We start from the raw sequence: 57,671 nt of genomic DNA, 5'->3' as shown, positions 1-57,671 counted from the left end.
CATTACCGAATCATCATCAGTAGCATAAGCAGGATTTAGTACACTCATATTATACATATATTGGGTGTATTGCGGATCTTGCTGAGCATGCGATAGAAGTCCTAATACTAGGATTAATACTGTAATGCTATATGTAGTTATTTTGTTAATCATAATTATCTACTTAAATAGACTCTACCTTGCACTGGTTTAGTTGTGCCATCATTAAATTCTAGAATATAGAAATAAACACCAACTGGTAATGGCCTATTGCTATTTTTTGATGTACCATCCCAATTAGATGAGTCCTTATCACCTTCATAAACAATATTTCCATATCTATTAAATATGCTTAGCTTAAAGTTTGGATATAAATCTCTTAAAAATAAAATGTTAAACTCGTCATTAATAGTATCTCCATTTGGTGAAAAACCATCTGGTATTACTAAATCTCCAATACATTCAATAAAACTAACGGTTACTTCTAATCTAATGTTGCTTTCACATCCATATTCCGATCTAATAACACCATAGTATATTGTATCTTCCTGTAATTCCTCAGAATTAGAATATGCGATACCATTAATAGGTTCGTTGTACCAAATAATTGTTTCAGACTGTTCTATATTATTGGTTAAGTCTGCAATGGTAGCTTCATCTTCTATACAAAATTCTGCCCCATTTTCTATCAACGATGGTGTTGGTACTTCTTGAACTAATATTTTTATTGGTTCAATAGAATCAGTTATTGCACCACAGGTTTGGTTTTGTAAAAACAATTGGGTTAGAGCTATTTCAGTTTCTCCTGGGTTTTGTAACAAGTCTTGAGGTATTGTAAAGGATGCGTTTCCTCCTGAGACTGTAATTTCTACAGTATTTGTAGATGAATTGGCTAGGCTTAATTGATATACAATTATATAATTTCCATCAGCCAATAATGTTGCTCCAGTAATATTTATAATGGCATCTTCTAGGCCAACACAAACAATATTGTCATCTTCTACAGCCATAGTTAAACCAGTTACATCCGGAAAATCTACTATATTAACAGTTACTGTTGCTAGACTTGTGGTACTGCACTCAGTAGTAACTATTGAGTAAGTATAAACACCTGGAGAATCAGTTAATGGGTCAAAAACACCAGTTCCACTTGAAAGTGTTGGCGACCAGGTTCCACCTAGTTCAGGAGCGCCTCCTAAACTATTAAATAAATCAACAGGGTTTGTATTATCTATACAAATATTTAGGATAGCATCACTTCCTGCGCTTGGAATAGTTATAATAGATACCTCTACTTCTGCCGTTGCTACAGGACATGAAGATGAACTATCTGAAACGGAGTATGTGTAAATACCAGCAGAATCTATTGATGGGTCAAATAAACCATTACCACTATTTAGAGCAGGTGTCCATGTTCCTCCTGTATCTGGTGTTCCTCCTAAACTTGCAAATAAGTCCGAAGGAATATCATTAGCACAAAATTGAATAGATCCATTTGTTCCTGCGTTATTAGCTGTTGAAAAAGAGACTTCAACAGTTGCAGAACTAGAGCCACACGAGTTGGTTAATGTGTATGAATAAATTCCTTCAGAGTCTGTATTAACATCAAAAAGACCAGATCCACTTGTTAAGGCAGGTGACCAAGTTCCACCCAATTGTGGCGTACCAGAAAGACTATCAAATAAATCTACAACACCTGATGGGATACACAAATCCAGAATTCCATTATTACCTGCATCTGGTAATTGAGTAAGAGTCACTGTAACGTTGGCTGTTGCGTCTGGACAGCTTGAAGAAGAATTTGTAACCGTATAAGTATAGGTTCCTGCAGTATCCAAAGTAGGGTTAAAGACTCCAGTTCCACTTGCAAGGGCAGGAGTCCATGTTCCTCCTGTTTGTGGTGTTCCTCCTAAACTATTAAATAAATCAATTGGAGAATCTGTATTACAAAATTCAATAGCACCATCTGTTCCAGCATCATTCAAAGCTGAAAAAGAAACAGTAACATTAGCAGAACTTGTGCCACAAGCAGTTGTTACCGTATATGTGTAAATGCCTTCAGGGTCTGAGTTTGGGTCAAAAATACCAGAACCACTAGTTAAAGTAGGTGACCATGTCCCACCTATTTGTGGCGAACCAGTAAGACTATTAAATAAATCTTCGGTTAAAGAGCTATTACAAATATTAAGACTGCCATCATTGCCTGCATCTGCCAATTGATCAATCGATACTACGACTTCTGAAGTTGCACTTGGACAACTTGAATTGATATTGGTAACAGTGTATGTATACGTTCCTGCAGAATCTACAGCAGGATCGAAAACTCCTGTTCCACTAGTAAGTGAAGGAGACCACGTACCTCCAGTTTGTGGTGTACCACCTAAGCTGTTAAATAAGTCTGTTGATGAGTCTGTAATACAAAATTCAATAGCACTATCTGTTCCAGCATCGTTAGGTGTTGAAAACGTAACGGTTACATCTGCAGAATTTGTTCCACATGTATTAGTTAGTGTGTAAGTGTATGTACCTTCGGAATCCGTGGCAGGATCAAAAATACCTGTTCCACTTGTAAGAGCAGGTGACCAGACTCCTCCCATTTCAGGATTACCATTAATGCTGTCAAATAAATCTATTGAGCCACTAGACGTACATAAATCTAATACGCCATTATTTCCAGCATCAGGTAGCTCTGTAAAAGATACTTCTACCATAGCAGTGGCGTCAGGACAATTAGTTGAACTACTAGAAATAGTATAGGTATATATACCTTCTGAATCAATGGCTGGATTGAAAACACCTGTTCCACTTGCAAGCGCAGGTGACCATGTTCCACCCAGTTGTGGTGTTCCTCCAAGGCTATCAAATAAATCAGCTGAAGGGTCTGTTGCACAAAAATCTATTGTTCCATTTGTACCTGCATCATTTAATGCCGTAAATGATACCTCTACAGATGCAGAACTAGAGCCACAAGCATTTGTTATTGTATAAATATAAGTTCCTTCTGGGTCTATGTTTGGATCAAAAAGACTCGTTCCACTCGCCAGTGTAGGAGACCATGTGCCTCCTGTTTGAGGTGTTCCAGAAAGACTATTAAATAGATCTTGTGTAGCTGTACTATTACATAGATTGAGTGTTCCGTTATTGCCTGCATCTGCAATTGGATCTATGGTAACAATAACTTCTGCAATTGCACTTGGGCAACTAGAAGTAGGATTAGAAACAGTATAAGTATATATTCCCGCGTTATCAATTGAAGGGTCAAAAACTCCAGTCCCACTATTAAGTGTTGGAGACCATGTACCTCCAGATTCTGGTGTGCCACCTAAACTATTAAATAGGTCGACAGAAGAATCAGTTATACAAAATTCGATTGAACTATTTAAACCAGCATCATTAGGGGTTGAAAGCGTTACTGTTACTTTTGCAGAATTGGTTCCGCATGCATTACTTAACGTATATAAATATGAGCCTGCAGGATCAACCGTAGGATCAAAAACACCAGTACCACTGGCAAGTGATGGAGACCAAGTTCCTCCAGTTTCGGGTGAGTTGGTAAGATAATCAAACAAGTCAACAGAACCTGTAGATGTACATAAGTCTAACGTACCATTATTACCTGCATTTGGTTCTTCTAATATAGTTACTGTTACATTTGCAGTCTCTACGGGACAACTAGAACTATTAGATACAGAATAGGTATATACGCCAGCATTATCAATAGAAGGGTCAAAAATTCCTGTTCCACTAAATAATGAAGGCGACCATGTTCCACCCAAATCTGGTGTTCCACCTAAGTTATTAAATAAATCAATAGGCGCATCCATTGCGCAAATTTCTACTAACGTATTAGATCCAGCATTATTGGCATCCTCAACAGTAACAGCGACATTTGCTGTACTACTACCACAATTAACAGAATTAACTGTATATGTATAAACACCTGCAGTGTCTATGTTAGGGTCAAAAATTCCAGTATTACTATTAAGAGAGGGAGACCAAGTTCCACCAGCTTGGGGAGAACCTTGTAAGCTATCAAATAAGTTTACTGTATTTCCTAAATTACATAAGTCTAAAGTGCCATCGAGTCCTGCATCAGGAGATACTTCTATGGTTACATTTACTGTGGCAGTATCATCAGAGCAAGGACCTGTTCCTGTTATAGTATAAGTGTATATAGCTTCAGCATCTACTAAAGGGTCAAAAATACCTGTTCCACTAGCAAGTGCAGGCGTCCAAGTTCCACCTGCTTCAGGTGTTCCACCTAAACTATCAAATAGATTTATGGTTCCATCAGCTGTACAAGCGGTAACTGAACCATTTGATCCAGCATTTAAAAATGGTGAAACGGTAATAGTAATAGATGCAGAAGCATCAGCACAAGGACTTGTTCCTGTAACCGTATAAGTGTATGTTCCAACAGGGTCTATTAAAGGGTCAAAAATATTAGTGCCACTATTAAGCATAGGAGACCAAGTTCCTCCAATATCTGGTGTGCCACCTAGGTTAGTAAATAAATCAACAGGGCCTTCGTTGTCACAGAGGTTTATTGTTGCGTTTATTCCAGCATTTGGTTCTGGTATTATAATAACATTGACCTCTGAAGACACATTTGGACAAGGTGCAGTTCCTAACAACGTGTATGTATAAATTCCAGGACTATCAATAGCTGGGTCATATACACCAGTTCCACTTGTTAGTGAAGGAGACCAAGTTCCTCCAGTTTCTGGCGTGCCACCAAGAGAATCAAATAAGTTTTTAGTTCCAAAATCGTTACTACATATTTCTAATGTAGAATTTATTCCAGCATCAGGCAAAGGATTAACAACAACTGAAACGGTTGCAGAATCACTAGGACAAGGTGCACTTCCGGTAAATGAATAAGTATATACAGTTGCTGGATCTACTAAAGGGTCAAAAATACTGGTTCCACTAGTAAGTGCAGGTGACCATATTCCTCCGGTATCTGGTGTACCACCAAGAATGCTAAATAAATCTATAGTTCCGTCATTATCACAAATATCAATGCTAGCATCCTCACCAGCATTTTGATATTCATTGACTATAACTTCAACTGTTGCAGTTGCATCTATACAAGGTGAGGTTCCGCTTACGGTATATGTGTATGTTCCTGAAACATCTATTGCTGGGTTAAATATACTCGTTCCGCTATTAAGAGCAGGTGACCAAATACCACCTGTTTCAGGCGTACCACCTAAACTTAAAAATAAATCAATAGGGTCATTAATATTACATAAGATTTCTGAGCCGTTTGTACCTGCATTGGGTTCTGGAATGATATTTACAGTAACCGTTGCCGATTCATCCGGACAACTATTTCCAGAAGCTACTGTATAAATATAATCTCCTGGAGAATCAATATTTGGGTCAAATACTCCTGTTCCACTATTTAATGGTGGTGACCATGTTCCGCCACTTTCAGGAGTTCCTTGAAGTGATAAAAATAAGTCAAATGTTGAGCTCGTGTTATTTTCGCAAACCTCTAAGATACCATCTTCTCCAGGATCTGGCCCTGTAACTAGAACTGCTAAAACAGGCAATCGTCCTGGACTTTCACATGGAGGATCTAATGTGGTAGCATAATATGTTTGACCGTTTATTAAGGGTTCGCTGCTGGGTAAAGGAAAAGCAGAAAAAACAGATATATACCAATTGTTAGTGCCACTTGCTTCTAAATCGCCGACAGTAGGTATTACGCCAGGTGAAACACAAAACTCTTGAATCATGTCTCCTGTTGGTGTAGGGTTAAGACCTACATTAACCAAAACCGCTAATCTAGAAGTTCTACAACTTCCGTCTGGATTTGCTTGGTCAGCGTAATAGATTGCTCCATCAATTAAAGGCGTTGCATTATTTAAGGCAACACCTCCAGATGGTGAAAGGTACCATTGTATATCATTACCGATTGCTACTAAATTTCCGACCGTTGCCAATGAAGGAGATTCTACACAAAACCCTTGAAAATTATCACCAGTTGGTGCAACATAAATTGTGACATCTACACGCGCTCTTGTTCCACATGTGCCTGTGTTATCATCAGCATAGTAGTCTTCACCATTAATAAGGTTATCTGTATTTGATAAAGGGATTGTAGATGTTTCTTCGTCATACCAAACAACTCCTCCACCGTTATCTGTTGCAATTAAATCGCCAACAAGAAGAGACTGAACATTACAAAAAGATTGTGAGCTATTTGTTACTGTAGGACATTGCGCATTAGCGTTAGTTATGACGCCTATAATTGAAAAAAGAAGAAACGCTAATAGTATGGAATGACTTTTAAAACTGTACTTTTTGGCTTTCATTAAAAAAATTTAAAATAATTACTTTTAGTTGAAATCGATGCCATGGATTAAGAACAGCAAGTTCAAAATAAAATCGTTGTCTTGCTAATTTGTAAGATTAATGGGGAAACAAATATATGTAAATAGCATTTACTTAGCAAAATTAAAATATATCAGTTTTGTAGTATTTTATTTATTTATTAGAATTCTATATTAATCAATCTCAATTAAGCCTTCATTTGAGTTGTATTGTAAAAGGTGAAGACCTGTGTTTAAATAATTTGATTCATCAGATTTTTTGTATTCAAATCTTAGGTGAGGGTGTTCTGAAACCACATTGTTTATAGTACTTTCAAAAGAAGAGTCTTGTGCAAGTCTTAATAAAACATCTAAAGTAATATCAAATCCTAAAACAGCATGTTTAGATGGTTTTACTTCAAAAATGTCTTCATAACTTCTTTCAAAATCTTTTATGTCTTTTTTGTTCTGTGGGTCTAAAATTGATGGAAATATTAGTTTTAATACTCTAAATCTCATATCCGAAACTTGATTTTGTTTAGGAATTAAAGCAGATTCTAAAAGAACTAATTGAATGTCGTAATTAGATAATCTACTCATTAGTGCTGTAGTAGAATTTAGAAAAATACTGGTTTTTTCACTGTCTAATATCACAAAATTAGGCTTAATAGTACTTAAAGTGTTATCAAGCGCATTTTGACCGAAGTTACCCGAATTGTCAACTTTTAAAAACTTAGCATTAGGTATAATACTTTGTATTAAGGCTTTGTTTTTAGATTCTTCTAACTCGCTTATAACTATTACTCTTGCATTTTGTAATGCTAAATAGTTTAATGCTTTTGTTCTTTCTAATTCATTAGTAGGAAAAGATTTGTATACTTTAGTGTTGTTAGTAGATACAATATTAGATTCTATATCTATTACAGAAACCTCTTCATTAGATATAACTTCCGAAAAGTGAGATGCATTATCTAAAAATGGAATTAGTAACGCATTTTTTTTGTGATTACTATTAATGGTAATACTCGATTTAGCGATATTTTTCTTTATCAGTGCTACATCAAAATCTATATTTAAGGATTTTGCTGAGTCAATGGCTATTTGTGCGCCTTGAAAAAAATCTATATAGAACTGTTTGTTTGGGTCTGCATTAACCATTTTTTGTCTCTCTTCAGGAGAACTAAGTTCTTGGCTAGAAAAAGGAGTGTAAAAATAAAGACCAGTTACATCTGTAGTATTTAAATTAGAAAAAAGTGAAGCATTTCTATTATTTACATTAATATCTATTTCGTTAGATGTATTATCTAAAGTTACAACTTCGGATTCTTTTACAGCAGAAGGGTTTCTTGGCATTTTAATAATATCACCTTTATTTACAGCAACTCTTAGGCTAGGATTTAAGACCATTAATTCTTCCATAGTCATTCCTGCTTTTCTAGATAAGCCATAGAGCGTTTCTTTTGCCTGAATTGTGTAATCTATATAATCACCATTAGTTGTAGGATTGTTAACTTCTACCGATGGTGTTTCTACTGAATTATTTTCAGTCGTAGTTGCAATTGCATTAGATTCTGATTTGTTAATGTTTAATTTATGTCCGGCCATTAACATATCTATAATATGAGGATTCTGTGCTTCAAGTTCAGCTATGGTCATGTTAAAACGTCGAGCAAGTTCAAATTTTGTATCACCTCTTACAACCAAGTATTCATTAGGGTTTGTAATTACTGAGTTTTTATCAGGAATTATTAACGTTTGTCCAATTTGTAAAAATTCTGAAAGTTGATTTGCGTTTGCAGCTTCTAATTGGGCAACACTAATTCCGTTTTGTCTAGCAATTCCCCAAAGTGTTTCTCCTTTTACCACAATATGTTCACCTTGTCGTGCGGTACGCGCTTGTTCAGTGATTGACTTATCTACATTAATTATGTGACCAGCTTGTAGCATATTCACAATGTGCGGATTTTGTTGTTCTAACATGGCAATACTCACTCCAAATCGTCTTGAAAGGCCAGATTTGGTTTCGCCACGTTGCACTTCATAATTAGAAACGCCATTTGATGTTATCTGTGTACTAGTAGAAGAAGTATTGTTTGAAGAATTTGGTATTAACAATGTTTCACCTGCGTAAATAATATCTCTAGAGCCAGGATTAAGGTCAAAAATGGCATTAATACTAACTCCATATTGACGAGAAATTTGGTAAACGCTTTCGCCTTTTTGGATAGAATGGACTATATTATCTTGTTGAGCAATTGCAAGGTTAGAGCCAAATACCAAAACTATGACTAGCATAAAAAATTTCCCCATTCTTAATTTTAATTTTAATTACTTTATAGTATTTGAAGCAAGTAAACAAATACACTTTCTGATTTTTTTACACAGACTAATATTCAAAAAAAGGGGCTGACTCTTGAATATTTTTATGAGCTTTTGCTCCAAAACTGATGTAAATAAATCCTTTATTAATACACGCAATAAAATTACTAAAAATATAGGTGTTATATTTTAATCTATGACTTGTTATCAACAGGATATTAACAATGATTTTGGGTTTATTTTTCATTGTTAAATCTGTTTTTTGTAACCTGGAGTTAAAAGACAATTAATAGTTTAGTTATTACTAAAGCTTATGTACTATCTTTGTGCTCTTAAATAAAATTAAATGAGTAATATAGTAGCTGTAGTAGGTCGCCCAAATGTAGGGAAATCCACATTTTTTAATCGCCTTATAAAAAGACGTGAAGCTATAGTAGATGCCGTAAGTGGAGTGACAAGAGATAGGCATTATGGAAAAACAGATTGGAACGGTAAAGAATTTTCATTAATAGATACTGGTGGTTATGTTGTTGGTAGTGATGATATTTTTGAAGCTGAAATAGATAAACAGGTAGAATTGGCAATTGAAGAAGCTGATGCTATTATTTTTATGGTTGATGTAGAGTCTGGTGTTACTGGGATGGATGAGGATGTTGCACAATTATTAAGAAAAGTTAAGAAGCCAGTTTTTTTAGTTGTCAATAAAGTTGATAATAATAAGCGTTTAGAAGATGCCGTAGAATTTTATTCACTCGGATTAGGTGAATATTATGCTATTGCTAGTATAAATGGAAGCGGAACAGGAGATTTGTTAGATGCTGTTGTAGAAGCTTTGCCTGAAGCAGAAGAAGTTGAAGAAGATGAGTTGCCAAGATTTGCAGTAGTTGGAAGACCAAACGCAGGCAAATCGTCGTTTATAAATGCATTAATTGGTGAAGAGCGTTACATTGTTACAGATATAGCTGGTACAACTAGAGATTCTATTGATACAAAATACAATCGTTTTGGTTTTGAATTCAATTTAGTAGATACAGCAGGAATACGTCGTAAATCTAAAGTTAAAGAAGATTTGGAGTTTTATTCAGTAATGCGCAGTGTAAGAGCTATAGAACACTGTGATGTATGTTTGTTAGTTTTAGATGCTACTCGTGGTTTTGACGGACAAGTTCAGAATATTTTTTGGTTAGCCGAACGCAACAGAAAAGGAATTGTAATTTTGGTTAATAAGTGGGATTTAGTTGAAAAAGATACTAAAACCGCAAAAGATTTTGAAAAGCATATTAGAGAGCAAATAGCACCTTTTACAGATGTGCCAATTGTATTTATTTCTGTATTAAATAAGCAGCGTATTTTTAAGGCTATAGAAACAGCTGTTGAGGTATATAAAAATAGAACTAAACGAATTAAAACTAGTGTGCTTAATGAAGCTTTATTACCAATAATTGAGCATCAACCACCACCTGCTAATAAAGGTAAATTTGTTAAAATTAAATATATAATGCAACTACCAACACCACAACCACAGTTTGCATTTTTCTGTAATTTACCGCAGTATGTAAAAGAGCCATATAAGCGTTTTTTAGAAAATAAATTACGTGATCAGTTTGATTTTAATGGTGTTCCGATTAGTGTATATATGCGGAAAAAATAGTTTTAATGAAATTTAATAGCTTCTATATTGCCATAGTATTATTGATAATTGGTTTCAATGGTTATGGGCAAAATTTCCCGCCAGAAATAAGTATAGTAGGAAATCAGGTGTATTGTCCGGGAAGCCAAATGTCAATAGTTTCTTCAGTATCAATAACTGATCAAAACCCTGAAGATACATCGCTGTCTCAAGTTTTTGTTCAAATTTCTGAAGGGTATGAATTTGGTCAAGATAATTTAACCTTAATAGGTAATCATCCAAATATTGTAGCACAATGGAATCAGAGTGAAGGGAGTTTAACACTGTTAGGGCCAGCAACTTTTGTAGAATTTTCTAATGCAATAGAAAGTGTTGTTTTTCAAACATCCCAAACTGTGTTTACTCAAAACCGACAGTTTTCAATAAATTTAGGTGATGCCAATTTTTTGCCAAGTACAGGTCATTATTATTTCTATGTAGCTGATACAGGAATAACTTGGTCTGATGCTAGAGATGCTGCAGCATCTCAAACCTATTATGGTTTGCAAGGCTATTTAGCCACAATTACTTCTGAAGAAGAATCTCAACTCGCAGGTGCTCAAAGTTCAGGAACAGGTTGGATTGGTGGTTCTGATGAAGAAGTTGAGGGTACATGGAAATGGATGACAGGTCCAGAGGCTGGACAAGTGTTTTGGCAAGGTGTTTCTAATGGTTATGCTCCAAATGGCATGTTTGCTTTTTGGAATACTAATGAACCTAATAACCTTAATCAAGAGCATTATGCGCATATTACTGACCCATCTATTGGTATGATGGGATCTTGGAATGATTTAGCAAACACAGGTAGTACAGATGTAAATAATGCGTATCATCCCAAAGGATATATTGTTGAATTTGGAGGCATGCCAAATGAACCAAACATTAACTTATCTGCGAGTAGTGTCTTAATAATGCCTAGAGTTACAACTGAAAATCTAGTAGTTTGTGGTGCAGATATGGTGTCACTAAATATACAAGCATCAACAACTGATGTTTGGTGGTTTAATGCAGAGTCTTCAACTACACCAATACATTCTGGTTTAAGTTATGACGTAAATATTAATACTACAACAACATTTTGGTTATTACCAGTTGTAAATGGTTGTGCTACAAATAATACTAGAATCCCATTAACAGTAACAATTAACCCTTTGCCTGATGTTTCTAATATTACTATTTTTCAATGTGAAGATAGTGTTATGGATGGTATTTCTCAATTCAATTTAAATGACTATTATTCCTCTATTGTTACAGGTGGATTAGATAATGTTGAAGTTGATTTTTTTGAGTCAATAGATTTGTCCGATCCAATAGTAGAACAACAATATACAAATCTCTATAATAATCAAATTATATATGCGCTTGTTACAAATACAGTAACCAATTGCAGTAATATGGCAGAAGTTATTTTGTCTGTAAATAACGCTGTTGTAAATACTGCGACATTATATACCTGTGATAATTTTGAGGAAACCGGATTTGTAACTTTTGATTTAACACTTGCAGAAAATGAGATTTTAAATAATCAATCATCTGATATTACCATTTTGGGTTATTATGATTCTTTTGATGATGCACTTTTACAACAAAACGAATTGAATACTGATTATACTAATACAGAAGTTTATAATCAAACCATATATGCAAGATTAGAGCGAAATGAAAACTGTTATAGTATTGCTGAAATCAAATTAATTGTAGAAAACATCCCTAATCTTCTTGAGGATGAGGAGGTCTATTATTGTTTAAATAGCTTTCCTGAATCTATTACATTAGATGGAGGAATAATTGATGATGTTGCAAATAATTACTCTTATTTATGGTCTACAGGAGAAACAACAATTTCTATAGATGTTAATGAAATTGGTTCATATGAAGTTTTTGTCACCAAACCGTTAGGTTGTACCAATAAAAGAACAATTACAGTATTGGCATCGAGCACAGCTGAAGATATAACAATTGAGGTTGTTGATTTATCTGAAAATAATTCGCTTTCAGTTTTTGTTACTGGTGAGGGAGATTATTTATACGCATTAGATGATGAATATGGTTTTTATCAAGACTCAAGCACATTTAATGGTGTTCAATCAGGTGTTCATACGGTTTACATAAAAGATATAAAAGGGGATTGTGGGATTGTCTCTAAGGATATTTCGGTTTTAGGTTTTCCAAAATTCTTTACTCCAAATGGTGATACAAAAAATGATACTTGGCAGATAAAAGGATTTATTGATACTTCAGATATTCCTGTACTTGTTAATATTTTTAATCGCTATGGTAAATTAATGGCATCATTAAATTCTGAAAATCAATCTTGGGATGGAACTCATAATGGTGAATTGATGCCAACGGATGATTATTGGTTTATTGCTAAGCTTTTAGATAGAAGAACGTTTAAAGGTCATTTTACATTAAAACGATGAGTTAATTAATGTCTTTTATTCTTTAAAACATGTATTTAGTTTGGGTGTTCTAATTTATTGAATTAAGATTACCAACTACCTCCAGCGCCTCCACCAGAGAAACCGCCTCCACCACCAAAACCGCCTCCAAAGCTTCCGCCTCCAGAACTTCTGCCAAATCCGCCTCCAAAACCACCTGTGGATGAGCCTCTAGAGTAACTACCACGTCCCATATTACGAAGAATGATAGCTTCAAGGATGCTTCTTGCATCATCGTTGTAATGATTTCCGCCACCACGACCATTTCCACCACCACGAGTTTTAGAAATAGCAATGACGAAAATGATAAATATGATAAATAAAAAGATAATGACTTCAATAGGAAAACCATTTGGTTCTTGAGTTCTATTGTTTTTGTAAGCACCACTTAAAACATCAATAATAGCATCTGTTCCTCTATCTAAACCATTATAATAATCTCCTCTTTTAAATTCAGGAATTATAACATTTCTGGTTATTTCTCCCACAGTGCCTGCTGTTAATCGGTCTTCTACACCATATCCTGGGGAAATCCAAATATCTCTATCATTTATGGCCAATAAAATAAAAACACCATTATCTTCTTTTGCTTGACCAATTTCCCATTTATGTCCCCATTTTGGAGTTAATAAACCAATGTTTTCTCCTTTTGTTGTTGGGATGATAACCACAATAACTTCTGTAGATGTACTATCACTATAATGTTGCAGTTTTTGAGTTAATGCATTAAATTGATACTTTTGTAAAGTGCCTGTGCTGTCTATTACAGGTGGAATATACTTTGGTTTGTCTGGTATATTGTATTGTGCATTTGCATTAAAAAACAATCCTGCAAAAATGCTTAAAATAAGGGTTAGTAATAATTGCTTGAAGTTATACATTAGCTTTTAGATATTGTATTTTCAAGTTCATTAGAATTCCCATTAAACCATGGAAAGTGTTTAGAGAGTTCCTTGCCTGCTTTATCAATTCCTTCAATTAAACCCTGTGCAAAGTTTCCTTTTTTAAAATGCAACGAAATGATGTCTCTAGTTGAATTCCAGAAGTTTTCATCTACAACAGCATTTATGCCTTTGTCGCCATAGATAACAAAGGATTTGTTTTCTACAGCAACATATATTAATACGCCATTATGTTGTTTGGTATTATCCATTTTTAGGTAATGGAATACTTCCATAGTGTGTTCAAAAATATCGCTAGTACAATTGTTTTCAATATGCACTCGGATTTCACCAGATGTGTTTTTTTCGGCTATACGTATAGCTTCTACGATTCTCTCTTCGTCTTTAGGACTAAGAAAATCTTCTAGTTTAGACATTTTTGTTTTTATTTAAAGTCGAATTCTACATCAACTGGTTTTTCAGCACCTGCTTCTGCATCAAAATATGGTTTTTCGTCAAAATTTAAAAAGCCTGCTAATATGCTATTAGGAAACGTGTTGACATGAATATTATAAGGTTTAATATTTTCATTATAACGTGTTCTTGCCGTTTGTATAGTGTTTTCAGTGCTGGTTAATTCATCTTGAAGTTTTAAGAAATTCTGATTTGTTTTTAAATCTGGATATCTTTCAACTGTTACTAATAAACGAGACAATGCACTACTCAATCCACCTTGTGCTTGGTTGAATGCTTTTAACTGTTCTGGTGTAATGTTAGAAGGGTCTATTGTTGTTTTTGTAGCTTCGGATCTTGCTTTGATTACGGCTTCTAAAGTTCCTCTCTCAAAATCTGCGGCTCCTTGTACTGTTTTTACTAAATTGCCAATGAGGTCATTTCTTCTTTGGTAAGATGTTTGAACATTTCCCCAAGCCTCTTTTACATTTTCATTTAATGTAACAGCAGTATTATTGAAATTTTTTCCCCAAGAGTATAATGCAAAACCTAAGAGTGCAATAATGATTACAGGAATTAGCCATTTTTTCATAATAGTTTAGTTTTAAAGTTGTGTCTTTATTTTAGTTAGTTGTGCTTTTATTTTTTCGAGCTTATCAATGATTTCAAATTTATCTAAAGCTTGTTTCTTTTCTTCTTTTAGATGTGTTTTTGCACCTTCAAGTGTAAATCCTCTTTCTTTTACCAAATGGTAAATGAATTTTAGATTTTTAATGTCTTCTGGCGTAAATTTTCGATTACCCTTTGCATTTTTCTTTGGCTTTAAAACATCAAATTCTTTTTCCCAAAACCGAATTAAGGAGGCATTTACTTTAAAAGCTTTGGCGACTTCGCCAATACCGTAATATCGTTTTTCTGGTAAATCTATATGCATCTTAATCTAGAGATTGGTTTTCTAATGATGCTTTTTTCAGCAATATATCGTATTCTTCGGCAGATAAGTTGCCATAATAAAAATTAATAGGGTTAATACGTTCTCCATCTTTAAAGACCTCGTAATGTAAATGAGGCGCTTCTGAACGACCAGTACTGCCTACAAAACCTATTAAATCTCCTCGTTTTACACGTTGATTTACTTTTACATTAAACTTGTACATGTGCGCATATAAGGAGATATAACCGTAACCATGATCTATTCTAATATGATTACCATAACCCGTAGAATTATTATCTGCTCGTTTTATAACACCATTTCCAGAAGCATATATTGGAGTGCCTCTAGGTGCGGTAAAATCCATCCCGAAATGAAATTTTCTAACCTTAGTAAATGGATCCGTTCTATAACCATAGCCAGATGCCATACGTGTTAGATTTACGTTGTTTATTGGTTGTATAGCAGGTATAGCTTCTAAAAATTTTTCTTTGTCTTCTGCAAGTTTTGCTATTTCATCTAAAGATTTAGATTGTACAACAATTGCTTTTTCTAAAATATCTAGGCGTTTATTACTTTCTGCAATTAATTGAGAATTGTTATAGCCTTCGTATTTTTTATAACGATTAATACCTCCAAAACCCGCTCTACGCTGTTCAATTGGTATTGGGTTTGCTTCAAAATACAATCTATAAATGGCATTATCTCGTTCTTCTACATTCTCTAGAGCAGCAAAAGCATCATCGGTTCGTTTGTTTAATAGCTCAAACTGCAATTCCATATTCTGTAATTCTCTTGCCATTTGACGTTCCTTAGGAGATTCAATATATTGACTAACAATAAAAAACGACAAAAATCCAAAAAGTGCAGCAGCAGTTAAAAACACCATTGCATACTTAAAAGTTGTTCTTTTCTTACGCTTTATTTTGCGGTAAGAAAGGGTTTCAGAATCATAATAATATTTTACTTTAGCCATGTTTGAATTTATACTATTTTTGCAGTTAATAAGCGCACAAAGCAAGCATCTTATATCAGCGTAACGTCCAAAGATAAAAAAATGTTTTTCATTTACGCTAATTTATTAAAAACAAGCTCTAATTACAATATATGAAGTCTCAAGAAATCCGTTCTAAATTTTTAAGTTTCTTTGAAGGAAAACAACATCTAATTGTGCCTTCTGCACCAATGGTTTTAAAAGATGACCCAACTTTAATGTTTGTTAATTCTGGGATGGCACCTTTTAAAGAGTACTTTTTAGGAAATGCAGAACCAAAGAAAAATAGAATTTCAGATTCTCAAAAATGTTTACGTGTTTCTGGGAAACATAATGATTTAGAAGAAGTTGGTTATGATACATATCACCATACGTTGTTCGAAATGTTAGGAAACTGGAGTTTTGGTGATTACTTTAAAAAAGAAGCCATTGCTTGGGCTTGGGAACTCTTAACAGAGGTTTACGGTATTGATAAGGATATTTTATACGTAACTGTTTTTGAAGGTAGTGATGATACAGATAAGCTTGGTATGGATACAGAAGCTTATGATATTTGGAAGCAATATATTGCTGAAGACCGAATTTTAAAAGGTAATAAGAAAGATAATTTTTGGGAGATGGGAGATCAAGGACCTTGTGGACCTTGTAGTGAAATCCATGTAGATATTAGATCTAAAGAAGAAAGAGTTAAGGTTGATGGAAAGACATTGATTAATATGGATCATCCACATGTGGTTGAAGTCTGGAATTTGGTTTTTATGCAATACAACCGAAAAGCAAATGGTACACTTGAAGACTTACCAAATAAACATATTGATACAGGTATGGGATTTGAGCGTCTTTGTATGGTTTTACAAGGCGTGCAATCTAATTATGATACCGATGTTTTTACACCAATTATACGCGAGATAGAAACTATTACGGATAAAAAATATGGTAATAATGAGGAGGTTGATGTTGCAATTCGTGTTATTTCAGACCACGTAAGAGCTGTTGCTTTTTCAATAGCAGATGGTCAGTTACCAAGTAATACAGGTGCTGGTTATGTTATTCGAAGAATTTTACGAAGAGCAGTGAGATATGGATTTACATTCTTAGATAAAAAAGAACCTTTAATATATCGTTTAGTTGATGTATTAAGTAAAAAAATGGGAGATGCTTTCCCAGAATTAAAAGCACAAAAACAATTAATTGAAAATGTAATTAAAGAAGAGGAAGCCTCTTTTTTAAGAACCTTAGATCAAGGTTTAGTTTTGCTAAACCGTATTGTTGAAGAAACTAAAGGAGATACTGTTTCTGGTGAAAAAGCATTCGAATTATATGATACTTATGGATTCCCTATAGATTTAACAGCATTAATTCTATCTGAAAAAGATTTAAAACTCGATGAAAAAGGGTTTAACGAAGAATTACAGAAACAAAAAAATAGATCGCGATCGGCAAGTGAAACTTCAACTGAAGATTGGACTATTTTAATTGAAGATGATGTAGAAGAGTTTATTGGCTATGATGCATTAGAAGCTAATGTAAAAATCACAAGATATAGAAAAGTAACATCTAAAAAAGATGGGGAAATGTATCAGTTGGTTTTCAACTTAACACCATTTTATGCAGAAGGTGGTGGGCAAATTGGTGACAAGGGATTTTTAGAAGATATTAATGGTAATGTTGTTTATATTTTAGATACAAAGAAAGAAAATAACGTTATTATTCATTTTACTAAAGAATTGCCAGAACATATTAATGATAATTTTAAAGCTGTAGTAAATAACGAGCATAGAGCATTATCATCTAGTAATCATACAGCAACACATTTGCTACATCAAGCTTTAAGAACAATACTAGGAGAGCACGTAGAGCAAAAAGGGTCATTGGTAAAACCGAAATCTTTAAGATTTGATTTTTCACATTTTTCTAAAGTAACACCAGAACAATTACAAGAGATTGAAGACTTTGTTAATGCAAGAATAGAAGGCAAATTACCATTAGAAGAAGAAAGAAATATTCCGATGGAAAAAGCTATTGAAGAAGGTGCCATGGCATTATTTGGAGAGAAATATGGTGATACAGTTAGGACGATTCGTTTTGGTAATTCTATTGAACTCTGTGGTGGAATTCATGTAAATAACACTTCAGATATATGGCATTTTAAAATAGTCTCTGAAGGTGCTGTTGCTGCAGGAATAAGACGAATTGAAGCCATAACAAACAAATCTGTAAAAGAATATTTTGCTGAAAACGATGCGTTATATCAGAAAATGAAAGGGCTTTTAAATAATGCAAAAGAACCTGTAAAAGCTTTACAAAATCTTCAAGATGAAAATACCGATTTAAAAAAGCAAATAGAAGGTTTATTAAAAGATAAGGCGAAAAATATTAAGGGTGAATTAAAAAACGAGTTAACCGAAATTAATGGGATTCAGTTTTTAGCTAAAAAACTCGATTTGGATGCTGCTGGCATTAAAGATGTTTGTTTTGAATTAGGAAGTCAGTTTGATAATTTAGTTTTATTATTTGGTGCCGAGAATAATGGAAAGGCCATTCTGTCTTGTTACATTTCTAAAGAATTAGTAGCGAGTAAAGGTCTAAATGCTGGCACTATTGTTAGAGAATTAGGAAAACACATCCAAGGTGGAGGTGGAGGACAACCCTTCTTTGCAACTGCTGGTGGTAAAAATCCTGCAGGCATTGAAGCTGCTTTGGAAGCGGCTAAAGGTTATTTATAAGAATTTATATTCTGAACGTGTTTCAGAATTCGTTAGTAAATGAATTTACAAACTATAATACCGCTTAAAAAACAAGAGTATAATTTATTAGATTATAACTCTAAGATTTTGCTGCTCGGTTCATGTTTTTCAGAAAATATTGGAGATAAGTTTGAGTATTTTAAATTTCAAACTAAAGTTAATCCTTTTGGTATTTTGTTTCATCCATTAGCAATTGAGAATTTAATAACTCGTGCTATAAATAAAGATTATTATTCTGAAGACGAATTACATTTTTATAATGAGCAATGGTGTTGTTTAGAGGCACATTCAAAATTAAGCAGCACTTCAAAAGATGCGTTATTAGATGCGCTTAATGCTCAAATTGATGAGGTTAATAATTATCTCCTAAACACAAGTCATATTATAATTACATTAGGTACTAGTTGGGTTTATAGGTATATATCGTCTGATAAAATTGTTGCTAATTGCCATAAACTGCCTCAAAAACATTTTTTAAAAGAATTGCTTTCTGTAGAACAAATAGCAGAATCTATTGACGCAATTGTTAGTTTGGTAAAACGTATAAATCCTAAGATTTCATTTTTATTTACTGTGTCTCCAGTGCGACATATTAAAGATGGCTTTGTAGAAAACAAGCAAAGTAAGTCCCATTTGTTAGCTGCAATCCATCAGGTTGTAGAACCTAGAGAACAGCTTTATTATTTTCCGTCTTATGAAATTATGATGGATGAGTTAAGAGATTACCGTTTTTACAATGAAGACATGCTGCATCCTAATACTACGGCTGTAAATTATATATGGGAAAAATTCATGGCAGTTTGGTTATCTAAAACTGCTCTAAAAACTTTAGAAAAAGTCAGTTCAATTCAGTCTAGAAAAGCACATCGACCATTTAATTCAAATTCCGAAGCGCATCAAAAATTTCTTTTAAAACTTCAATCAGATATTGAAAGTTTAGAGTCTGAATTCCCATTTATGAATTTCCATTAAATTAAAGCTAATCGTAAAATAGAGATTAACGTATCGGTTTTTTAAGCTGTGCTTTTACGCGCTCAAAAGATTTTTTACTGGCACGTTGCCAACGATAAATATTGTGCTTTTTATTTTTTGGGATGTTTCGTTTTTCTTTTTGGTCTCTAATTTGTTTTACCCAATTAAAACGTTTACTTGTAATAGATATAATAAGTTCGTCTGTACAACCTAAAGCTTCTAATGCATTTAGTGCAGCAATAGATACATTTTGAATTTTATCGTTTATAGCATGCAATAATACCGGAATTGAAGATGGTCTACCAACATGTTCTAAACCTTCAGCAGCTAATTGACGCGTTTTATAATTTCCGTGTTTAAGTGCATATTCTAATTCAGCAACAGCGTTGGTATTAACCCAATGCATTATTGTGTTATCTGAAGGCTGAGTTAGATTCAGTTTAAAAAATGCATATGTAAGCTGATGTAACATAAAATTAATATGACTTATTAATAATATGTAGTAAAATGAGTCTGTTTGTTACATTTTTAGTTAGAAACAAAAAAGCTCAAATCATTTAGATTTGAGCTTTTTTTGATAAGTATATTTATTTTTTTATTTATTAACTCTAACGCTTTCAGGTACTAAAACCGTATAGTCACCATTGTTTCTAATTACATCTCTAACTATTGAAGATGATATAAAAGACGTTTTAGCAGCAGTTAATAAGAATACAGTTTCAATTTTAGAAAGTCTTCTGTTGGTATGCGCTATGGCTTTTTCAAATTCAAAATCAGCAGGATTTCTTAAACCTCTTAAAATAAATTCGGCATCAATTTCTTTGCAAAAGTCAATTGTTAAGCCATTGTAAGTAACGACTTTTACTTTAGGTTCATTTTTAAAAGATTTTTCAATAAAAGCTTTTCGTTCTTCTAACGAGAACATATATTTTTTATCTGCATTGATACCTATTGCAACTACAATTTCATCAAATACTTTTACGCCACGTTTTATAATATCGAAGTGTCCGTTTGTAATGGGATCAAAAGATCCAGGGAATAATGCACGTTTCATAAAATAATGGACTTTTTAGGCTGAAAAATTATATTAAAAATAATGTTTGTTGCAAGATAGTTATTTAATCTCTGTCTATTTGGTATATTATTTCGTCTTCAAACAAATCTTGTAATTCTTTTAAAGTGTAACCTTCTTTATTAGAGGGACTATAATTAGCTTTAATATCTATTTCGCCAATTCCAGATTTTTTATCAACTTCAAAATCATTAAAAATAAGGTAGATACTATCATTTGTAATGCTTACAACTTTTGATGTTGTATAGCGACTAGAAGTACTACCTTCAGTTCTGTAAATATCTCCTATTTGTGGTGCTTTTATATAATCTGCAGATAATTCCTTATCTCTTGCGTTAGAATATGAAAACCAAGCTATAATTGCAGCAATAATGGCTAATCCACTAAAATGTTTTAGAGGAATACCTTTGTGCTTTTCTAATTCAAATTTATGTTTTATTTGTTCAGGTAATTCTTTTAGTTTGTATGTTTTTTTACAATTATTACATTCTAAAACATTTGTTTTTCCGAGTGGAAATAAAGGAATCCAATAAATGTAGGCGTATTTACCAAATACACTATAATTCATTGATGTTTGTTCTTTACAATTTGGGCAAGTAACACTGTTTAATCTGCCATCTTTTAGACGCGATGAGCTAGTTCCGTAAAATATCATAAGCTAAGGTTGATTGTTTTGGTTAATTTAGTAAAAAAAAAAGTTACTCAGCCGTTATTAATGGTTTCTTCTATAGCATTTTCAAATAAATCTTCCATGCTAATGCCAGCTTTTGCGGCTTGCTGTGGTAAAATACTTTCGTTGGTTAAACCTGGAACTGTATTAACTTCTAGCAAATAAGGTTCATCGTTTTTAAAAATAAATTCACTTCTAGAGAAACCTTTCATCTTTAGAATTTCATAAATGCGTTTGGCTTCAATATTTACTTTGTTGGCATATTCATCAGAAATACGAGCAGGTGTAATTTCTTGAGATTTTCCTTCGTATTTAGCTTGGTAATCAAAGAAATCATTCTCTGAAACAATCTCTGTAATTGGTAAAACTAAAGTTTCACCTTTATAAGAAATAACACCAACAGAAACTTCAACACCATCTAAAAATTGTTCAATAATAATTTCGTTATCTTCTTTAAATGAGTTGTCTATTGCAGCTTGTAAATCTTCCTTTTTATACACTTTAGAAATCCCAAAACTACTACCAGCTTTATTTGCTTTTACAAAACAAGGTAAACCTACTTTGGCGATAATAGCATCTTCATCTATTTGGTCTCCGAAGTTAAGCGGATAACTTTCAGCCGTTTTAATACCGTAAGGTTTTAAGGTTGCTAATAAATCGCGCTTATTATAAGTTAATGCAGCTTGGTACATATCGCAGCTGGTTTGTGGTATGTCTAACAATTCAAAATAAGCTTGCATAAAACCATCTTCTCCTGGCGAACCATGTATGGCGTTAAACACACAATCGAAAGTTATTTTAGTACCATCTACTAGAACCGAAAAATCATTTTTATCAACCAAAAATTCTTCATCTAATTCATTAACAAAAACCCATTTCTCTTTAAAAATATGAATACGAAAAGCGTTATACTTAGTTTTATCTAAGGTGTTGTAAACCACATTACCACTTTTTAGGGAAATCTTGTATTCGCTAGAATAGCCACCCATTATAATTGCAATATTTTTTTTCATCTTTAATCTCCCAAATAAATGGGTTTATATTAGTTTAAATAAGCGATAGCGTAAATGTATAATTTATTTTTAATAAACTAAATCTCTTGTTGGTACGTATTTTATTTACGAGACGTTAATATAACGTTAGAATTTCTTAGTTTTGTCCACAATTATATAGCTTATGAGTTTAGTTAAGTTTCTTACCAGTAAAGTGTTTTTTAAACAAATAGCATTAGCCATTGTAGCGCTTGTTGTTTTATGTTTTATTGTTTTAAAATGGTTAAATATTTCTACCAATCACGGCGAATTTGTAATTGTACCAGATTTAAAAGGTAAATCTTTAGAAACTGTTGGTATAGAATTAAAGGATTTAGATTTAACGCTTAAAATTCAAGATTCAGCTAATTTCAATCCAAAATACCCAAAATATTCTGTAATAGAACAAAAGCCAGCAGCAGGTTCTCAAGTAAAGGAAAATAGAAAGATTTATTTAATATTAAATCCTTCTGATTACCGTAAAGTAGAAGTGCCAAATATTTTAAAATTTACATTTAGACAAGCGAAGCCACAGTTAGAAGCTCTAGGTTTTAAAGTAGGAGAAATTACGTATAAAGATGCTATTGGAGAAGGCGTAATGTCTATGTCTTATAAAGGCAAACCTCTTAAAGCAGGTACAAAATTACCATTAACATCTAAGATAGACTTGGTGTTAGGAAACGGTAAATTATAAAACAATTCAATGCCAAATATTCCTGATATTTCAGACGAAGGAGAAAACGAACTTTACGAGCATCATGCTTTTAGAGTAGTCGCTGGTCAGCAGCCACTTCGTATCGATAAATACTTAATGAATTTTATAGAGAATGCGACGCGTAATAAAATTCAAGCTGCAGCAAAAGACGGAAGTATTTTTGTGAATGATGTACCTGTAAAATCTAATTACAAGGTAAAACCGAACGATTATATCACTGTAAAGTTTGAGCATCCACCACACGAAAATCTTTTAATTGCAGAAGATATTCCTATTGATGTGGTATACGAAGATGATGATTTGCTTGTTGTAAACAAACCAGCAGGTATGGTGGTGCATCCAGGACACGGAAACTATTCGGGTACATTGATTAATGGTTTAATTTTTCATTTCGAAAATTTACCAAACAACTCAAGCGAAAGACCAGGTTTGGTGCATAGAATAGATAAAGATACAAGCGGATTGTTAGTGGTTGCTAAAACCGAACAAGCCATGGCACATCTCTCTAATCAGTTTGCAAAAAAGACAAGTGAGCGCGAATATGTTGCTCTCGTTTGGGGAAATATTGAAGAGGACGAAGGTACCATTGAAGGCAATATTGGTCGTCATCCAAAAAATAGATTGCAGAACACGGTGTTCTTAGAAGACGAAGAAGAACAAGGCAAACCAGCTGTTACACATTTTAAAGTTTTAGAACGTTTAGGTTATGTAACGTTGGTAAGTTGTAAGCTCGAAACTGGACGTACACACCAAATCCGTGTACACATGAAACATATTGGCCACACCCTTTTTAATGACGAACGTTATGGAGGTGAACGCATTTTAAAAGGTACCACATTTACAAAGTATAAGCAGTTTGTAGAAAACTGTTTCAAGATTTTACCGAGACAAGCCTTACATGCAAAAACACTTGGTTTTGTGCATCCAACCACAGGAGAATTCATGAAATTCGAATCTGAAATTCCTGAGGATATCGCACAATGTGTGGAGAAGTGGAGACAATATGCAAAGCATGCCTAAATTCCTGCGAAAGCAGGAATCTCTAAGTACAAATCAATAACCAATAGTCTAACCGGAATTTTTTTGGCGTTTTATTTTTCTAATCCTACAAGGTTTTTAAAACCTTGCAGAAAAAAATAACCAGGCTGTTCACTATATCTTTTTTTCGTGCCTCAAAAAAGGATGCCGTTTCCATCCTTAACGCGCTTTCCCAGCGTTAGTGAATTTAATCTGTCGTATCGAATAGAATACCTATTTGTTTTTTGAATTAAAAACAAAACACGCATAGATATTTCTTATAGTGATATCAATTTTAGTATTCGCAATAATTAGAAAATCTTTAAGATACATTGTATTTTTACTATTGATAAAGAAGAAGCGTTTAACCATAAATTAGAGTTCTGCAATAGCAGCAAATAGATATGAAATTAGTACTATCACCAGCAAAATCTTTAGATTACGACACTAAATTACCAACCACTAAAACAACGGAAAGTCGTTTTTTAGCGGAATCAGAACGTTTAAATAAATTATTAAAAAAGAAGTCGGCAAAAAGTTTATCTAATCTGATGCATATTTCAGATAATCTAGGACAATTAAATTACGAGCGTAATCAGGAATGGACATTACCATTTACAGCAGACAATGCAAGACAAGCCATATATGCATTCAGTGGCGACGTTTACAGAGGATTAGATGCCTATACAATTCATACTGATAAATTAGATAAAGTAGAAAATACGGTTAGAATATTATCTGGTTTATATGGTGTTTTAAAACCATTAGATTTAATTCAGCCTTACCGCTTAGAAATGGGAACTAAAATGCCAGTTGGTAAAAACAAAAACTTATATGAATTCTGGAAAAAGAAAGTCACAAAAGCTTTAAATGATGACTTAGATGATGACGAACTATTTCTTAACCTAGCAAGTAACGAATATTTTAAAGCTATAGATACTAAAGCCTTAAAAGTACCTGTTGTAAATGTAGCGTTTAAAGAATTTAAAAACGGACAGTATAAAATTGTTGCCATATTTGCCAAATTAGCGAGAGGTTTAATGGCGAGGTATATCATAGATACAGATGCAAAAACTTTAGATGATGTTAAAGGGTTTAATTTAGAAAACTACGGATTTAGCGAAGAATTATCTTCGGAAAATGAGTTGGTGTTTACAAGATAGTTACTATATTTAGATACTAATCCTACTCCATGTATTACTATTTAATTGTTGCGCTTCAGGCATTTTGTATTTATCACGCTTATAAAAATCACAAACCTTATTATTGGTATTTTCTTGTTTTTTTTATACCCGTTTTGGGTTCTCTCATTTATATTCTTACACAAGTGTATAATCAAAAAGATGCAGATGTTATTCAAAATGAAATTACATCCATTATCAATCCAACAAAGAAGATAAAAGATTTAGAAAAGAAACTAGAATTTTCAGATACATATACCAATAGAATAGAATTAGCTGATGCTTATGTTCAAAATAATGACATGCCTAACGCGATTTTAAATTATAAAAAGACGCTTCAAGATACTGTTCAGGATGATTTGTATGCTCGGCAACAACTTATACTGTGTTATTTTCAGCTTAAAGATTACGTTGGTGTAATTGAACATGCTGAGTTTATTAAAGCTAAACCAGAATTTAAAGGTTCTAAACAGCAATTTTGTTATGGTCTAGCTTTAAAAGAATTAGACAAGGTTGAGGAAGCTGAAGCCGAATTAAAACAGATTGATAGACCATATTCTAATTACGCTGAACGCTTAGAATTGGCTAAAATCTATTTAGAGACTAATAGGAGTGAAGAAGGTGTAGATTTGCTAAATGAAATTTATGCAGAATCGCAATACATGACAAAGCCTAACCGTAGGATTTACAGAACTACAATTGCTGAGGTAGAACGGCTATTAAAAAATCTCAAGTAATATATTGTAGCTGTACTTAAATAAAAAGGAAGCTTGGTATTAGTTAGTTTTCTTTTTCTTGTAATTTCTGCCATACCACAATAAAATCCCTGTAATAGGCAAAGTAGCGGTAATTAAACTAATTAAAAACGCTAGAATTTTTCCTGCAATTCCGCCAATGGCACCTACGTGTATATCGAAATTCATACGTAATAGTTTATCAGCAAATTTAGCATCTTTATACTTTCCGTAGATAGCATCAGTTTCTAATTCTTCGAGTGTCATTTGGTCAAAAAATCTATAATCAGAATCATAATAAAGGCCTTTACTGTTAGAAACTTCAACATATATACTTTGTTCTTTGGTTTCTGGATAATGTAGCTCAAAAGATTCAGCTTCAGGCGATTCTTTTAATAGTTTTACAATGAGATAATCCATAGGAATTGTGTCATCATTGTCTTTCCACTCACTAACATTTTCAGGAATTATAAAAGCAGGTACTTTATCACCTCCTGCAGAAACATAGACAACATATTTTAACCAGTTATATGAAATTACTGAGCCAGTAAATGCTAAAATTAAAGCAAAAGAACAGATGTAAAAACCAACGACTGTATGTAAATCAAAGTTTTTTCGTTTCCAACGCGTTGTTTTTTTCCAATCGAATTTTAATCGTTGTTTTAAATTTTTACGTTTTTTTGGTAACCATAAAATGAAACCAGAAATTATAATTAGAATAAAAATTAAAATAGAAGCGCCTACTACTTGCTCTCCTATGTCTTTAGGAAGCCACAATCGCATATGACCTTTTAATATAAACGCAAAGAAACCAGTTAAATGGTTATCTACCTGAATAACTTCACCAGTATATGGATTTAGAAATACACTTTGATAAAATTCTGGGTCTCCATCATAGAAGATAACCTCTATAGCATCATCTGATTTTTTAAAAATTGTACCATGAACCGAATTATTTGGAAACACTGCTTTAGCTATATCTTTAGCTTCAGTTGGCGTAAGAATGGCTTGCTCTTGTGGTGTAACCTTTTTATAGTCATTGTAAGTACTTTCAATTTCATCTCTAAAAGCCCAGCAACATCCTGTTATGGCAACTATAAAAACAACAATACCAGTTACGAGTCCTAGTATTTTATGCAATTGAAAAATAAACTTTTTAAATGTCATTGGTTCAATGTTAAAAAAGAGCAACTTTAATTAAAGTTGCTCTTTTGTTTAGTAATTGTTTTCTAAAATTTAAACGTAAAAGAGCCAATAATTTCTCTTCTTTGTTGCGGTGTTACTGTACTCCAACCAGAATAATAGGTTTCATCAGTAAAATTATTTGCCTTTACACTAACCCTATATTTATTGGTTTCATAATAAAGTGAGGCGTTAAAAATAGTGTAGGCTGGTAAGTTAAAACTACCTGTTACAGATTTGTAGTCTACCATGGTATCGTATTCAGATTGTCCGTTGAATCCAAGACCTGCACCAAAGTTTTTAAAGAATTTATAATCAGCCCAGAGGTTATAAGTAATTTCAGGTCCAGATTCACCATAACGGTTGCCTTCTAAAAATGTTGCAGAAGGAGAATTTGTAATTTCAGAATCATTAAAGCTAAAACCAGAATGTATATTTAACTTATCAATAGGATTTGCATTGATCTCTAATTCTATACCTTGACTATTAATTTCTAAATCTTGAGTTTTCGTTGCCCAATAGTATTTATTATCTACATTAATATTGTAGTAACTTAACGTTGCTTCTAATTTATTGTTAAATAAATTAGATTTTACACCAACTTCAAATTGGTTAGCTTGCTCTACATCATAAGATTGTAATGTTACTTCGCCTGTATCAAAATCTGTTATATATTGAGGGTCTAGATAAGAAAATCCGTTTTGGTAATTGGCAAAAATTGATAACTCATTTAGAATAGGCTGGTATACAATGCCAAATTTAGGAGAGAATGCAGATTCTATATATTCAGTATCATCATCAGAAGTATCATTTCTGTCACCTTGGTAATCAAATCTATCGTAACGAACACTTCCCATTACAGATAATGAAGGTGTAATGTTTATAACATCTGAAATGTATGCTCCAAATATATTCTGGCTAACATCACTGTTTAAATTGCCAATTCCATTTAAAGCTGTACTTAAGTTTTCTTCGTTAATGGCTGGTTCTCCATAAACTAAGTCGCCTTGTAAGTTAATGGTGTGCAGATAACCCCAATTTGAGCTATTATCTATAATGTTGTAATTTAAATAATCTAAACCTACTAAAAGTTTATTTTGTAAGTCACCTATTTTAAATGTACCAGTGAAATTTTGTTGAAGGTTTGTAGTTTTTGTTTTTGAATCTGTGTCTTGTGCATATAAATTAAATAGCTCGTCAGACCCATTCCATAAGTACGTATAATACCCTAAAGATTTAGCAATGCCACCAGAGATTAAGGTTTGAGAAGACCATTGGTCTGAAATTTTCCAAGCTAATTCACCACGATAATTTTGTGTAATGTTTTGAATGGTAACATCATTGCTCGTAAAAGATAATTCGGTGTCGTAATTTAAATCGTCAATAGAACTAAACGCTAAGGGCGCATAACGGTTTAAAAATAAGAATGTTTCGTTTGTTTGTTCGTTGCTAGAAGCTTCATAAGAGAAGTTAAACGTAAGGTTGTTGTTAAACTGATAAGACAACGAAGGTGCTATAAAAACAGATTTTTTTAATCCTGCATCTTGAAAACTGTGTTGTTGTTGAAAACCAGCATTGAGTCTAAAGGATAGCTTATCATTAGCACTAACATTAATATCTGCATTTAGTTTAGAAAAATCGTAAGAACCTCCAGATAAAGAAATTTCTCCACCAGTTCCTTTGTAAGGCTTTTTAGTAATAATATTTATTAAACCACCATAAGAGGTAACACTGCTACCAAATAAAGTACCAGAAGGACCTTTAATTACTTCTACACGTTCTACATTAGATGGATTTATAAAACCATTTGTAATACCAGGTACACCATTAACTAGTTGTGGCTGTACGGCAAAACCTCTACTAGAGTAATAACCAGCTCCATCACCACTTCTACCCGTGGAAGACCATAATTTTGTTACACCAGCTGCATTTTTTATTGCATCTTCAAAAGTGTTTACATTTTGAGATACTAATAATTGATTTGTAACTGTATTATAAACTTGTGAATTGTCTATGTATTTTAAAGGCATTTTAGAAACATAGGCGCTTTCCTTACGTGAAAACTTGTTTTTTCTATTAACATCTAAAACAACTTCATTAAGTATCTCATTGCCTTCATAGAGTGTTATGGTATTTAGTGAAATGTTTTCATTGTTAGAGATAGTAAATTCAATTTCTTTGGTTTTGAAGCCGATGTAAGATATTATTAATTGGTATGTACCGTTTTCAATATTGGTAATTTCAAATTCGCCATTTTCATTTGTTTCAATACCCTTTGCAGTATTTTTCACAGTAATATTTACACCAATAAGTGGTGATTGGTTGTTATCTACAACTTTACCTGAGAGACTTGCATTTTGAGAATAACTGAACTGAATCAGAACAAATAGCATTAACGTGGATAAAAGGTTTTTCATCTTAATTTTATTTAGACTTAATATAAATAATAATTTTTGGCAAATCTATTTATGTATTATGGATTATCCAAATTATTTATAATAAATCTAAATAGTAATTTTTAACTACTTGATTTTAGGGATTTAAAATGAAGAGAAAGAAGGTTGTTTGTTGGTTTTAGTACTTAGAAACAATTTTACAATACGCAAATGTTTCAATTTTTTAAAGATAAAGACGTTTAGGCGTTACCTTAGGTAAAGGCTAAATATTAATCTAGCATTAGTTTTTTCAATTATAGTAAACATTGTTTCCCTTGCCAAAGGTTCTTTTCAATTAACTTTTTATCAATTTTATCTACAATTTCGTAATTCTTTAAATTCCAGTTAGGCGCAATTAATAAATGCTTTGGTGATTGGCTAATAAAACGTTCTATTATTATATCTGGTCGTAGTAATCCAACAAATTCGGTAATCAAATCTATATATTCTTCAACAGAATAAAAGCTAAACTGTGTTGGGTTTGTCTTAAATTGGTGCGCCATCATAGTATGTTTTACAATTTGTAAATGGTGCAGCTTTAAACTGTTTATAGGTAATTTAGATAATTCTATAGCATGGTTTAAAATATCGTCTTTGGTTTCGCCAGGTAAACCAATAATCATGTGTGCACCTAAATGCAAACCTTTATTTTTGGCGAGTTGGTATGCATCAACCGTTTCTTTGTAGCTATGACAACGGTTAATATCTTTTAAAGTTCTGTCTAAAGTGCTTTCTACGCCAAACTCTAACGAAATAAAATAGTCTTTAGACAATTCAGACAAAAAATTAATTAAATCTTCATTAATGCAATCTGGTCGTGTACCAATAACCAAGCCAATTACTTGTGGATGATTTACGGCTTCATTATACAACTGTTTTACCAAATTAATATCGGCATATGTATTAGTGTAAGCTTGAAAATAGGCTAAATAGCGTTGTGTTTTGTATTTTTTTGAAAAGAATGAAATGCCTTCATCTAATTGTTGCGTAATACTTTTATCTGGTTTGCAATAGTTTGGGTTAAAACTGTTGTTGTTGCAGTAAGTACAGCCACCTCTGCCTTTTGTTCCATCTCTGTTAGGACAAGTAAAGCCTGTGTCTAGAGAGATTTTCTGGACGCGCTCAGAAAACCGTCTTTTAATAAAAGACGAATAATCGTTGTATCGTTTATTATTGCTAAATCGCATGAGGAGAGCAAAATTAGTGATTATCCTTTAATTTTGATTACTGAAAAAAGGATTTCTTACTTAAAGAAAATGATAAAAAAGAAACAACAAAAAGCAATATTTTTAAGATACTCTCTTTTCTAAAAATAAAGCTCTTTTTTAATTGATGTAGCCATCGGAATTTCAATATTATAGCAGTTCTTTGCAATCTCCTTTTTTACTTTAAAATATAAGAAAGTAAAGTAGAAACGGGTTATCGAATAAATTAAATGTAACTTCGCCAAAAATTAAAGAGGTGAGATTTATAAACGATATTCATCTTAACTAAAATAGATGTATGTCATTTAAATCATTAGGCTTATCAGAGCCATTACTTCGTGCTGTTAGTAAAAAAGGATACGAAACACCTTCACCAATTCAACAAAAAGCTATTCCTTCAATTTTAAACGGAAAGGATATTTTAGCTTCTGCTCAAACAGGTACAGGAAAAACTGCAGGCTTTACATTGCCTTTACTTCATTTATTATCAGAGAACCCTAAGGAAAAGTACAGACCAATACGTGCATTAATCTTAACACCAACACGTGAGTTGGCAGCCCAAGTTTTTGCTAATGTTAAAGAATATAGTGAGTTTTTAAATATTAGAAGCGCTGTAATTTTTGGAGGTGTTAACCAAAAACCACAAGCAGCAACTATAAGAAAAGGAGTTGATGTTTTAGTAGCTACGCCTGGACGATTAATAGATTTAGAAAGTCAAGGTTTATTATCTTTAAAACGCGTGGAAATATTTGTTTTAGATGAAGCAGATAGAATGTTAGATATGGGTTTTTTACGTGATATAGAGCGCGTAATGAAGTTAATGCCCAATAAGCGCCAGAATTTATTGTTCTCTGCAACGTTTTCAAAAGATATAAAGAAATTGGCTTATTCTATTCTTAACAATCCTGTGCAAGTTGAAGCTACACCAGAAAATACAGCTGTTGAGGTTATTGAGCAAAAGGTTTATAGAGTTGCAAAAGGCAAAAAAACAGGTTTAATTATTAAATTGATTTCCGATGGCAATTGGAAGCAAGTTTTAGTTTTTACAAGAACAAAGCATGGTGCAAATAAACTATGTAAAAAAATGATTAGTTCTGGTATTACTGCAGCTGCTATACATGGTAATAAGAGCCAAGGTGCCAGAACAAAGGCTTTAGCAGGATTTAAAAATAGTTCGGTAAGAGTTTTAGTGGCTACAGATATTGCAGCAAGAGGATTAGATATTCCGCTACTGCCGCATGTTATAAATTTTGAATTGCCTAATATTTCTGAAGATTATGTTCATAGAATAGGTAGAACAGGAAGAGCAGGAGCCAGTGGTGAAGCTATTTCTTTAGTAAGTGCGGATGAGACGAGTTATTTAAAAAGTATTGAGAAGCTGATTAACATAAAAATTGAAGTTGAAATAGTGGAAGGTTTTGAGCCTGACCCTAATGCTTCAACAGAACCTATAAAACCAGGTCAGAATAGAAATAGAGGTAGAAATGATAGGAATTCTGGAAATAGGAAAGCTAGCAATAATAGAAATTCAAATAAAAACAAAAGTCGTAATCGTAACCGAAATAACGATAGCAGACGATAATTATATTTTATGACAACCATTCTAAAACATAAAATTATCACAGTTTGTGACAAAAAAATTGCTCAAAAAGGAACTAATGTTGGGATTTCATTTTATGCGTTTTTTAAAAATAAAAATGATAACCCAGAGTTATTAATGGAAGCTGCAACTTGGTGGATAAAAACTCATCAATTAAATCATTTTGAAAAGGCAGTTAAGATTAAAGCTTTAGTGAATAGTTTGTAGTATGTCTGTACAACCCAATAATCCGTTGCATGGTGTTAAACTAGAACAGATAATTACAGAATTGCAAGCGCATTATGGTTGGGAGTATATGGGTTATCAAATCAATATTCGCTGTTTTACTCATAATCCTTCTATAAAATCTAGTTTAAAATTTTTAAGACGAACACCTTGGGCTCGGACAAAAGTTGAGGATATGTATTTAAAAATGTTGAAGAATAAGCGATAGGTTTAATTGTAATTCATTACTCTAAATGGTAAGTTTATTCGATGCTATTTATTTCATTATTAATTCTTTCTATCCATTCATCGTTCTCTTTTACAAGCTGACCATGCTGGGTTTCTGTATCGTATTTTTTCTGAGTTTCTAAACATTTAGCCCACAATTTTTGATACACTTCTAAATAGGAATCGAAATTGGCATTTTTCGCTTTTATTAATGTATTGAACGCTATTTTTATTTTATTGGCAAACAATGCTGCAATGTCAAAATGCAGCTGTTCGTGCTTAAGTAAATAGTCGCTTTTTTCATAAACCCAAGATTCTTGTGTATAAAAAACAGCTTCAGCCGTCATGGCTGTGTAGTTCTGAATATTGTTTTCATCATCTACCTGTACATTACTTGGTAGTATTTCAATTTTATAGGCAGTTTGTGCATATGCAATGACGTCTAAATTAGGAGGACCTTTAAAATCGGACCATGTTAGTTTTTTATCTTTTGACCATTTTATTATAGACTGCGACTTTATGGTTGAAGAAAACATTAGAAATAAGATTAACAAACTTAAAATTTTTATTTTATCCATTTTTTTGCTCAATATATTAAGTCTTTATAAGTATATTAATTTGTACTTCAATAATATGATTTTGGTTACAATTTAGGTAAATGTTTATTCTTCTTTTTATCTAAATAATGACGTAGAACACCACCTTTCACAGAGTTAACGTCAAATTCAACTATAAAGGCTTTATCATCTATTTTGTCTATTATTCGGTGCATTTTCTTTATATCAATACGATTAATTATGGTATGAATTATATCAAAATCTTCTTGAGCACCTTGGCTACCAAAACCTTTTGAGCCTTTGTAAGTTGTTAATCCAGCTCCTAATTCTTTCATTATGGCGTACTTAATTTCAACATAATTATTAGACACAATGGTAACTCCAATAAAATCTTCAAACCCTTCAATGGTTAGGTCAGTAACTTTTGCTGTTACAATGTATGTTAGAATAGAATAAAGTGCAACTTCGGTAGAAATTACCCAAGCTGTTATGCTAAAAAGTATAATATTAAAACCTAAAATTACTTTTCCAATACTTACTCCAAATTTATCATTAATATAAACACCTAAAATTTCTGAGCCATCAAGTACAGATCCATTTCTAATGGCTATACCAATTCCTGCACCTAAAAATAACCCTCCAAAAATTGAAATAAGTAGTTTGTCGTTTGTTATGGTTTCAAAATTTTCAAAATGAAGAATAAAAGCTAAACCTATGATACTAATTATGGATTTTATTACAATCCGCTTGGATACTGTGAAATAGCCCAGAATGAGAAACGGAATACTTAATAAAACTAATAAGATAGAAATGTTAATATCGAGTTGTGTTCTTATTAAAAGTGCCATTCCTGTAACGCCTCCATCTAAAAAGTTATTTGGTAACAAAAAAAGCTTTAAACCAATACTCGCCAAAAAGACGCCAAATGCAATTTGTCCAAATTCTGAGATTAAGTTGTATGTTTTCGAGTGTTTCAAGTGTTGAGTTGTTGGTTAGTAGGTGTTTATGGAATAAAAATAATTAGACTTTAAAAATAAAAAATCCTCTAATTCTTTAGAGGATTTTTGTTTGGTTATTATAGGAATCTGTTAGGTTTAAATATTTAATCCTTTTTTATATCCTCTTCTGTCTTTTTTAATATTCTTTTTTGCATAGATTTCTTTCTATTTTCAAAAGCCAAAGTATATTCTTCAAGGCTTAAAGATCCATTTTTGTCTGTATCTATTTTTAAAAACCGTTTTTCAATTTGCTCTTCTTTAGAAGCATCTTTCATTCGTTTTGCTTTAAATTCATCTAAAGATATGGCTGCGTCAAAATTGGTATCAATGCTTTTAAAGCTTTTTATAGCTTTTTCATTCAGTACTTCAACTTTATCTTGTGCACTTGCAAAAGAGAATGAAGCTATAGCTAAAAGTACTAATCCAGATTTTATTGTTTTGATAATCATAATTTTAATAATTTAAGGTCATTTATATAATGAGACTAAGATAAGTGAAAAAGGTTTAAAAACAATTAATTCTTAGTAAACGTATTATTAGTTTAGTTGTCGCAAACCTTCATACACAATTATGCTTACTGCGTTCGCTAAATTTAAACTTCTAATAGATTCACTGTAAAGAGGAATTTTAAATAGTTGATTTTGGTACATTTCTTTAATAGCTTTAGGTAAACCAACAGATTCTTTACCAAAAACTAAAAACAAATTATCCGTAAACTTAATATCCCAATGATTTTTATTGCCATGGCTTGAAAGAAAAACCATTTTAGCTTCACTATTTTTTTTGAAAAAATCGTCAATATTGTCGTAATATAAGACTTCTAAGTGTTGCCAGTAATCTAATCCAGCACGTTTTAAACGTTTGTCATCAATTTCAAAACCAAAAGGTTTTACTAAATGAAGCCTTGATCCAGAAGCTAAAGCCAAGCGACCTATGTTACCTGTATTGTTCGGAATTTCGGGTTCTATAAGTACAATGTTAAGTGGCATTCTTTTTTGTTATTTTTAATACAATTAATCTTATTAATAATACAAAAGGAAATCCATGGAACACAACATCAAACCAGTCTTTAACCGTCATGCCATTGGCACCACCTGCAATCCATCTTATTTTACCAACTATATGTGGTTCCGGAAAAAATGGTGCTAAGCCTAAAGTTAGACAGAGTAGAATTATAAGTTTCCAATCATTTAATATTTTCATTTTATAATATTGTATTTACAAAGTCTTCGATGTTGTCAACACCATTAGTCGTTAAATGCTTTACAAAAGCACTACCTATAATTGCTCCTTTTGCATGTTTTGTAGCTTGTGTAAAAGTTTCGTTGTTAGAAATACCGAACCCTACAATTTGTGGGTTTTTGAGTTTCATTTCTGCAATGCGTTCAAAATAGTTTGTCTGAATAGCTCCAAAACCAGATTGACTTCCTGTAACACTTGCCGAACTCACCATGTAAATAAATCCTTTTGAAATAGAATCTATAAATCTAATACGTTCTTCTGAAGTTTGAGGTGTAATTAAAAACACATTGATTAAGCCATATTTTTCAAATATAGATTTATAATTATCATTATAAACATCCACAGGTAAATCTGGAATAATAAGTCCGTCAATACCAACTTCTTGACATTTTTTACAAAACTCTTCAACACCATATTGCAACATTGGGTTAAAATATCCCATTATAATTAATGGAATAGAAACCGTTTTACGCACGTCTTTTAATTGTTCAAAAAGGCGTTCGCTCGTCATGCCATTATGCAAGGCTTTGGTTGAGCTTGATTGTATGGTTGGACCATCTGCTAAAGGGTCACTGAATGGTAGTCCTATCTCTATCATATCTACACCAGATTTTTCAAGATTTTCAATGACAGATACTGTGTCGTTGATGTTTGGGTAACCTGCGGTGAAGTATATGGATAATAACTTTTTATCTTCTTCTAGTTTTTGGTTTATTCTGTTCATTTTATAATTTAAAATAATCAATATAATTCTGTAAATCTTTGTCGCCTCGTCCTGATAAATTCAACACTACAATATCATCTGGTTTAAATATCTTATGCTCAAAAACAGCTAAGGCATGAGAACTTTCTATTGCAGGAATTATACCCTCTAGTTTACATAAATCTAATCCAGCCTTCATAGCATCATCATCTGTAATGGCAATAAATTCTGCACGACCAGTTTTATATAAATTAGCATGCATAGGACCAACACCAGGATAATCTAAACCTGCCGAAATTGAATAGGGTTCTGTAATTTGTCCATCATGAGTTTGCATTAATAAGGTTTTACTGCCATGAATAATGCCTTCCTTTCCTAATACAGATGTGGCTGCGCTTTCTCCAGAATCTACGCCTAATCCAGCAGCTTCTACTGCAATTATATTAACTGCTTCATTGTCTAAATAATGGTAGTAGGTTCCGGCTGCATTACTTCCGCCACCAACACAAGCCACCAAATACGTTGGGTCTTCTGTACCTTCTTTTTCTAAAAGCTGACGTTTTATTTCTTCCGAAACAACTGCTTGAAATTTAGCAACCATATCTGGATAAGGATGCGGACCAACCACACTACCAATAATATAATGCGTGTCTACTGGATTATTAATCCAATCTCTAATAGCTTCGTTGGTAGCATCTTTTAGAGTTCGACTACCTGATAAAGCCGGAACAACCGTTGCGCCTAACATTTTCATTCTGGCAACATTTGGTGCTTGGCGTGCAATATCAATTTCACCCATATATACTATGCACTCTATTCCCATTAAAGCACAAACCGTTGCGGTGGCTACACCATGCTGACCTGCTCCAGTTTCGGCAATAATTCTGTTTTTGCCTAGGCGTTTTGCCATAAGGATTTGACCAATAGTGTTATTGATTTTGTGCGCTCCTGTATGGTTGAGGTCTTCTCGCTTTAGATAAATTTTTGTGTTGTATTTTTCAGAAAGACGTTTGGCAAAATAGAGTGGAGAAGGGCGACCTACATAGTCTTTTAATAAAGCATTGAATTCTTCTTGAAACGAAGGTTCTGCCATTATTTTGAGATAATTTTGTCTTAATTCTTCTACGTTTGGGTAGAGCATTTCTGGTATATATGCACCTCCAAATTCTCCGTAGTAGCCTTTTTCGTTGATGTTGTATGTTTTTTTCATAAGCCTTTGTCATTCCTGTAAAGGCAGGAATCTATTATTGTTTTATTTTCATTTTGGATTCCGTATCACGTACGGATTGACAGATGAGTTATAAACTTTTCTAATTCTTCAATATTTTTCAATCCTGGTTCTATTTCAAATTTACTATTGACGTCTAATGCGTAGCAATATTGAGATTCCTGTCTTCGCAGGAATGATAAAACGCTTTCAATTTCATTTAATCCGATGCCTCCACTTAAAAAGTAAGGTTTAGTAGAAGGGTAGTGTTTTAAAACATTCCAATTGAAAGTGTAACCATTACCTCCAGGTAATTTGCCTTTGGTATCGAATAAATAATAATCGCAAGCTTTTTCATAAGGTTGAAGCACATCAAAGTTAAATTCGTCTTTAATGCTAAATACTTTTATCACTTCAACATTATTTATTTGAGCACAATATTCAGGTGTTTCATTACCATGAAGTTGTACGGCTTGTAAATTATATTTTTCAATGGTTTCTTTTACAGTTTCTAGTTTTTCATCTACAAATACACCAACTTTTTTAATCGATTTTGGAATGTCTGGCATTATTGAATCGAAATTTCTTGCAGATTTATTGTAAAAAATAAAGCCCAAAAAGTCGGGTTGCAGATTTGCAACCGCTTCTATATGGTCTTTATATTTCATTCCGCAGATTTTTAACAAAAGCCCCTTTTGCCTGTCGGCATTTTCCCCAAAAGGGGAAAAGTGTTCGTTAATATTTTTAAGTTCTTTTTTCATAACAGTGAGAGTTCTCCTCCTAATGGAGGAGTTAGAGGAGGCTTTTAATGAATTGTTTAGCACTCTCTCCAGGATTATCAGTTTTCATAAAGTTTTCTCCTATTAAAAAGCCTTTGTAACCAAAAGGTTGTAATTCTTTTATGGCTTCAATTGAACTTATTCCGCTTTCAGATACTTTTACAAAATCGTTTGGAATTATAGCACTTAATTGTTTTGAAGTATCTAAATTCACATCAAAAGTTTTAAGATTTCTATTATTAACTCCAAGCATATCTAATGAGGGCATTATAGATTTATGTAACTCTTCTTCGTTGTGTACTTCTAATAAAACATCTAGGTTTAAGCTTTTTGCTAATTCTGAAAATCGTTTTATTTCTGCTCTAGTTAAGATGGCTGCAATTAGTAAAATAACATCTGCACCATAAGCTTTGGCTTCTAGAATTTGGTAAGTATCTATAATAAATTCTTTTCTTAATAGCGGTAATTTACAGCTAGCTCTAGTAATAATTAAATCGTCTAAAGAGCCACCAAAATATTTTCCATCTGTTAAAACAGACATACCACAAACTCCTGCAATTTCATAGCCATTAGCAACGTCTTGAACATTTAAACTTTGGTTAATTACTGATTTTGAAGGCGAACGTCTTTTGTGTTCTGCTATGATTCCTGATTGACTGTTTCTTAGGTTTTGAGCTAGAGAAATATTGTTGCGTTCAAATAAAACAGATTGTTCTAACTGGCTTATAGGTATTAAAGATTTACGTAAATCAACTTCTTTACGTTTGTCTATTACTATTTTGTCTAATATATTCATTTGCTAAGTTCTATGAGTTGGTTTAGAGCTGTTTTTGCTTTTCCTCCTAAAAGTGATTCTTTGGCGAGTTCAAATCCTTGTTTGTGAGAAATTTGTTTTGCAGTAGCAATCGCTAATCCTGCGTTTGCACAGACTACATTGTTTTGGGCTTTAGAACCGTTGCCGTTTATGATTTTTATAAAAAGTTTAGCAGCTTCTTTTACAGTGTTTCCGCCAAAAATGGCAGATTGCTCAACAAGTTCTACACCTAATTCATAAGGTTCAAATAATGTTTCAGAGTTGTTAGAGATTACTTTAGTTTTTCCTGTTAATGAGATTTCATCATAACCATCTAACGCATGTACAACTGCATAATTTTTATCTGTTTCTTGATATAGATAGCCATATAATCTTAGCAGTTCTAGATTAAAAACACCAACCATTTGGTTTTTTGGAAATGCAGGATTTACCATTGGTCCTAACATATTAAAAAAGGTTTTTACACCCAGTTCTTTTCTAATTGGTGCCACGTTTTTCATAGCTGGATGAAATAGAGGAGCATGCAATACACAAATGCCAGCTTTGTCTATGCTTCGTTTTAAAAAATCAATATCATTGGTAAATTTAATACCTAAATGTTCCATAACATTAGAAGAACCACAAGCAGATGATACGCCATAATTGCCATGTTTTGTAACATGAACTTCTGCACCTGCTGTAACAAAGGAGGACAAGGTTGAAATATTAAACGTGTCTTTTCCGTCGCCTCCTGTTCCGCATAAATCTATAGTATTGTAATCGTTTAAATCTACAGGAATACAAAGTTCTAAAAGTGCATCTCTAAACCCTCTTAGCTCGTCTAAGGTTATGCTTCGCATCATGTAAACGGTTAGAAATGATGCAATTTGACTTTGGTTGTATTGACCAGCTGAAATGTTTACCAAGACATTTTTGGCTTCTTCACTAGAGATGCTTTCTTGGTTAATAAGTCTGTTTAATAATGTCTTCATACTTAAGAATTAATCCAGTTTTTAAGAATGGTTTTTCCATTTGGTGTTAAAACAGATTCAGGATGGTATTGTACACCTTTTACGTCATAATCTTTATGTCTTAATGACATTATTTGACCGTTTTCATCAAAAGATGTGGCTTCTAAACTATCAGGTAAATTGGCGTTAACAACCCAAGAGTGGTACCTACCAACTTCAAATGTCTTGCCTAATCCGTTAAATAATGGTTCGTCTTCTACAGAAAGTGTAATCGTGGTTGAAACACCATGATATACATCTTCTAGGTTTTCTAAAGAACCACCAAAAACTTCGCCAATAGCTTGTTGACCAAGACAAACACCCAAAATACTTTTTGTTGGCGCATAAGTTGCAATGATTTGCTTTAATAAACCTGCTTCATCTGGAATTCCTGGTCCTGGTGATAATACAATTTTATCAAAAGCGTCCACTTCATCTAATGTCAATTTATCATTTCGTTTTACAATAACCTCACAATTTAAGTCCTCTAAATAATGGACCAAATTGTATGTAAAACTGTCGTAGTTGTCTATTACTAATACTTTTTTCATTTTTAAATATCCTTCGCTAATTCAATAGCATTTGTTAAAGCGCCTAGCTTATTATATACTTCTTGCAATTCACTTTCGGCATTAGATTTTGCTACTAATCCTGCACCTGCTTGCCAATATAATTTATGATTTTGACTTAAAAAGGTTCTAATCATAATGGCATGATTAAAATTACCGTTGAAATCCATAAATCCAATAGCGCCTCCGTAATAACCTCTGCTTGTTTTTTCGTATTTTTCTATAAGTTGCATGGCCATATGTTTTGGTGCACCACTCAATGTTCCTGCCGGAAAGGTGTCTGCAACAACTTGCATGGTGTCTGTATTTTTATGAATGGTTCCGGTAACTTTACTTACCAAATGAATAACATGAGAGAAGAATTGCACTTCTCTATAATTTTCTACAGTTACGTTACTTCCGTTTCTACTTAAGTCGTTTCTAGCCAAATCTACTAACATTACGTGTTCGCTGTTTTCCTTGTCATCTTTTATTAACTTTTCAGCAAGTTCAGCATCTTTTAGGTCATTTCCGCTTCGTTTAAATGTGCCTGCAATTGGGTGTATTTCTGCTTTACCATCGCTAACTACTAGTTGTGCTTCTGGTGAACTTCCAAAAATTTTAAAATTTCCGTAGTCGAAATAAAATAGATATGGCGACGGATTAATACTTCTTAAAGCTCTGTATACATTAAACTCATCTCCACTAAACTTTTGCGAAAATTGTTTAGATAATACCAATTGAAAAACATCACCTCTTCCACAATGTTTTTTTGCTAATTCTACATGTTCTTTGTACTCCTTATCTGTGAGATTTGAATCAATATCTCCATTGGTGTTAAAGTTGTACGAGGCATATTGTCTTGTCTGAATTAATTGCAGGATATCATCAATGTTATTTTCAGTATCAAAACAATGTGCAAAAATATAAGCTTCGTTTTTATGGTGATTTATAGCAATAATATTTTGGTAAACTGCATAATAAATTTTAGGAATAGTAATAGAATTTTCTTTTTTTGAGATTTCTATATCTTCAAAATATTTTACAGCATCATAAGATGTGTATCCAAAAATACCGTTGTTTATAAATTTGAATTCTTTATTTGTATCTACTTTAAAGCGTTGTGTGAATTTGTGTATCTCTTCTACAACACCTACAGTTTCTACAAAATTAGATTTAGAACTTCCGTCTGGATAGGTTTGATAAATGGTGTCTCCTTCAACTTTAATAGAAGCAATAGGGTTGCAACAGATATAAGAGAAGCTATTGTCATTGGCATGGTAATCACTACTTTCTAAGAGAATACTATTAGGGAACTTATCTCTGATTTTAAGATAAATACTAACAGGTGTAATTGTGTCTGCTAAGATTTTTTTATAATGTGTATATAAACTAAATGTTTTCATAAAATTTTAAATTAAAAAAGGCTTGTCGTGAATGACAAGCCTTTTTTTATATAATTACATAACAAGGATGATTTCACTAACTAACGTTTGAGAAATTCCACCACCAAGTATGATTTGTATTTGTTTTCATAATATGGTCAAATATAGAAATGAAAACTCGTAATGTCAAACATTTGAATTAATTTTTTGTTAATATTAATAATTCAGTTTTCAATATTTATAACTTTAAAGCATGAAACAATTGTTAGCAGTTTTATTATTTATGCTTCTTCCTCAGCAAAGCTATAAGGTGGAAGTCTATGATTATGATGGCTTAGAGCCTTTAATAAATCAGAAAGATGAAAAGGTCCATGTGGTAAATTTTTGGGCAACATGGTGTGGGCCTTGCGTTAAAGAGTTGCCGTATTTTGAAAAAATTAATGATGAATATAAAGACGAAAATGTTGAGGTGCTTCTTGTTAGTTTAGATTTTCCTAGTAAGTATGATTCTGCATTAAAACCATTCATTAAAAAGAATAATATAAAATCTAAGGTGGTTGCCTTAAATGATACTAATCAAAATAGATGGATTTCTGCAATAGATGAAAATTGGTCTGGTGCTCTGCCAGCAACTATAATATATAAGGGTGATAAACGAATGTTTTATGAAAAATCGTTTACACAAGAAGAGTTAGAAACTGAATTAAAACAATTTTTAAAATAAAAAACTATGAAAATTTTTAAATTATTACCAGTAATGGTGTTAGTATTTACACTATCTGCTTTTTCAATTGTAGATGAAGATAAAGGTTATAGCGTTGGCGATGTGGCAACAGATTTTAGTCTAGAAAATATAGATGGCAAAATGGTGTCTTTATCGGACTTTAAAAAAGCAAAAGGATTTATTATAACTTTTACCTGTAACACGTGTCCATATGCTGTTGCTTACGAGGACAGAATTGAAGCCTTGAATAAAAAATACGCAGTTAAAGGTTATCCGGTTATTGCCATAATGCCGAACAACACTGAGATAAAACCAGGTGATAGTATGGAGAATATGCAAAAAAGAGCCAAAGAAAAAGGCTTTACATTTCCTTATTTAATGGATAAGAATCAGGAAATTTATCCGCAATATGGCGCAACAAAAACACCTCATATATACATTTTGCAGAAATCAAAGAATGGTAATGTTGTAAAGTATATTGGTGCTATTGATGACAACTACCAAGATGCTGAAGCTGTAAAAGAAAAGTACGTGGAGAACGCAGTAGATGCTTTATTAAAGGGTGAAGCGATAAAAGTGTCTGAAACAAAGGCGATAGGTTGTTCTATAAAGGTTTAATAGTAGGTGTACTGTTTAGATTTGAAAGACAGACTAACATTAATATGTTAAAAAATGAATCCGTTGTGTAACACTTCGGATTTTTTTTCGTCTATTTTATAAGGAAATGTTAATTTTACCGAAAAATTGAAATTAAAATATGGCTGATTTATCACAAGAGGAATGGGAAAAACAACTAGAAGCAGACCAGAATGCTGTTATTTTAGATGTTAGAACAGAAGATGAAGTCGCTGAAGGAATGATTCCTAACGCAATTAATATAGATATATATAAGGGACAAGGTTTTATTTATGAACTTGAAGAATTAGATAAAACAAAAAACTATTATGTATATTGTAGGTCTGGTGCTAGAAGTGGGCAAGCTTGCGGTATAATGAACCAATTAGGCTTTAAAAATGCTTATAATTTAGTTGGTGGCTTTATGGGTTGGCAAGGTGAAGTTGCCTATAACGACTAATTTAATTCTAAAAAATTATGAATAGAATATTTACTATTTGTTGTCTAATAGTTACTTTGGCTTTTAGCGTGAGTTGTTTAGATAATAATACGGATACCGACGACGCTAAATTAGTAACTGCAGAAGAAATGCAAGCTATTTTAGAGTTAGAGGATGTGCAGTTGGTAGATGTTCGTACGCCTAAGGAGCATGAGGAAATTAGAATTGCTAACTCTCAAAATATAGATTTTAAATCGCCAACCTTTGATGAGGATATCACAAAATTAGACAAGGAAAAACCTGTAATATTGTATTGCAAATCTGGTAGACGTAGTGCTAAATGCGCAAAGAAACTTAAAGATGCTGGTTTTGAAAAGATATACGATTTAGAAGGTGGCATTTCTAAATGGAAGCACTCCGATAAAATTAAAATAGAAGAAAAATCTTAAAATGAAAACCGAGCTTAGTGTTCGGTTTTTTTATACTCATAATTCATTTATTAAATTCAAGTAGTTACGGTTTTTGTCATCACTTAAAATAATATTTAAGTTATCTTTCTTTATTCTCTTCAATTAATAATAGTTTTGCATCTTATTTAAAAAGAAATCAGAAATTTATGAGTCAAGTAAAAGAAAATGATACGGTAAAAGTTCATTACACAGGAAAATTAAAAAGCGGACAAATCTTTGATAGTTCTTTAGAGCGCGAGCCTTTAGAATTTACTTTAGGTCAAGGAATGTTGATTCCTGGTTTTGAAAAAGCAGTTATCGATATGAAGGTGAATGATAAAAAAACTGTAGATATACCTATGGAAGAAGCCTATGGAGATGTTATAAAAGAATTGTTTCATAAAGTTGAAAAAACGCAATTACCACCAGAAATGGAACCTGCAGTTGGTTTAGGTTTGGCCTCTAGAGACGCGCAAGGTAATGAGCACCAATTTAGAATTGTTGAAGTTAACGAAGACCATGTTATAGTTGATGGAAACCATCCGTTAGCCGGACAAGAGTTAGTATTTGAACTTGAATTAGTTGAGATAAAATAAGCTCTTGTATCTAAGAAAAATAAAAACCTGTGATTTTAACTTCACAGGTTTTTTTTATTTGAAAATTTGCTATTAATCAAATAATGGTCAATTTTTATTTTGTGATATTCGCTTCACACCAATCGATGTAGGCCTTTTCTAGTTGTTTTACAATTTCAGGATGTTGTGCGGAAACATCGTTGCGTTCTCCTGGATCCGCTTCAATATCAAATAACTTTAAGGTTAAATCATCTATTATTGGCGCAATGTATTGATTAGATGGTTCGCTTTTCCAGTGGTTTTCTTTCGCGTTTGTTATTTTCCATTTTCCTTGCCTTGCTGCCCATGTTTTTTGCCATTTCCACACAAGTAACCGTTCGTTTTTTGGTTCAAATAAACTAATACCATCAATAGAGGTATCAGTTAATGTGATGCCTGCTACTTTAGTAAGTGTAGGTAAAATGTCTAAAGCAGAAACGTAGCGGTTTTCAACTTTACCTGCATTAACTTTTCCGGGCCAACTCACGGCCAATGGTACTCTAATTCCACCTTCCCAAAGCGAATATTTTCCGCCAGTTAATGGAGTGTTGTTTGCACCTGTAAGAGGAGAACCACCATTATCTGATATAAAAACTATTAATGTGTTTTTGTCTAATTTGGTTTCGTTTAGAGCGTCTAAAACACGTCCAATATTATTGTCTAAACAGTTGAGGTTTGCTAAATAGTAATTTCTTAAGTCTTTAGTGTTTATAGCACCAACTCTAGAGTATTTGTCATAGTAGGCAGAATAACTTCCAGGTTCGTGATGGCTGTAAGCAAGCTTATTGTCTGGGTCGTAATTAGGGATTTCTTTTACATTATACTTATCTAAATATTTTTTAGGGACTTCATGTATTAAATGGTGAACGGCATTGTAAGACAAGGTTAAAAAGAAAGGTTGGTCATGCTTTCGTTTTATAAATGCAATAGACTCATCCGTTAAAATATCTGTTAAGTAGCCTTCTTCGTAACTTTTTTCTTCCATATTATGCATTAAAGGGCCTAACGCAGCACTTGTGCCATAAGGGTCTGGAGTTCTTTCTTGAATTCTTTTAGAATTTGCCCAATAATCATGCGCATGTGCCGAGAAACCTAAAAATTCATCGTAACCATGATTTAAAGGGTATTCTCTCACGTCATTTTTGTGGAAGTTTCTTCCTAAATCGTTTTTACCAATTCGAACAGTTTGGTAGCCAACTTCTTTTAAGTATTCTGGTAAAGTTTTTATATCATCTGGCAATCCTGGTCCCCAACTAGCTGGTTTGTCCCAACGGAATTGATTTTTACCAGAAATTATACCTGCTCTAGAAGGACTGCAAACAGGTGCAGTTACATAGGCTTGAGAATAAACTGTTCCAGAATTACCTAACCTCGTAATGTTTGGTGTTGAAACCGCAGTATCATGATTATCAAATGGCGTAAAATCAGCATAACCTTGGTCATCAACTACAATTAATAAAATATTTGGTTTTGCATTTTGTTGAGTAGTTTCTTTTTGGTGAGATTCATTTTTGTTTTTTTCAGTATTACAAGATAATATGAAGACACAAAATAGTAAAACAAAGAGGTTTTTCATCTTTAGTAGAAATCTTATTATAATATTTTAAGCAACTAAATATTAGATATTTGTTAAAAATAATTTACTACAATATACACTTTAGTAAGCTTTTAAAGCTGCATATCTCAATATTTTTTAATTATTAAATTACACTAAGATGGTGGCTATTTTGTTTGTTCACTTACTAAAACTATATTTACATAAATGGTATTTATTTAAATCTCAAATGAAAACTTTACAGTCTATTTTAATAGTCTTTTTATGTTTATGGTCTCATGCGCAAGAGTTGCCTCCTATTGAGACCTATACAACTACAGATTATAATGGTGAGAATCAAAACTGGATGATTTCTCAAGATTCTAATAATTACATTTATGTTGCAAATAATTTGGGGCTTTTAGAATTTAATGGTTCTAATTGGGTGCCTTACCGTTCTCCAAATAATACAATTTTAAGGGCTGTATCTGTCATTGATGATAGGATTTATTCTGGTTGTTATGAGGAATTTGGTTATTGGGAACGCAATGAGTTTGGTAACTTAGATTATACTTCACTGATACCAAAATTAGGGGCTAAAATCTTAAGTGATGACCAAATCTGGAATATTATTAATTATAATGAATGGGTACTGTTTCAAGCCGGACACGCACTGTATTTCTATAATAAGGTTTCAGGAAAGTTTAGAACTATAAATTCTCAAAACATTATATACAAAGTTTTTAATGTAAATAATAAGATTTATTACCATGTTGCTAATGAGGGTATTTATGTATTAGAAGTAGGTGAACCCAAACTATTGGTTGATAATAAGGTAGTCTTAGAAGATCGAGTTATTGATATTTTTATGCATAATGAAAAACTCATAATACTTACTAGAAATACGGGTTTTTTTCAATTTAATAAAAATGAATTGGTAGAATGGGAAGTAAATTCTAACAGTAGATTAAAAGAGTTAAATATCTTTAGTAGTTTACAGCTTAAGGATGGTAGTTTTGTTTTGGGTACAATTTCTAATGGTCTAGTTAAAATTGATAGTAACGGAGAAATTGACTATGAAATAAATCAGAAAAAGGGATTGGCAAATAATACTGTTCTTTCGCTTTTTGAGGATAATAAAAATAATGTTTGGACAGGTTTAGATAATGGTATAAACTGTATTAATGTTAATTCTTCAATAAAAACATTTATAGATTATAATGGTGTAATAGGTACTGTATATACAACCCTAATTTTTGATAATTACCTTTATGTTGGCACAAATCAAGGTCTATTTTATAGGTCATTAAATTCTAAAACTCAAGATTTTGAATTTGTAAATGGAACAGCTGGCCAGGTTTGGAGCCTTTTTAAAGATAAGTCTGGTAGTCTGTTTTGTGGTCATCATTTAGGAACTTTTTTGGTTGAAGACAATCGTGCTAAACCTATAAGCACAATATTAGGTGCATGGAATTTTAAAACAATACCAAATCATAGTAATTTATTGCTTCAAGGTAATTATGATGGGTTGTATGTGTTACAAAAATTAAACAATATTTGGGAAATAAGAAATAAAGTTGAAGGTTTTAAAAATTCGTCTCGTTTTTTTGAAATAAACGATAATAATCAAATTTTAGTTAATCACGAGTATAAGGGTGTATTTAGAATACAATTAGATAGCACGCTGCATAAGGTTATAGATATTAAGCATCAATCGGAACTAGAGCTTGGAAAGAATTCTGGCTTAATTACCTACAAAGGTAATATTTTATATACCTCTGAAGATGGTGTATTTAATTATATTAATAGCGAAGGAAAATTTAAGAAAAACATAGACTTAAGTGAAAAGGTCTCTCCGTACAAATCTGTAAAGATGGTTGTGGATCAAACAGGTAAACTATGGTTGTTTTCTGAGCATAACATAAGTTTTATAAATAATAATAATTTAACCAATAAACCAGAAATAACCACTATTTCCATTCCTTCTAATTTACGTAAAGTGGTCTTAGGCTTTGAAAATATACAACACATTAATAAGGAGAAGTATGTTTTAGGCACTGCTAATGGTTATTTAACTTTAGATTTATCTACAATACAACAGGAACCTGAATATTTCGTATACTTAAATTCTGCAACAATTAGCGATTTTAATAATCCATTAGTTGCTTTACCAATAGCTGATCAAGGAAGCTTTAAACATAAACAAGGTCTTTTAGTATTTAAATATTCAGTGCCAGAGTATAATAAGTTTCTGGACGTAAATTATCAATATAAGTTAAATGATGTAATGGATCGATGGAGCAATTGGTCTAAGCAATCATCTATTCAGTTTGAGAATCTTTCGTTTGGGGATTATACTTTAGAAGTGAGAGCTAAAGTAGGTAATAAGCTTACTGAAAATACAGTAAACTATCATTTTAATATTAATAGACCATGGTATATTTCTAACTTAGCAATACTTATTTATTTATTAATTTTTGTGATATCTGGCTTTTTAATTCATAGAGCTTATAAGTTTTATTATGAAAGAATATTAAAGCATGAACAAATAAAGAATGAGCGCGCTTTTATTCAAATAAAAAATGAAAAGCTAAATCAAGATATAGAAGGCAAAAATAGGGAGTTGGCAATTTCAACAATGAGTATAATAAAGAAAAATGAGTTGCTAAGAAAAATTAAGAAAGAATTAAAAGCTACAAAAAATAGAGAGGATATTGCAAGTGCAATTAGCTTAATTGATAATAATTTAAATAATACAAAAGATTGGAAATTCTTTAAACAAGCCTTTAATAATGCGGATAAAGATTTTATGGATAAAATTAAGGCTGCACACCCAGATTTAACACCAAATGATTTAAGATTTTGTGCATATTTAAGGCTTAATTTATCTTCTAAAGAAATGGCGCCATTACTCAATATATCTACTAAAAGTGTCGAAACTAAACGTTACAGATTGCGCAAAAGATTACAATTACATCATGATGATAGTCTTGTTAACTATATCTTAAAATTCTAGTAACTCTACAATAGTGTAATTTACCTAGACTTTACCACGACAGATACTTTTGTAGCCATAAAATCACGTATTTAATAGCAAAAAATATAATCCTATGTAAGTATAGTGTTTGTAGTGTTTTTGCTTGCTTGTCTTCATAAAAAATATGTTAAAAATTGCGATGTTCGTTTTTTATCGAGGTATGTATTATCATATTAACAAATTCTTAAGATTAAATTTACAATATCATAAGATTGGAAAACCTGTAGTGAATATGGGTAATTTCTAATTTTGGTAACTAAATAATTAATCAAATCAATATTTATGAAATTAAAATTTCAAAGGTTAAGAATTAAAAAATTCTTATTTCTCTTTTTATTTTGTAGTTCTTTTGCCGTCATGGCTCAGACTATTGTAAAAGGAAAGGTAGTTTCTAGTTCAGATAATATGCCGTTACCTGGTGCTTCTGTTTTAGAAAAAGGAACAACAAACGGAACACAAACTGATTTCGATGGACGATTTACATTAGAGGTTTCAAGTAATGCTTCAATAATTTCAGTTTCTTATGTGGGTTTTAAAACACAAGATGTTAATGTAACTAACGGAGAAATGACTATTGCACTATTAGATGATTCTTCTTTGGCAGAGGTAATAGTTGTTGGTTATGGTACACAAAAGAAAAGTGACATTGTAAACGCTGTTGCAACTACTGATTTAGAAAAGGCTATTTTATCACCAACATCAGATGTTAATGAGATGCTACGTGGTAGAATTGCTGGTTTACAAGTTGATGTTGGAGGCGGTACTTTAAGACCTGGTGGTACATCAGATATTATTTTTAGAGGGCAAAGTTCTATTGAAGGTAATGTAAGTGCTATATATGTTGTAGATGGTATCATTAGAGATGATGGGATTGAAGATATAGATGCCGATGATATTGAGTCTGTTGAATTTCTTAAAGATGCTTCTGCACAAGCAATTTATGGGTCTAGAGGTACAAATGGTGTAGTTTTAATTACTACAAAAAGAGGTAAGGCTGGTAAAATAAGTATCAGCTACCATGGCTTTTTAACTACTAAATCTATTGAAAGAAATTTTGATGTTTATAGTGGCCAAGAATTTGCACAGTTAAGAAGAGAAGCTGTTAGGTCTACTAGATCTGACGATAGCTATGCCGATGATGTTTTAGATGATGTATTTACTCCAATTGAATTAGATAATATTGCTAATAACCGTTTTGTAGATTGGGAAGATGAATTAATGAGAAACGGTTTTGTAAATAGTCAGGCCATTAGTGTAAGTGGTGGCACCGATTTAACTAAAGTTTTTGGTAGTATCAACTATTTTAAAGAAGATGGTATAATCCCAACCTCTAATTACACCAGAAAGACATTACGTTTAAATGTTGATCAAAAAATATCTGATAAGTTTTCTGTAAATTTTGATTTAAATATTTTAAATGATGATACTGATAGAGCAGCAAATGTAAATGTTATAACCACATCACCTTTAGGAAGTGCTTATAACGAAGACGGAAGCATAACACGTTTTCCTAGTGGAGAAGAGCTGTCTGCTGTAAACCCTTTATGGAATCTTAGAGAGCAAACTAATGAAGAAAAAGGGAATGATTTTGTTATTAATGTTACACCACAGTGGCAAATCACAAAAGACTTAACATATCAATTAAAAACTAACTTTACCAGAAGAACTACAGAACGAGGACAGTATTTATCTTCATTAAGTTCTGCAGGCGATGATGTTAGAGGTATTGCGAGAATAGAAAACAAATTAAGCGAAGCTTATTTAATAGAGAACATCCTAACTTATGATAAAGCTTTTAGTGATGATCATAGATTTAATTTAACCTTAGTACAATCTACTCAAGAGAATTCTTACTCAAGAACCTTTACCGAAGGCCAAGGCTTTACTACAGATGATTTAGGTTATAACGGAATAGCTAGTGCAATTGGTAATGTTACAGTAGATCGTTTTGGCGATGAAACAATTAGATATTTGGGATATATGGCAAGGGCAAGATATACTTTAAAGGATAAGTATTTGTTTACTGCCACTATGAGAGCAGATGGTACTTCGTTAAATGGTGAAGGAAAAGAATGGAGTTATAATCCAGCAGGTTCATTTGCATGGAAACTTCATAATGAAAGCTTTTTAGAAGATTCAGATGCTGTACAAGAATTAAAATTAAGAGTTAGTTATGGCTCATTAGTTAATGATTTAGGTTCTCCTTATAAGTCATTATTTACAGCCGAAACCCAACAATATATTTTTGATGGACAAACATATTCAGGCTTTTCACCATCTGTTGTATTACCAAATCCAGATTTAAAATTCGAGAGAGTAACAACACTTAACCTTGGTTTAGATTTTTCAGTTTTTAATAGAGTATTAGTCGGAAATATTAACTGGTATGATGCCAGAACTAATGATTTATTATTAAAAAGAGGTGTGCCTTCTACTACTGGTTATCAGTACAGTTACTTCAATGCAGGTGAAATGCAAAATACAGGTTTAGAATTAGGTTTAACAGCTAATATCTTTAATACAGAAGATTTTAAGTGGTCTGTTTCTACGAATTGGTCTAATAATAAAAACGAAATTTTAGAACTTTACACGGATGGTAATGGTGATGCTATAACGGACGACACAACTTATAATTATTATGTAGGTCAACCTGTTGGTGTAATTTATCAATATGCATTTGATGGTATATGGCAAGAGGGAGAGGATTTTGCAAATTCACCACAAGCAAATCCAGATTCTGCAATACCACAAACAAATCTTAGAGCAGGTGATATTAAAATTAAAGACATCAATGGTGTAGATGAAGAAGGAAATATAATTCCTGGAGCAGATGGTAAAATAACGCAAGAGGATCGCGTGTTTACAGACCCTAACCCAGATTGGTTTGGGTCATTATCTACAACGTTAGAGTATAAAGGATTCGATTTGCTTTTAGATTTCTATATGGTAGAAGGTGCGACAAAAATTAATCCATTTTTAAATACCTACAATAATGGAGGAACATTGCAAGGTAAATTAAATGGTGTTAAGGTAAATTATTATACGCCAGAGAATCCATCAAATACATTTCCAAGACCAAATTTTGATGCACCAGATCAATATTTAAATGCACTGGCTGTTAAAGATGCGTCTTATATTAGATTAAGAACGGTAAGTTTAGGCTATACATTATCTGATAAGATAGTTTCAAAATTAAGTTTTGATCAAATAAGATTTTACATAACGGCAACTAATGTGTTTACAGATACAGATTATATTGGTTATAGTCCAGAGGTAAATATTAGAGACACTTATTCTAGTGCAGATACTGGATATCCAGATGCAAGATCATTCACATTTGGAGTAAGAGTTAAATTTTAATTAAAAAAAAAGAATAATATTATGAAAACGAAGTTTTTTTATTCAAAACTAACAGGTGGTTTATTGCTTACCATGGCATTATTCTTCGTTGTAACTTCTTGTGAAGATTACTTAGAAGAGCAACCTAGTTCATTAATAGATGCAGATTATATATTTACAACAGAAGAAGGTTTAAAATCTGGTGTAGTAAGTTTATATAAATTTGAAAGAGACCGTTACGATAATGGTACGGAAGATTATATGGGAGCGGTTTTAATGTCTTCAAGAAGTGATTTGGTTTTTGCTAGAACAGGATATACTGGTCTAATGGGAAGATACGAAAGAGGTATTTCTTCTGGAGATTATGGTTCTGTTTTTGCCTCCACATTATTCTGGAAACATTTTTATAATATGACCAATAAGGCAACCGCTATAATTAATGCTGCTGATGAAATAGAAGGTATTGATGAAGCTGTAAGAAAGAAAGTGTTAGCTGAGGCCAAGTATTTTAGAGCACATTCTTATTTCTATTTATACAGAATGTATAATAATATCTTTGTAACTACAGAAACAGTAACAGTTGATAATGCATTTAATGTGGTTAATGATAGATCTTCTGAAGAAGAAATATTTGAGCTTATTAATAATGACCTAGATTATGCTATTGAAAATTTAGAATGGACAGATACTTTTGGACGCGTTACAAAAGGAACAGCTAAACATGTAAAAGCAAAAGTAGCCATGTGGCAAGGTAATTGGACAGAAGCTAAAAATCAAGCCTTAGATGTTATAGAAGGGCCTGATAGTCCTCATAGTTTAGTGGCTAGTACTGCAGATGTATTTGCAGGCGATAGAAATAACTCTGAATCTCTGTTTGTTATACAATCGCAAGATGATTTGCTTGGAGGAGGAGGTACAACTATGATGAATGCTAATTATGTAACACAATATTTTCAGATTTCTGGGATTGAAGCTAATATAGAACAAGGCGGTAGAGGTTTTTCTAGAATTCTTCCAAATTTATATTTGTTAAATCTTTTAGCAGAAGACCCAAATGATACAAGAGATGATAATACTTATTTTAGATTAAAATATTATTATACGTCTGGAGATAGAGTTGGAGAGGAGGTAGATAACTATGAGCCTATAACAGATTTAGACAACCCATCTTCAACTTATTCTAATTACTATAAGAGAATGCACCCTTCTTGTATTAAGTTCGCTCAAGAAGATGATAACCCAGATTCTTATTTAAATAGAAGTAACATAACGGTTTATAGATTGGCAGAAACTTATTTAATTGCAGCAGAAGCAATAATGAGATCTTCAGGTGATCCTTTACCTTATATTAACGCTGTAAGAGAAAGAGCAGGTGCTGCACCAGTATCTAGTGTTAACCAGCAAACAATTTTAGATGAGCGTGCAAGAGAATTATCTTTTGAAGGTCAACGTTGGTTTACATTAAAAAGAATGGGGCAAAGTGTAATAGACACACAAATGACTACCTATGCAGGAGATGGTGAATATTTTCCGGCTAATCTTGGTTCTAAGGATCCTAGAGAAAACTGGCAGTCACATTTTATTAACTGGCCTATTGCTCAAAGAGACTTAGATTTATTGGGACCAGATTATCCTCAGAATCTAGGGTATGAATAATTATTTATTAGTTTTTAAAAAGGGCAAACTAATTTGCCCTTTTTTTTACATTACAATCAGAGAGATTAGCTCTATTTTTAAAATCTCATTTTTTATGCGATATTTAATTGTTTTGTTTTTATGTATTGGATTTATTTCGTGCAATACAACAACTACTAAACCTCAAATTGTCTATGCAGATAACGCTGTTATTGCACATAGAGGTGCGTGGAAAACAAAAGACCTGCCAAAAAATTCAATTGCTGCCTTAAAAGAAGCAATCAATTTAAAATGTACTGGATCAGAATTTGATGTACGGATGACTAAAGATGAAGTACTAATTGTAACTCATGATGCTGATTTTGGAGGATTAGATATAGAGTCTAATACGTATACAGAATTGGCTAAACATAAATTAGCAAATGGTGAAACTCTGCCAACATTAAAAGATTTTATTTTAGCCGGAATGTCAAATAACACTTCTACTGGTTTGGTTTGCGAAATAAAAACTTCAAATATTGAAGGACGTAATATATTAATGGCAGATAAAGTAGTAGCTTTAGTAAAAGAATTAAAAGCTGAAGCTTACATTGCCTACTACATTAGTTTTGGATATGAAATTATTAAACACATTAAGAAGATTGATTCCAAAGCCAAAGTTTTATATCTTAATGGTTCTAAAACACCACAAGAATTAAAGAGAGATAGTATTACAGGTTTAGATTATCTAGTATGGAAACTAAAACAAAAACCAGAATGGATTGCTGAAGCTAAAGACTTAGGTCTTAAATTAAATGCTTGGACAGCCAATAAAGAGGAAGATATAGATTGGCTACTACAACAAGGTTTCGATTATATAACCACAGATGAGCCAGAACTAACTTTTAAAAGAATTAATACAATTTCTAGTAAAACAGAATAAAAAGAATCAGTGTGTTAAGTAAAATATCAAAATTATTTCTAAAGTTTTATTTCTTTAGAAACGTAATAGATATCATAAATGAAACCAATTCAAATATTATTTTTTTTTCTTTTTATCAGTAGTTGTAAAACTAATCATAATAACTCGAGATGTCTAGATTTTAAATCTAATCTTAAAGTTATGACGTACAACATCCGTTTAGATGTTGCCTCTGATGGTGATAACGCATGGCCAAATCGAAAAGAGTTTTTAAGCTCTCAAGTATTATTTTTAGGTCCAGATGTTATGGGTGTTCAAGAAGCTTTATCACACCAAATTAAAGATTTAAACAATTTACTTAAAGATTATAAATTAATTGGTCATGGTAGAGATGGAGGTGATAATGGTGAATATTCTGCTATATTCTATAATTCAAAAAAATTAAATGTAGAAACCAACGGTACATTTTGGTTGTCTCCTAAACCTAATCAGGTTTCTATAGGATGGGATGCTGCATTGCCTAGAATATGTACATATGGTTTGTTTTCACAACAGAATAACCTATCAAAATTTTGGGTGTTTAATACACACTTTGATCATGTTGGAGTAGAGGCGAGGAAAGAAAGTGTAAAACTAATACTCAATAAAATTTCTTTCTTAAATAAACAAAATTATCCTGTTATAGTAATGGGAGATTTTAATGCTGAACCTAACAGTGAGGTTATTAAAGAAATATCTAATACTATGTTAGATTCTAAACAGATTGCTGCATTACAGTTTGGGGCAAACGGAACTTTTAACGGTTTTAAGTACAATGAACCTATTTCACGCAGAATTGATTATATTTTTGTTTCAAAAGAATTGAAGCCTAATGTTCAAAAATATAGTGTGTTATCAAGTATAATTGATTCTAGGTTTCCCTCAGATCACTTTCCTGTGTATACTGAACTTATTTTAAATTAATCCGCTATTACGCAAAGCCAAATAAAAAAGCCTTTTAAAATAGCTGTAAAGTAGTTTAGCGTTTTACGTTTTAATGCATACTATTAAGCTCATTTACATGCAGAGCAGTTTATAGCATAATAATGCAATTGTAACAGGAATTAACATATCTCTTTAATAAAAACAATAATTGATAAAAAATGTTTTGCTAATATTGCATAAACTAATATTTTACTTTATTGGAGCACTAATTATTTTTAATTCTAAATATTTATGAAAAAATCACTTTTTATAGTCGTAATGATACTTGTATCAAGTTTTGTACAAGCTCAAATTTTAGAACCTGTAACATGGTCTACTTCGGTTACAAAAATTTCTGAGACAGAATACGAATTAGTTGCCACAGCAGCTGTTGATGATAAGTGGCATTTATATTCTCAAAGTGTTCCAGAAGATGGTCCTGTGCCAACAAGTTTCACTTTTAAGAGTAGTGGAGATTACCTTAAAAAAGGAAATACTAAAGAAGATAAAGGACATACGGTTAATGATCCAGTCTTTGAAATGGAAATTAAGTATTTTGAACACAAAGCTACATTTAAACAACGTATAAAATTAAAATCAAAAGTTCCTTTTAAAGTTGAAGCTACAGTAGAATTTATGGTTTGTGACGATAGTAGATGTTTGCCACCAACCGAAGTAGATTTAGTTTTTGATGTTAAATAGTTAGTGATTTAAAATGAGAAAATTCCTTTTTGTTTTTATTGGATTAATAGTTGGTCTTACAGCAAATTCCCAGATTTTTGAACCAGTTAAGTGGTCAACTTCAGTAGAAAAAATATCTGATACTGATTATATCTTAATAGCAAAAGCAACCATAGATTCTGGTTGGCATCTATATTCGCAAGATGTGCCAGAAGATGGTCCAATACCAACATCGTTTATTTATGATAATAGCGCTGGGAATTTTACACTTTCTGGTAATACTTCTGAACCTAAAGGGCATATTGTAGATGATCCTGTTTTTGAAATGAAGATTAAGTTCTTTGATGAAACGGCCGTTTTTAAACAGAAAATTGTTGTTGAAGGCGAAGTAAAAAGCATTGATGCTTTTGTAGAGTTTATGGCTTGTAACGATAAAAATTGTACGCCACCAACCGAAGTAGATTTGGTTTTTAATTTATCTAATGAAGCCATGTCTGCTTCAAACGATTCAACAGACCAAGATTCAAAAGTCTTAGAT

51 protein-coding genes (2 of these 51 cut by a window edge) are annotated in these 57,671 nt (G+C 32.3%); 23 read left to right on the top strand and 28 right to left on the bottom strand.

Annotated features, from left to right (window positions below):
* From HNV10_RS15665 to HNV10_RS15655, 3 genes are all read right to left on the bottom strand, one after another.
* Nucleotides 1–153, bottom strand: the 5' portion of a protein-coding gene (locus HNV10_RS15665) for a PorP/SprF family type IX secretion system membrane protein (protein WP_173302340.1). Its footprint begins 786 nt before the window's first position; the window shows 153 of its 939 coding nt (coding positions 1–153); the start codon lies at nt 151–153; the stop codon falls past the left edge of the window.
* Between the two features lie 2 nt (nt 154–155).
* Nucleotides 156–6,302, bottom strand: a complete 6,147-nt coding sequence (locus HNV10_RS15660) for a gliding motility-associated C-terminal domain-containing protein (RefSeq protein WP_173302339.1) — start codon at nt 6,300–6,302, stop codon at nt 156–158.
* 192 nt (nt 6,303–6,494) lie between these two features.
* The gene (locus HNV10_RS15655) at nt 6,495–8,609 is read right to left on the bottom strand and encodes a LysM peptidoglycan-binding domain-containing protein (RefSeq protein WP_173302338.1); all 2,115 of its coding nucleotides are present in this window, start codon (nt 8,607–8,609) and stop codon (nt 6,495–6,497) included.
* A 355-nt stretch (nt 8,610–8,964) separates the two neighbouring features.
* On the opposite strand from HNV10_RS15655, the gene der reads away from it, so the two are divergent.
* A complete protein-coding gene (gene der / locus HNV10_RS15650) occupies nt 8,965–10,269 on the top strand; it encodes a ribosome biogenesis GTPase Der (protein ID WP_173302337.1) in 1,305 nt (434 codons plus the stop codon).
* 5 nt (nt 10,270–10,274) lie between these two features.
* A complete protein-coding gene (locus HNV10_RS15645) occupies nt 10,275–12,710 on the top strand; it encodes a T9SS type B sorting domain-containing protein (RefSeq protein WP_173302336.1) in 2,436 nt (811 codons plus the stop codon).
* A gap of 68 nt (nt 12,711–12,778) precedes the next feature.
* Here the strand turns inward: HNV10_RS15645 and HNV10_RS15640 are convergent, their stop codons facing one another.
* Genes HNV10_RS15640 through HNV10_RS15620 form a run of 5 tightly spaced genes read right to left on the bottom strand, consistent with a single transcriptional unit; the run spans nt 12,779 to nt 15,969 of the window.
* Nucleotides 12,779–13,609 carry a TPM domain-containing protein gene (locus HNV10_RS15640; protein WP_173302335.1) on the bottom strand — a complete coding sequence of 277 codons (831 nt, stop codon included), beginning with the start codon at nt 13,607–13,609 and terminating at the stop codon, nt 12,779–12,781.
* On the bottom strand, nt 13,609–14,046 hold the full coding sequence (locus HNV10_RS15635; RefSeq protein ID WP_173302334.1) for a TPM domain-containing protein: 438 nt from the start codon (nt 14,044–14,046) through the stop codon (nt 13,609–13,611). The genes HNV10_RS15640 and HNV10_RS15635 overlap by 1 nt, the downstream gene beginning before the upstream one ends.
* Before the next feature lie 8 nt (nt 14,047–14,054).
* Nucleotides 14,055–14,654, bottom strand: a complete 600-nt coding sequence (locus HNV10_RS15630; protein ID WP_173302333.1) for a LemA family protein — start codon at nt 14,652–14,654, stop codon at nt 14,055–14,057.
* 12 nt (nt 14,655–14,666) lie between these two features.
* On the bottom strand, nt 14,667–14,996 hold the full coding sequence (locus HNV10_RS15625) for a MerR family transcriptional regulator (protein ID WP_173302332.1): 330 nt from the start codon (nt 14,994–14,996) through the stop codon (nt 14,667–14,669).
* Between the two features lies 1 nt (nt 14,997).
* Nucleotides 14,998–15,969: a M23 family metallopeptidase gene (locus tag HNV10_RS15620; protein ID WP_173302331.1), complete on the bottom strand. Its 972-nt coding sequence runs from the start codon at nt 15,967–15,969 to the stop codon at nt 14,998–15,000.
* Between the two features lie 131 nt (nt 15,970–16,100).
* Between HNV10_RS15620 and alaS the strand changes: the two genes are divergently transcribed.
* Both alaS and HNV10_RS15610 read left to right on the top strand, forming a co-directional pair.
* Entirely contained in the window at nt 16,101–18,713 is a 2,613-nt protein-coding gene (alaS, locus tag HNV10_RS15615) for an alanine--tRNA ligase (RefSeq protein WP_173302330.1), read from the top strand.
* 39 nt (nt 18,714–18,752) lie between these two features.
* Entirely contained in the window at nt 18,753–19,706 is a 954-nt protein-coding gene (locus HNV10_RS15610; RefSeq protein WP_173302329.1) for a GSCFA domain-containing protein, read from the top strand.
* A gap of 25 nt (nt 19,707–19,731) precedes the next feature.
* Here HNV10_RS15610 and HNV10_RS15605 read toward each other — a convergent pair whose 3' ends face one another.
* From HNV10_RS15605 to HNV10_RS15590, 4 genes are all read right to left on the bottom strand, one after another.
* Entirely contained in the window at nt 19,732–20,178 is a 447-nt protein-coding gene (locus HNV10_RS15605) for a HEAT repeat domain-containing protein (protein WP_241695524.1), read from the bottom strand.
* A gap of 123 nt (nt 20,179–20,301) precedes the next feature.
* Entirely contained in the window at nt 20,302–20,760 is a 459-nt protein-coding gene (coaD, locus tag HNV10_RS15600) for a pantetheine-phosphate adenylyltransferase (RefSeq protein WP_173302328.1), read from the bottom strand.
* A 64-nt stretch (nt 20,761–20,824) separates the two neighbouring features.
* The gene (locus HNV10_RS15595) at nt 20,825–21,433 is read right to left on the bottom strand and encodes a zinc-ribbon domain-containing protein (protein ID WP_173302327.1); all 609 of its coding nucleotides are present in this window, start codon (nt 21,431–21,433) and stop codon (nt 20,825–20,827) included.
* 47 nt (nt 21,434–21,480) lie between these two features.
* Nucleotides 21,481–22,461 (bottom strand): D-alanine--D-alanine ligase, encoded by a 981-nt coding sequence (locus HNV10_RS15590; protein WP_173302326.1) that lies wholly within the window; start codon nt 22,459–22,461, stop codon nt 21,481–21,483.
* A 163-nt stretch (nt 22,462–22,624) separates the two neighbouring features.
* Here HNV10_RS15590 and HNV10_RS15585 point away from each other — a divergent pair, with 163 nt between their 5' ends.
* The 4 genes from HNV10_RS15585 to HNV10_RS15570 all read left to right on the top strand — a co-directional run bounded on the left by HNV10_RS15585 (nt 22,625) and on the right by HNV10_RS15570 (nt 26,129).
* The gene (locus HNV10_RS15585; RefSeq protein ID WP_173302325.1) at nt 22,625–23,173 is read left to right on the top strand and encodes a PASTA domain-containing protein; all 549 of its coding nucleotides are present in this window, start codon (nt 22,625–22,627) and stop codon (nt 23,171–23,173) included.
* A gap of 9 nt (nt 23,174–23,182) precedes the next feature.
* A complete protein-coding gene (locus HNV10_RS15580) occupies nt 23,183–24,214 on the top strand; it encodes an RluA family pseudouridine synthase (RefSeq protein ID WP_173302324.1) in 1,032 nt (343 codons plus the stop codon).
* Nucleotides 24,215–24,615: 401 nt separating this feature from the next.
* Nucleotides 24,616–25,374 (top strand): peroxide stress protein YaaA, encoded by a 759-nt coding sequence (gene yaaA / locus HNV10_RS15575; protein ID WP_173302323.1) that lies wholly within the window; start codon nt 24,616–24,618, stop codon nt 25,372–25,374.
* Between the two features lie 29 nt (nt 25,375–25,403).
* Nucleotides 25,404–26,129, top strand: a complete 726-nt coding sequence (locus HNV10_RS15570; protein WP_173302322.1) for a hypothetical protein — start codon at nt 25,404–25,406, stop codon at nt 26,127–26,129.
* 39 nt (nt 26,130–26,168) lie between these two features.
* Here HNV10_RS15570 and HNV10_RS15565 read toward each other — a convergent pair whose 3' ends face one another.
* The 3 genes from HNV10_RS15565 to HNV10_RS15555 form a co-directional block, all read right to left on the bottom strand.
* Nucleotides 26,169–27,293, bottom strand: a complete 1,125-nt coding sequence (locus tag HNV10_RS15565; protein WP_173302321.1) for a PepSY-associated TM helix domain-containing protein — start codon at nt 27,291–27,293, stop codon at nt 26,169–26,171.
* 62 nt (nt 27,294–27,355) lie between these two features.
* Nucleotides 27,356–29,725: a TonB-dependent receptor gene (locus tag HNV10_RS15560; RefSeq protein ID WP_173302320.1), complete on the bottom strand. Its 2,370-nt coding sequence runs from the start codon at nt 29,723–29,725 to the stop codon at nt 27,356–27,358.
* Nucleotides 29,726–29,997: 272 nt separating this feature from the next.
* Complete coding sequence (locus HNV10_RS15555; protein ID WP_173302319.1) at nt 29,998–30,930, bottom strand: TIGR01212 family radical SAM protein; 933 nt, start codon at nt 30,928–30,930, stop codon at nt 29,998–30,000.
* 316 nt (nt 30,931–31,246) lie between these two features.
* Here HNV10_RS15555 and HNV10_RS15550 point away from each other — a divergent pair, with 316 nt between their 5' ends.
* From HNV10_RS15550 to HNV10_RS15540, 3 genes are read left to right on the top strand one after another with little or no spacing between them, the layout of a single operon-like run.
* Complete coding sequence (locus HNV10_RS15550) at nt 31,247–32,530, top strand: DEAD/DEAH box helicase (RefSeq protein ID WP_173302318.1); 1,284 nt, start codon at nt 31,247–31,249, stop codon at nt 32,528–32,530.
* Nucleotides 32,531–32,539: 9 nt separating this feature from the next.
* Nucleotides 32,540–32,755: a DUF6500 family protein gene (locus HNV10_RS15545; protein ID WP_173302317.1), complete on the top strand. Its 216-nt coding sequence runs from the start codon at nt 32,540–32,542 to the stop codon at nt 32,753–32,755.
* A 1-nt stretch (nt 32,756) separates the two neighbouring features.
* The gene (locus HNV10_RS15540; RefSeq protein WP_173302316.1) at nt 32,757–32,981 is read left to right on the top strand and encodes a VF530 family protein; all 225 of its coding nucleotides are present in this window, start codon (nt 32,757–32,759) and stop codon (nt 32,979–32,981) included.
* A gap of 34 nt (nt 32,982–33,015) precedes the next feature.
* Here HNV10_RS15540 and HNV10_RS15535 read toward each other — a convergent pair whose 3' ends face one another.
* From HNV10_RS15535 to HNV10_RS15480, 12 genes are all read right to left on the bottom strand, one after another.
* A complete protein-coding gene (locus tag HNV10_RS15535) occupies nt 33,016–33,558 on the bottom strand; it encodes a DUF922 domain-containing protein (RefSeq protein WP_173302315.1) in 543 nt (180 codons plus the stop codon).
* A 65-nt stretch (nt 33,559–33,623) separates the two neighbouring features.
* Nucleotides 33,624–34,514 (bottom strand): YitT family protein, encoded by an 891-nt coding sequence (locus tag HNV10_RS15530; protein ID WP_173302314.1) that lies wholly within the window; start codon nt 34,512–34,514, stop codon nt 33,624–33,626.
* A gap of 125 nt (nt 34,515–34,639) precedes the next feature.
* Nucleotides 34,640–34,984 (bottom strand): EF-hand domain-containing protein, encoded by a 345-nt coding sequence (locus HNV10_RS15525; RefSeq protein WP_173302313.1) that lies wholly within the window; start codon nt 34,982–34,984, stop codon nt 34,640–34,642.
* An 87-nt stretch (nt 34,985–35,071) separates the two neighbouring features.
* A complete protein-coding gene (locus HNV10_RS15520) occupies nt 35,072–35,524 on the bottom strand; it encodes a tRNA (cytidine(34)-2'-O)-methyltransferase (RefSeq protein WP_173302312.1) in 453 nt (150 codons plus the stop codon).
* Nucleotides 35,514–35,738, bottom strand: a complete 225-nt coding sequence (locus HNV10_RS15515) for a hypothetical protein (RefSeq protein WP_173302311.1) — start codon at nt 35,736–35,738, stop codon at nt 35,514–35,516. The genes HNV10_RS15520 and HNV10_RS15515 overlap by 11 nt, the downstream gene beginning before the upstream one ends.
* Before the next feature lies 1 nt (nt 35,739).
* Nucleotides 35,740–36,501, bottom strand: coding sequence for a tryptophan synthase subunit alpha (trpA, locus tag HNV10_RS15510; RefSeq protein ID WP_173302310.1), 762 nt, complete (start codon nt 36,499–36,501; stop codon nt 35,740–35,742).
* A 1-nt stretch (nt 36,502) separates the two neighbouring features.
* Complete coding sequence (gene trpB / locus HNV10_RS15505) at nt 36,503–37,690, bottom strand: tryptophan synthase subunit beta (protein WP_173302309.1); 1,188 nt, start codon at nt 37,688–37,690, stop codon at nt 36,503–36,505.
* Nucleotides 37,691–37,755: 65 nt separating this feature from the next.
* A complete protein-coding gene (locus tag HNV10_RS15500; RefSeq protein WP_449489498.1) occupies nt 37,756–38,448 on the bottom strand; it encodes a phosphoribosylanthranilate isomerase in 693 nt (230 codons plus the stop codon).
* 31 nt (nt 38,449–38,479) lie between these two features.
* On the bottom strand, nt 38,480–39,262 hold the full coding sequence (trpC, locus tag HNV10_RS15495) for an indole-3-glycerol phosphate synthase TrpC (RefSeq protein ID WP_173302308.1): 783 nt from the start codon (nt 39,260–39,262) through the stop codon (nt 38,480–38,482).
* Entirely contained in the window at nt 39,259–40,251 is a 993-nt protein-coding gene (gene trpD / locus HNV10_RS15490) for an anthranilate phosphoribosyltransferase (RefSeq protein ID WP_173302307.1), read from the bottom strand. The genes trpC and trpD overlap by 4 nt, the downstream gene beginning before the upstream one ends.
* 2 nt (nt 40,252–40,253) lie before the next feature.
* A complete protein-coding gene (locus HNV10_RS15485; RefSeq protein WP_173302306.1) occupies nt 40,254–40,820 on the bottom strand; it encodes an anthranilate synthase component II in 567 nt (188 codons plus the stop codon).
* A gap of 2 nt (nt 40,821–40,822) precedes the next feature.
* Entirely contained in the window at nt 40,823–42,223 is a 1,401-nt protein-coding gene (locus tag HNV10_RS15480) for an anthranilate synthase component I family protein (protein WP_173302305.1), read from the bottom strand.
* Between the two features lie 232 nt (nt 42,224–42,455).
* Between HNV10_RS15480 and HNV10_RS15475 the strand changes: the two genes are divergently transcribed.
* The 5 genes from HNV10_RS15475 to HNV10_RS15455 all read left to right on the top strand — a co-directional run bounded on the left by HNV10_RS15475 (nt 42,456) and on the right by HNV10_RS15455 (nt 45,025).
* The gene (locus HNV10_RS15475; protein ID WP_173302304.1) at nt 42,456–42,926 is read left to right on the top strand and encodes a TlpA disulfide reductase family protein; all 471 of its coding nucleotides are present in this window, start codon (nt 42,456–42,458) and stop codon (nt 42,924–42,926) included.
* Between the two features lie 6 nt (nt 42,927–42,932).
* Nucleotides 42,933–43,544 (top strand): thioredoxin family protein, encoded by a 612-nt coding sequence (locus tag HNV10_RS15470; protein ID WP_173302303.1) that lies wholly within the window; start codon nt 42,933–42,935, stop codon nt 43,542–43,544.
* Between the two features lie 139 nt (nt 43,545–43,683).
* Nucleotides 43,684–44,001, top strand: a complete 318-nt coding sequence (locus HNV10_RS15465; RefSeq protein WP_173302302.1) for a rhodanese-like domain-containing protein — start codon at nt 43,684–43,686, stop codon at nt 43,999–44,001.
* Between the two features lie 17 nt (nt 44,002–44,018).
* The gene (locus HNV10_RS15460) at nt 44,019–44,429 is read left to right on the top strand and encodes a rhodanese-like domain-containing protein (protein WP_173302301.1); all 411 of its coding nucleotides are present in this window, start codon (nt 44,019–44,021) and stop codon (nt 44,427–44,429) included.
* Nucleotides 44,430–44,596: 167 nt separating this feature from the next.
* Nucleotides 44,597–45,025, top strand: coding sequence for an FKBP-type peptidyl-prolyl cis-trans isomerase (locus tag HNV10_RS15455; RefSeq protein WP_173302300.1), 429 nt, complete (start codon nt 44,597–44,599; stop codon nt 45,023–45,025).
* A 94-nt stretch (nt 45,026–45,119) separates the two neighbouring features.
* On the opposite strand, the gene HNV10_RS15450 is transcribed toward HNV10_RS15455, so the two are convergent.
* Entirely contained in the window at nt 45,120–46,619 is a 1,500-nt protein-coding gene (locus tag HNV10_RS15450; RefSeq protein WP_173302299.1) for a sulfatase family protein, read from the bottom strand.
* A 208-nt stretch (nt 46,620–46,827) separates the two neighbouring features.
* On the opposite strand from HNV10_RS15450, the gene HNV10_RS15445 reads away from it, so the two are divergent.
* The 7 genes from HNV10_RS15445 to HNV10_RS15415 form a co-directional block, all read left to right on the top strand.
* The gene (locus HNV10_RS15445; RefSeq protein ID WP_173302298.1) at nt 46,828–49,593 is read left to right on the top strand and encodes a triple tyrosine motif-containing protein; all 2,766 of its coding nucleotides are present in this window, start codon (nt 46,828–46,830) and stop codon (nt 49,591–49,593) included.
* 378 nt (nt 49,594–49,971) lie between these two features.
* Nucleotides 49,972–52,974 (top strand): SusC/RagA family TonB-linked outer membrane protein, encoded by a 3,003-nt coding sequence (locus HNV10_RS15440; protein WP_173302297.1) that lies wholly within the window; start codon nt 49,972–49,974, stop codon nt 52,972–52,974.
* Between the two features lie 21 nt (nt 52,975–52,995).
* A complete protein-coding gene (locus tag HNV10_RS15435) occupies nt 52,996–54,609 on the top strand; it encodes a RagB/SusD family nutrient uptake outer membrane protein (RefSeq protein WP_173302296.1) in 1,614 nt (537 codons plus the stop codon).
* Between the two features lie 94 nt (nt 54,610–54,703).
* Nucleotides 54,704–55,510 (top strand): glycerophosphodiester phosphodiesterase, encoded by an 807-nt coding sequence (locus HNV10_RS15430; RefSeq protein ID WP_173302295.1) that lies wholly within the window; start codon nt 54,704–54,706, stop codon nt 55,508–55,510.
* A 180-nt stretch (nt 55,511–55,690) separates the two neighbouring features.
* Nucleotides 55,691–56,452: an endonuclease/exonuclease/phosphatase family protein gene (locus HNV10_RS15425; protein ID WP_241695523.1), complete on the top strand. Its 762-nt coding sequence runs from the start codon at nt 55,691–55,693 to the stop codon at nt 56,450–56,452.
* Between the two features lie 252 nt (nt 56,453–56,704).
* Complete coding sequence (locus tag HNV10_RS15420; RefSeq protein WP_173302293.1) at nt 56,705–57,154, top strand: protein-disulfide reductase DsbD domain-containing protein; 450 nt, start codon at nt 56,705–56,707, stop codon at nt 57,152–57,154.
* Nucleotides 57,155–57,167: 13 nt separating this feature from the next.
* On the top strand, nt 57,168–57,671 hold the 5' portion of the coding sequence (locus tag HNV10_RS15415) for a protein-disulfide reductase DsbD family protein (protein WP_173302292.1). It continues 1,464 nt past the right edge of the window; 504 of the gene's 1,968 nt are visible here — the first part of the coding sequence; it begins with the start codon at nt 57,168–57,170; its stop codon lies beyond the right edge, outside the window.

This window comes from Winogradskyella litoriviva, from assembly GCF_013249065.1.
GTDB classification, from domain to species: domain Bacteria; phylum Bacteroidota; class Bacteroidia; order Flavobacteriales; family Flavobacteriaceae; genus Winogradskyella; species Winogradskyella litoriviva.
The sequence above is the reverse complement of the archived record's forward strand: the minus strand, read 5'-3'. Positions and strand labels throughout refer to the sequence as shown.

What these genes read in the sequence shown, in the direction of transcription:
- HNV10_RS15660 (WP_173302339.1), bottom strand. Translation starts at nt 6,302, where the DNA reads ATGAAAGCCAAAAAGTACAGTTTTAAAAGTCATTCCATACTATTAGCG.
- HNV10_RS15655 (WP_173302338.1), bottom strand. Translation starts at nt 8,609, where the DNA reads ATGGGGAAATTTTTTATGCTAGTCATAGTTTTGGTATTTGGCTCTAAC.
- der (WP_173302337.1), top strand. Translation starts at nt 8,965, where the DNA reads ATGAGTAATATAGTAGCTGTAGTAGGTCGCCCAAATGTAGGGAAATCC.
- HNV10_RS15645 (WP_173302336.1), top strand. Translation starts at nt 10,275, where the DNA reads ATGAAATTTAATAGCTTCTATATTGCCATAGTATTATTGATAATTGGT.
- HNV10_RS15640 (WP_173302335.1), bottom strand. Translation starts at nt 13,609, where the DNA reads ATGTATAACTTCAAGCAATTATTACTAACCCTTATTTTAAGCATTTTT.
- HNV10_RS15635 (WP_173302334.1), bottom strand. Translation starts at nt 14,046, where the DNA reads ATGTCTAAACTAGAAGATTTTCTTAGTCCTAAAGACGAAGAGAGAATC.
- HNV10_RS15630 (WP_173302333.1), bottom strand. Translation starts at nt 14,654, where the DNA reads ATGAAAAAATGGCTAATTCCTGTAATCATTATTGCACTCTTAGGTTTT.
- HNV10_RS15625 (WP_173302332.1), bottom strand. Translation starts at nt 14,996, where the DNA reads ATGCATATAGATTTACCAGAAAAACGATATTACGGTATTGGCGAAGTC.
- HNV10_RS15620 (WP_173302331.1), bottom strand. Translation starts at nt 15,969, where the DNA reads ATGGCTAAAGTAAAATATTATTATGATTCTGAAACCCTTTCTTACCGC.
- alaS (WP_173302330.1), top strand. Translation starts at nt 16,101, where the DNA reads ATGAAGTCTCAAGAAATCCGTTCTAAATTTTTAAGTTTCTTTGAAGGA.
- HNV10_RS15610 (WP_173302329.1), top strand. Translation starts at nt 18,753, where the DNA reads ATGAATTTACAAACTATAATACCGCTTAAAAAACAAGAGTATAATTTA.
- HNV10_RS15605 (WP_241695524.1), bottom strand. Translation starts at nt 20,178, where the DNA reads ATGTTACATCAGCTTACATATGCATTTTTTAAACTGAATCTAACTCAG.
- coaD (WP_173302328.1), bottom strand. Translation starts at nt 20,760, where the DNA reads ATGAAACGTGCATTATTCCCTGGATCTTTTGATCCCATTACAAACGGA.
- HNV10_RS15595 (WP_173302327.1), bottom strand. Translation starts at nt 21,433, where the DNA reads ATGATATTTTACGGAACTAGCTCATCGCGTCTAAAAGATGGCAGATTA.
- HNV10_RS15590 (WP_173302326.1), bottom strand. Translation starts at nt 22,461, where the DNA reads ATGAAAAAAAATATTGCAATTATAATGGGTGGCTATTCTAGCGAATAC.
- HNV10_RS15585 (WP_173302325.1), top strand. Translation starts at nt 22,625, where the DNA reads ATGAGTTTAGTTAAGTTTCTTACCAGTAAAGTGTTTTTTAAACAAATA.
- HNV10_RS15580 (WP_173302324.1), top strand. Translation starts at nt 23,183, where the DNA reads ATGCCAAATATTCCTGATATTTCAGACGAAGGAGAAAACGAACTTTAC.
- yaaA (WP_173302323.1), top strand. Translation starts at nt 24,616, where the DNA reads ATGAAATTAGTACTATCACCAGCAAAATCTTTAGATTACGACACTAAA.
- HNV10_RS15570 (WP_173302322.1), top strand. Translation starts at nt 25,404, where the DNA reads ATGTATTACTATTTAATTGTTGCGCTTCAGGCATTTTGTATTTATCAC.
- HNV10_RS15565 (WP_173302321.1), bottom strand. Translation starts at nt 27,293, where the DNA reads ATGACATTTAAAAAGTTTATTTTTCAATTGCATAAAATACTAGGACTC.
- HNV10_RS15560 (WP_173302320.1), bottom strand. Translation starts at nt 29,725, where the DNA reads ATGAAAAACCTTTTATCCACGTTAATGCTATTTGTTCTGATTCAGTTC.
- HNV10_RS15555 (WP_173302319.1), bottom strand. Translation starts at nt 30,930, where the DNA reads ATGCGATTTAGCAATAATAAACGATACAACGATTATTCGTCTTTTATT.
- HNV10_RS15550 (WP_173302318.1), top strand. Translation starts at nt 31,247, where the DNA reads ATGTCATTTAAATCATTAGGCTTATCAGAGCCATTACTTCGTGCTGTT.
- HNV10_RS15545 (WP_173302317.1), top strand. Translation starts at nt 32,540, where the DNA reads ATGACAACCATTCTAAAACATAAAATTATCACAGTTTGTGACAAAAAA.
- HNV10_RS15540 (WP_173302316.1), top strand. Translation starts at nt 32,757, where the DNA reads ATGTCTGTACAACCCAATAATCCGTTGCATGGTGTTAAACTAGAACAG.
- HNV10_RS15535 (WP_173302315.1), bottom strand. Translation starts at nt 33,558, where the DNA reads ATGGATAAAATAAAAATTTTAAGTTTGTTAATCTTATTTCTAATGTTT.
- HNV10_RS15525 (WP_173302313.1), bottom strand. Translation starts at nt 34,984, where the DNA reads ATGATTATCAAAACAATAAAATCTGGATTAGTACTTTTAGCTATAGCT.
- HNV10_RS15520 (WP_173302312.1), bottom strand. Translation starts at nt 35,524, where the DNA reads ATGCCACTTAACATTGTACTTATAGAACCCGAAATTCCGAACAATACA.
- HNV10_RS15515 (WP_173302311.1), bottom strand. Translation starts at nt 35,738, where the DNA reads ATGAAAATATTAAATGATTGGAAACTTATAATTCTACTCTGTCTAACT.
- trpA (WP_173302310.1), bottom strand. Translation starts at nt 36,501, where the DNA reads ATGAACAGAATAAACCAAAAACTAGAAGAAGATAAAAAGTTATTATCC.
- trpB (WP_173302309.1), bottom strand. Translation starts at nt 37,690, where the DNA reads ATGAAAAAAACATACAACATCAACGAAAAAGGCTACTACGGAGAATTT.
- HNV10_RS15500 (WP_449489498.1), bottom strand. Translation starts at nt 38,448, where the DNA reads ATGAAAAAAGAACTTAAAAATATTAACGAACACTTTTCCCCTTTTGGG.
- trpC (WP_173302308.1), bottom strand. Translation starts at nt 39,262, where the DNA reads ATGAATATATTAGACAAAATAGTAATAGACAAACGTAAAGAAGTTGAT.
- trpD (WP_173302307.1), bottom strand. Translation starts at nt 40,251, where the DNA reads ATGAAGACATTATTAAACAGACTTATTAACCAAGAAAGCATCTCTAGT.
- HNV10_RS15485 (WP_173302306.1), bottom strand. Translation starts at nt 40,820, where the DNA reads ATGAAAAAAGTATTAGTAATAGACAACTACGACAGTTTTACATACAAT.
- HNV10_RS15480 (WP_173302305.1), bottom strand. Translation starts at nt 42,223, where the DNA reads ATGAAAACATTTAGTTTATATACACATTATAAAAAAATCTTAGCAGAC.
- HNV10_RS15475 (WP_173302304.1), top strand. Translation starts at nt 42,456, where the DNA reads ATGAAACAATTGTTAGCAGTTTTATTATTTATGCTTCTTCCTCAGCAA.
- HNV10_RS15470 (WP_173302303.1), top strand. Translation starts at nt 42,933, where the DNA reads ATGAAAATTTTTAAATTATTACCAGTAATGGTGTTAGTATTTACACTA.
- HNV10_RS15465 (WP_173302302.1), top strand. Translation starts at nt 43,684, where the DNA reads ATGGCTGATTTATCACAAGAGGAATGGGAAAAACAACTAGAAGCAGAC.
- HNV10_RS15460 (WP_173302301.1), top strand. Translation starts at nt 44,019, where the DNA reads ATGAATAGAATATTTACTATTTGTTGTCTAATAGTTACTTTGGCTTTT.
- HNV10_RS15455 (WP_173302300.1), top strand. Translation starts at nt 44,597, where the DNA reads ATGAGTCAAGTAAAAGAAAATGATACGGTAAAAGTTCATTACACAGGA.
- HNV10_RS15450 (WP_173302299.1), bottom strand. Translation starts at nt 46,619, where the DNA reads ATGAAAAACCTCTTTGTTTTACTATTTTGTGTCTTCATATTATCTTGT.
- HNV10_RS15445 (WP_173302298.1), top strand. Translation starts at nt 46,828, where the DNA reads ATGAAAACTTTACAGTCTATTTTAATAGTCTTTTTATGTTTATGGTCT.
- HNV10_RS15440 (WP_173302297.1), top strand. Translation starts at nt 49,972, where the DNA reads ATGGCTCAGACTATTGTAAAAGGAAAGGTAGTTTCTAGTTCAGATAAT.
- HNV10_RS15435 (WP_173302296.1), top strand. Translation starts at nt 52,996, where the DNA reads ATGAAAACGAAGTTTTTTTATTCAAAACTAACAGGTGGTTTATTGCTT.
- HNV10_RS15430 (WP_173302295.1), top strand. Translation starts at nt 54,704, where the DNA reads ATGCGATATTTAATTGTTTTGTTTTTATGTATTGGATTTATTTCGTGC.
- HNV10_RS15425 (WP_241695523.1), top strand. Translation starts at nt 55,691, where the DNA reads ATGACGTACAACATCCGTTTAGATGTTGCCTCTGATGGTGATAACGCA.
- HNV10_RS15420 (WP_173302293.1), top strand. Translation starts at nt 56,705, where the DNA reads ATGAAAAAATCACTTTTTATAGTCGTAATGATACTTGTATCAAGTTTT.